The 57671-nt window shown below is 36.6% G+C and carries 52 protein-coding genes and 4 pseudogenes (1 of these 56 running past the window's edge); 22 read left to right on the top strand and 34 right to left on the bottom strand.

The window, feature by feature from the left end:
- From AN161_RS14795 to AN161_RS14780, 4 genes are all read right to left on the bottom strand, one after another.
- Nucleotides 1-651, bottom strand: partial view of a metallophosphoesterase gene (locus AN161_RS14795; protein WP_053595109.1) — the 5' portion only. 105 nt of this gene lie to the left of the window's left edge; only the first 651 of its 756 coding nucleotides appear in the window; it begins with the start codon at nucleotides 649-651; the stop codon falls past the left edge of the window.
- 159 nt (nucleotides 652-810) lie between these two features.
- A complete protein-coding gene (locus AN161_RS14790; RefSeq protein WP_053595108.1) occupies nucleotides 811-1611 on the bottom strand; it encodes a LysM peptidoglycan-binding domain-containing protein in 801 nt (266 codons plus the stop codon).
- Between the two features lie 207 nt (nucleotides 1612-1818).
- Nucleotides 1819-3261 carry a RecQ family ATP-dependent DNA helicase gene (locus AN161_RS14785; RefSeq protein ID WP_053595107.1) on the bottom strand — a complete coding sequence of 481 codons (1443 nt, stop codon included), beginning with the start codon at nucleotides 3259-3261 and terminating at the stop codon, nucleotides 1819-1821.
- On the bottom strand, nucleotides 3262-4290 hold the full coding sequence (locus AN161_RS14780; protein WP_053595106.1) for a helix-turn-helix domain-containing protein: 1029 nt from the start codon (nucleotides 4288-4290) through the stop codon (nucleotides 3262-3264). It lies immediately after the preceding gene.
- 109 nt (nucleotides 4291-4399) lie between these two features.
- On the opposite strand from AN161_RS14780, the gene AN161_RS14775 reads away from it, so the two are divergent.
- The 4 genes and pseudogenes from AN161_RS14775 to AN161_RS14760 form a co-directional block, all read left to right on the top strand.
- Complete coding sequence (locus tag AN161_RS14775; RefSeq protein ID WP_004232564.1) at nucleotides 4400-4648, top strand: ferredoxin; 249 nt, start codon at nucleotides 4400-4402, stop codon at nucleotides 4646-4648.
- Between the two features lie 362 nt (nucleotides 4649-5010).
- Nucleotides 5011-5601: a hypothetical protein gene (locus AN161_RS14770; RefSeq protein WP_053595105.1), complete on the top strand. Its 591-nt coding sequence runs from the start codon at nucleotides 5011-5013 to the stop codon at nucleotides 5599-5601.
- 171 nt (nucleotides 5602-5772) lie between these two features.
- On the top strand, nucleotides 5773-6555 hold the full coding sequence (locus AN161_RS14765) for an SDR family oxidoreductase (RefSeq protein ID WP_082340108.1): 783 nt from the start codon (nucleotides 5773-5775) through the stop codon (nucleotides 6553-6555).
- Between the two features lie 62 nt (nucleotides 6556-6617).
- Nucleotides 6618-6935, top strand: a pseudogene (locus AN161_RS14760) (tyrosine-type recombinase/integrase); the annotation flags it as partial.
- 181 nt (nucleotides 6936-7116) lie between these two features.
- On the opposite strand, the gene ltrA reads toward AN161_RS14760, so the two are convergent.
- Both ltrA and AN161_RS28240 read right to left on the bottom strand, forming a co-directional pair.
- Nucleotides 7117-8892: a group II intron reverse transcriptase/maturase gene (ltrA, locus tag AN161_RS14755; RefSeq protein ID WP_053595115.1), complete on the bottom strand. Its 1776-nt coding sequence runs from the start codon at nucleotides 8890-8892 to the stop codon at nucleotides 7117-7119.
- An 872-nt stretch (nucleotides 8893-9764) separates the two neighbouring features.
- Entirely contained in the window at nucleotides 9765-10205 is a 441-nt protein-coding gene (locus tag AN161_RS28240; RefSeq protein ID WP_053595103.1) for a hypothetical protein, read from the bottom strand.
- A 281-nt stretch (nucleotides 10206-10486) separates the two neighbouring features.
- Between AN161_RS28240 and AN161_RS30615 the strand changes: the two are divergent.
- Nucleotides 10487-10678: pseudogene (locus AN161_RS30615) on the top strand (hypothetical protein); the annotation flags it as partial.
- A gap of 121 nt (nucleotides 10679-10799) precedes the next feature.
- Here AN161_RS30615 and AN161_RS14745 read toward each other — a convergent pair.
- The 6 genes from AN161_RS14745 to AN161_RS14720 form a co-directional block, all read right to left on the bottom strand.
- On the bottom strand, nucleotides 10800-11006 hold the full coding sequence (locus tag AN161_RS14745; protein ID WP_053595102.1) for a hypothetical protein: 207 nt from the start codon (nucleotides 11004-11006) through the stop codon (nucleotides 10800-10802).
- 244 nt (nucleotides 11007-11250) lie between these two features.
- The gene (locus AN161_RS14740; RefSeq protein ID WP_053595101.1) at nucleotides 11251-12129 is read right to left on the bottom strand and encodes an AraC family transcriptional regulator; all 879 of its coding nucleotides are present in this window, start codon (nucleotides 12127-12129) and stop codon (nucleotides 11251-11253) included.
- Between the two features lie 168 nt (nucleotides 12130-12297).
- Complete coding sequence (locus tag AN161_RS14735; RefSeq protein ID WP_241774570.1) at nucleotides 12298-14019, bottom strand: ABC transporter ATP-binding protein; 1722 nt, start codon at nucleotides 14017-14019, stop codon at nucleotides 12298-12300.
- Nucleotides 14009-14749: a MerR family transcriptional regulator gene (locus AN161_RS14730; RefSeq protein ID WP_053595099.1), complete on the bottom strand. Its 741-nt coding sequence runs from the start codon at nucleotides 14747-14749 to the stop codon at nucleotides 14009-14011. Before AN161_RS14730 ends, AN161_RS14735 begins: the two co-directional genes overlap by 11 nt.
- 803 nt (nucleotides 14750-15552) lie before the next feature.
- Complete coding sequence (locus AN161_RS14725; protein WP_053595098.1) at nucleotides 15553-16224, bottom strand: peptidylprolyl isomerase; 672 nt, start codon at nucleotides 16222-16224, stop codon at nucleotides 15553-15555.
- A gap of 359 nt (nucleotides 16225-16583) precedes the next feature.
- Entirely contained in the window at nucleotides 16584-17777 is a 1194-nt protein-coding gene (locus tag AN161_RS14720) for an MFS transporter (protein ID WP_053595097.1), read from the bottom strand.
- Between the two features lie 319 nt (nucleotides 17778-18096).
- Between AN161_RS14720 and AN161_RS14715 the strand changes: the two genes are divergently transcribed.
- On the top strand, nucleotides 18097-18921 hold the full coding sequence (locus AN161_RS14715; protein ID WP_053595096.1) for a methyl-accepting chemotaxis protein: 825 nt from the start codon (nucleotides 18097-18099) through the stop codon (nucleotides 18919-18921).
- 17 nt (nucleotides 18922-18938) lie between these two features.
- Nucleotides 18939-19490 carry a GNAT family protein gene (locus AN161_RS14710; protein WP_053595095.1) on the top strand — a complete coding sequence of 184 codons (552 nt, stop codon included), beginning with the start codon at nucleotides 18939-18941 and terminating at the stop codon, nucleotides 19488-19490.
- Between the two features lie 53 nt (nucleotides 19491-19543).
- On the opposite strand, the gene AN161_RS14705 is transcribed toward AN161_RS14710, so the two are convergent.
- Nucleotides 19544-21109 (bottom strand): flotillin family protein, encoded by a 1566-nt coding sequence (locus AN161_RS14705; protein WP_053595094.1) that lies wholly within the window; start codon nucleotides 21107-21109, stop codon nucleotides 19544-19546.
- 15 nt (nucleotides 21110-21124) lie between these two features.
- Nucleotides 21125-21655 (bottom strand): hypothetical protein, encoded by a 531-nt coding sequence (locus AN161_RS14700; RefSeq protein WP_053595093.1) that lies wholly within the window; start codon nucleotides 21653-21655, stop codon nucleotides 21125-21127.
- A 176-nt stretch (nucleotides 21656-21831) separates the two neighbouring features.
- On the opposite strand from AN161_RS14700, the gene AN161_RS14695 reads away from it, so the two are divergent.
- The 3 genes and pseudogenes from AN161_RS14695 to AN161_RS14685 form a co-directional block, all read left to right on the top strand.
- A complete protein-coding gene (locus AN161_RS14695) occupies nucleotides 21832-22212 on the top strand; it encodes a hypothetical protein (protein ID WP_053595092.1) in 381 nt (126 codons plus the stop codon).
- 399 nt (nucleotides 22213-22611) lie between these two features.
- Nucleotides 22612-23778 carry an IS256 family transposase gene (locus AN161_RS14690; RefSeq protein WP_053595091.1) on the top strand — a complete coding sequence of 389 codons (1167 nt, stop codon included), beginning with the start codon at nucleotides 22612-22614 and terminating at the stop codon, nucleotides 23776-23778.
- Between the two features lie 532 nt (nucleotides 23779-24310).
- Nucleotides 24311-25243, top strand: a pseudogene (locus AN161_RS14685) (beta-propeller fold lactonase family protein); the annotation flags it as partial.
- Between the two features lie 314 nt (nucleotides 25244-25557).
- On the opposite strand, the gene AN161_RS14680 reads toward AN161_RS14685, so the two are convergent.
- The 7 genes and pseudogenes from AN161_RS14680 to AN161_RS14660 form a co-directional block, all read right to left on the bottom strand.
- Nucleotides 25558-26292: a hypothetical protein gene (locus AN161_RS14680; RefSeq protein WP_053595090.1), complete on the bottom strand. Its 735-nt coding sequence runs from the start codon at nucleotides 26290-26292 to the stop codon at nucleotides 25558-25560.
- Nucleotides 26293-26447: 155 nt separating this feature from the next.
- Nucleotides 26448-26579 (bottom strand): annotated as a pseudogene (locus AN161_RS28885) (phosphonate ABC transporter substrate-binding protein); the annotation flags it as partial.
- 228 nt (nucleotides 26580-26807) lie between these two features.
- Nucleotides 26808-27599 carry a GNAT family N-acetyltransferase gene (locus AN161_RS14675; RefSeq protein WP_053595089.1) on the bottom strand — a complete coding sequence of 264 codons (792 nt, stop codon included), beginning with the start codon at nucleotides 27597-27599 and terminating at the stop codon, nucleotides 26808-26810.
- Nucleotides 27592-29391 (bottom strand): ribosomal protection-like ABC-F family protein, encoded by a 1800-nt coding sequence (gene abc-f, locus AN161_RS14670; protein WP_053595088.1) that lies wholly within the window; start codon nucleotides 29389-29391, stop codon nucleotides 27592-27594. Before abc-f ends, AN161_RS14675 begins: the two co-directional genes overlap by 8 nt.
- 103 nt (nucleotides 29392-29494) lie before the next feature.
- Nucleotides 29495-29635 (bottom strand): RAxF-45 family protein, encoded by a 141-nt coding sequence (locus tag AN161_RS30165; protein ID WP_166672191.1) that lies wholly within the window; start codon nucleotides 29633-29635, stop codon nucleotides 29495-29497.
- Nucleotides 29636-30637: 1002 nt separating this feature from the next.
- On the bottom strand, nucleotides 30638-31285 hold the full coding sequence (locus AN161_RS14665; RefSeq protein WP_241774569.1) for a YjdJ family protein: 648 nt from the start codon (nucleotides 31283-31285) through the stop codon (nucleotides 30638-30640).
- Between the two features lie 8 nt (nucleotides 31286-31293).
- The gene (locus tag AN161_RS14660) at nucleotides 31294-32322 is read right to left on the bottom strand and encodes an AbrB family transcriptional regulator (protein ID WP_053595086.1); all 1029 of its coding nucleotides are present in this window, start codon (nucleotides 32320-32322) and stop codon (nucleotides 31294-31296) included.
- 224 nt (nucleotides 32323-32546) lie between these two features.
- On the opposite strand from AN161_RS14660, the gene AN161_RS14655 reads away from it, so the two are divergent.
- From AN161_RS14655 to AN161_RS14630, 6 genes are all read left to right on the top strand, one after another.
- Entirely contained in the window at nucleotides 32547-32996 is a 450-nt protein-coding gene (locus AN161_RS14655; protein ID WP_053595085.1) for a LytTR family DNA-binding domain-containing protein, read from the top strand.
- A 1-nt stretch (nucleotide 32997) separates the two neighbouring features.
- Nucleotides 32998-33402, top strand: coding sequence for a DUF3021 family protein (locus AN161_RS14650; RefSeq protein WP_053595084.1), 405 nt, complete (start codon nucleotides 32998-33000; stop codon nucleotides 33400-33402).
- 5 nt (nucleotides 33403-33407) lie between these two features.
- A complete protein-coding gene (locus AN161_RS14645; protein ID WP_053595083.1) occupies nucleotides 33408-34328 on the top strand; it encodes an ABC transporter ATP-binding protein in 921 nt (306 codons plus the stop codon).
- Nucleotides 34328-35203, top strand: coding sequence for an ABC transporter permease (locus tag AN161_RS14640; protein ID WP_053595082.1), 876 nt, complete (start codon nucleotides 34328-34330; stop codon nucleotides 35201-35203). Before AN161_RS14645 ends, AN161_RS14640 begins: the two co-directional genes overlap by 1 nt.
- A gap of 126 nt (nucleotides 35204-35329) precedes the next feature.
- Complete coding sequence (locus AN161_RS14635) at nucleotides 35330-36085, top strand: DUF2087 domain-containing protein (RefSeq protein ID WP_053595081.1); 756 nt, start codon at nucleotides 35330-35332, stop codon at nucleotides 36083-36085.
- 16 nt (nucleotides 36086-36101) lie between these two features.
- Nucleotides 36102-36443, top strand: a complete 342-nt coding sequence (locus tag AN161_RS14630; RefSeq protein WP_053595080.1) for a GIY-YIG nuclease family protein — start codon at nucleotides 36102-36104, stop codon at nucleotides 36441-36443.
- A 360-nt stretch (nucleotides 36444-36803) separates the two neighbouring features.
- On the opposite strand, the gene AN161_RS14625 is transcribed toward AN161_RS14630, so the two are convergent.
- The 8 genes from AN161_RS14625 to AN161_RS14590 all read right to left on the bottom strand — a co-directional run bounded on the left by AN161_RS14625 (nucleotide 36804) and on the right by AN161_RS14590 (nucleotide 45437).
- A complete protein-coding gene (locus AN161_RS14625; RefSeq protein ID WP_053595079.1) occupies nucleotides 36804-37178 on the bottom strand; it encodes an MmcQ/YjbR family DNA-binding protein in 375 nt (124 codons plus the stop codon).
- Between the two features lie 203 nt (nucleotides 37179-37381).
- Nucleotides 37382-38197, bottom strand: a complete 816-nt coding sequence (locus tag AN161_RS14620; protein WP_053595078.1) for a YitT family protein — start codon at nucleotides 38195-38197, stop codon at nucleotides 37382-37384.
- Between the two features lie 91 nt (nucleotides 38198-38288).
- Nucleotides 38289-39614 (bottom strand): M48 family metallopeptidase, encoded by a 1326-nt coding sequence (locus AN161_RS14615; RefSeq protein ID WP_053595113.1) that lies wholly within the window; start codon nucleotides 39612-39614, stop codon nucleotides 38289-38291.
- Between the two features lie 227 nt (nucleotides 39615-39841).
- The gene (locus AN161_RS14610; RefSeq protein WP_053595077.1) at nucleotides 39842-40639 is read right to left on the bottom strand and encodes a hypothetical protein; all 798 of its coding nucleotides are present in this window, start codon (nucleotides 40637-40639) and stop codon (nucleotides 39842-39844) included.
- Nucleotides 40636-41730 (bottom strand): MBL fold metallo-hydrolase, encoded by a 1095-nt coding sequence (locus AN161_RS14605; protein WP_053595076.1) that lies wholly within the window; start codon nucleotides 41728-41730, stop codon nucleotides 40636-40638. Before AN161_RS14605 ends, AN161_RS14610 begins: the two co-directional genes overlap by 4 nt.
- Complete coding sequence (locus AN161_RS14600) at nucleotides 41723-43384, bottom strand: iron ABC transporter permease (protein WP_053595075.1); 1662 nt, start codon at nucleotides 43382-43384, stop codon at nucleotides 41723-41725. The genes AN161_RS14605 and AN161_RS14600 overlap by 8 nt, the downstream gene beginning before the upstream one ends.
- Nucleotides 43385-43446: 62 nt before the next feature.
- Nucleotides 43447-44472, bottom strand: coding sequence for an ABC transporter substrate-binding protein (locus tag AN161_RS14595; protein WP_082340101.1), 1026 nt, complete (start codon nucleotides 44470-44472; stop codon nucleotides 43447-43449).
- The gene (locus tag AN161_RS14590) at nucleotides 44469-45437 is read right to left on the bottom strand and encodes an ABC transporter ATP-binding protein (RefSeq protein WP_241774568.1); all 969 of its coding nucleotides are present in this window, start codon (nucleotides 45435-45437) and stop codon (nucleotides 44469-44471) included. The genes AN161_RS14595 and AN161_RS14590 overlap by 4 nt, the downstream gene beginning before the upstream one ends.
- Before the next feature lie 134 nt (nucleotides 45438-45571).
- Between AN161_RS14590 and AN161_RS14585 the strand changes: the two genes are divergently transcribed.
- From AN161_RS14585 to AN161_RS14575, 3 genes are all read left to right on the top strand, one after another.
- On the top strand, nucleotides 45572-46483 hold the full coding sequence (locus AN161_RS14585; protein ID WP_053595073.1) for a LysR family transcriptional regulator: 912 nt from the start codon (nucleotides 45572-45574) through the stop codon (nucleotides 46481-46483).
- Nucleotides 46484-46986: 503 nt separating this feature from the next.
- On the top strand, nucleotides 46987-47973 hold the full coding sequence (locus tag AN161_RS14580; protein WP_053595072.1) for a BMP family ABC transporter substrate-binding protein: 987 nt from the start codon (nucleotides 46987-46989) through the stop codon (nucleotides 47971-47973).
- On the top strand, nucleotides 47970-49631 hold the full coding sequence (locus AN161_RS14575) for a HAMP domain-containing methyl-accepting chemotaxis protein (RefSeq protein WP_053595071.1): 1662 nt from the start codon (nucleotides 47970-47972) through the stop codon (nucleotides 49629-49631). Before AN161_RS14580 ends, AN161_RS14575 begins: the two co-directional genes overlap by 4 nt.
- Before the next feature lie 232 nt (nucleotides 49632-49863).
- Here the strand turns inward: AN161_RS14575 and AN161_RS14570 are convergent, their stop codons facing one another.
- Nucleotides 49864-50436 (bottom strand): XRE family transcriptional regulator, encoded by a 573-nt coding sequence (locus tag AN161_RS14570; protein WP_053595070.1) that lies wholly within the window; start codon nucleotides 50434-50436, stop codon nucleotides 49864-49866.
- An 84-nt stretch (nucleotides 50437-50520) separates the two neighbouring features.
- Between AN161_RS14570 and AN161_RS14565 the strand changes: the two genes are divergently transcribed.
- The 3 genes from AN161_RS14565 (at nucleotide 50521) to AN161_RS14555 (ending at nucleotide 53673) form a co-directional block, all read left to right on the top strand.
- Nucleotides 50521-51486: a multidrug resistance efflux transporter family protein gene (locus tag AN161_RS14565; protein ID WP_053595069.1), complete on the top strand. Its 966-nt coding sequence runs from the start codon at nucleotides 50521-50523 to the stop codon at nucleotides 51484-51486.
- Between the two features lie 251 nt (nucleotides 51487-51737).
- The gene (locus tag AN161_RS14560) at nucleotides 51738-52736 is read left to right on the top strand and encodes a permease (RefSeq protein WP_053595068.1); all 999 of its coding nucleotides are present in this window, start codon (nucleotides 51738-51740) and stop codon (nucleotides 52734-52736) included.
- 10 nt (nucleotides 52737-52746) lie between these two features.
- Entirely contained in the window at nucleotides 52747-53673 is a 927-nt protein-coding gene (locus AN161_RS14555) for a TIGR03943 family protein (RefSeq protein WP_053595067.1), read from the top strand.
- Nucleotides 53674-53777: 104 nt separating this feature from the next.
- On the opposite strand, the gene AN161_RS14550 is transcribed toward AN161_RS14555, so the two are convergent.
- The 4 genes from AN161_RS14550 to eutC all read right to left on the bottom strand — a co-directional run bounded on the left by AN161_RS14550 (nucleotide 53778) and on the right by eutC (nucleotide 57588).
- Nucleotides 53778-55148, bottom strand: a complete 1371-nt coding sequence (locus AN161_RS14550; protein ID WP_053595111.1) for a Na+/H+ antiporter NhaC family protein — start codon at nucleotides 55146-55148, stop codon at nucleotides 53778-53780.
- A 755-nt stretch (nucleotides 55149-55903) separates the two neighbouring features.
- On the bottom strand, nucleotides 55904-55972 hold the full coding sequence (locus AN161_RS30610; protein WP_241774572.1) for a hypothetical protein: 69 nt from the start codon (nucleotides 55970-55972) through the stop codon (nucleotides 55904-55906).
- A 210-nt stretch (nucleotides 55973-56182) separates the two neighbouring features.
- The gene (locus AN161_RS14545) at nucleotides 56183-56644 is read right to left on the bottom strand and encodes a response regulator (RefSeq protein WP_198926886.1); all 462 of its coding nucleotides are present in this window, start codon (nucleotides 56642-56644) and stop codon (nucleotides 56183-56185) included.
- Nucleotides 56645-56730: 86 nt separating this feature from the next.
- Nucleotides 56731-57588 (bottom strand): ethanolamine ammonia-lyase subunit EutC, encoded by an 858-nt coding sequence (gene eutC, locus AN161_RS14540; RefSeq protein WP_053595066.1) that lies wholly within the window; start codon nucleotides 57586-57588, stop codon nucleotides 56731-56733.
- Between the last annotated feature and the right edge of the window lie 83 nt (nucleotides 57589-57671).

Here is a 57671-nt window from a genome sequence, read left to right as displayed (position 1 = left end):
ACCCTCACGCTCCCGATAAGAGCCGTTTGGATGCACTCCGTATGGACCAATTCTAATTTGACCACCGTGTAAATGCCCACCAATCATTAAATCTGCCCTGAATTTAGCACGGACTCTTGCAAAAACACCAGGGTTATGTGCGATGAAAACAACTAAGTCTTTCTCTCCTACCTTTGCAAATGCTTCATCAAAGCTATTTTTCCTTGTAGTTGTGTCTTCAATTGCATTTAGCCAAAAGCGGTTTTTTTTAGGTAGTAATATAGCATCATTGGCAATAATCTGAACACCATGTTCCTGTAAAATATTTCGGAAACGCTCTTCACCTACTTCTCTGTCATTATTACCCCATACAAAATAAGTTGGTCCTAAAGGAGTTAATAATTTTAGGTTGTCATGAATACGCGGAATAGGTGTGCGTCCATCCGCAAAATCTCCACCAATAATAACAGCATCAAATTGACCATCTAATTTCTCAATCATCTGACGGTTAATTTTGCGTAAATGTGTATCCGAAATAAAAAATAGTCGAATCTTTTCTTGTTCACCCTTTAATAACAATTGATGATGTAAAACATTATTTTCATGTGCCACCTTCAACATATAAAGCAGGAACGCGATGACTACTAAAACAAATAGTCCAATATAAATCATTCCCTAACATCTCCTTACGAAAGCAAAAAGACGATTCTTCATTATAACGAATCGTCTTTTCACTAAATCAGACGCACGTCTCACCTTATTTGGTGTTAACGTTTGTCCATTATTTTATACTAGAAAAACATCATTGCCAAAGAATGATACCCGCTTTTCTTATGGTAGCTTAATAACTTGCCCAACTGTTAAAGTATTAGAAGACATACCGTTTGCGGCACGGATTTTTGCTAGTGTTGCTTCACTTCCATCACCGTAGTGATTCAATGCAATACGATATAGATTTTCATTTTGCTTTACAGTATGGGTACTTGCTTTTGCAGCTTGTTTCGCTTCCTCAGCTTTACGTGCTTCTTCGGCTTTGCGCGCTTGGTCAGCTTTTTTCGCCTCTTCCGCTTTTCTTGCCGCCTCAGCTTGTTGTTGCTGTGCTATTCTAGCTTGCTCAGCTTTTTTAGCTTCCTCTGCCTTTCTTGCTTCTTCCACTTTTCTAGCTTCTTCTGCCTTCTTGGCTGTTTCGGCCTTCTTGGCTGCTTCGGCCTTTTTCGTTTCCTCAGCCGCCTTCTGTTCAGCTGTTAACTTTTCAGCGTCTTTCTTGGATTGATCCTTTGCTTTGTCTGCTTTATCGTCTTCTTTATTTTTGTTAGTTGAAGATGCTTCAGCTTTACTTCCTGTTTTGTCAATTTCTACAAAATCTTCAGAGTTTTTTTCTGCCTCTTCAATCGTTTGACCAGGTTCGTAGAATTTCGCAAAATAGATTAATAATGATAATGGAATTAAAATAAAGATTACAAAAAGAATCGTCATTAGTGGCGTTTTTCGTTTTGTATTTTTTGGCTTATTATTGTTGCTTCCATTTTTATTCATTCTTGAAACTCTAGATAAAGCTTGCTGTTCTTCTTGTTCTTCCTCAAAAGATTGACGATGTTCTTCGATTTTATCGCGGTAATCTTCTTTACTCATTCGTCTTTCCTCCAACCTTACTACGCATTCTATCATTCTATTATGACGAATTTTGCGAAAAAAGTAAATGACCGTCAGTTATAGTCTAAAAAGGTTCTTCGTTGCGACTGGGTGCTTTCCTGAGGGCGTTCAGTCTTCACTCCAATCAACTTGTTCACATGACATACGTTTTAACAAAATGTCACCCCAACTTACGATGATGAGCCTCTAAAAACCCATCAAAAGTTGCTTTAACCGACTTTTCCACGGGATCATTTCTATTTTTTTCTCTTCCTTCAAGCGTACTTTATTGATTTCATCATAATGGATTCCACAATTTTCACAACAGTTTTCCGGTTTTTTCAGCAATTTTTGCCCAAAATACCCGACTAGCTGCGTGCGAATACAGTCTTTTGTCTGAGTAATTTTTTGCATTTCGTCGACAGCACGGTATTTTTCCAGTGCCAAATGATTTAGACGTACTTTAACTTGTTCCATGGTTTCTTGTTGTAGCCAGTAATCAAGAACACGAAAAGCAGTCTCACTCAACTCTCCGTTTTTCAGCATTTGTGAAGGCTGTACTTGTTGATTTAGTAGTTCCTGATAACGATCGACATGACCAGATGTTGGCAAATCGCCTGTTACAACAAATTTCGCAAGCTCCTCGTCACCATCACAATAAAGTAAAATTGCGAGCGCCGGTTGACCATCACGCCCCGCACGGCCAATTTCCTGCATATAATTTTCTACATTAGCAGGCATCGTTTCATGGACAATTTGACGAATATCTGACTTATTGATACCCATCCCAAAAGCATTTGTTGCCACAATCCAGTCTAGTTCTCCGTCAATAAATTGCTGCTGAGTAAACTGGCGATCCTCAGCCCCATAGCCTGCATGATACGCTGCTGCGCGTATACCTGCCTGGATTAGTGCTTCACTGTACTGTTCTGCACGCTTCCGAGAGGACATATATAGAATACCTGGTCCTGCAGTCTCTTTTATATGTTGAATAATCCAGTGTACTTTATCTGCCCTGTCCTCAAAAATGACACGTCCAAGATGAATGTTTGGTCGATCCACATTGTACAAAAACTCAAATGGTGTATGTAGCGACAATGTATCTCGTATTTCATTGACTACTTTGTTCGTCGCAGTCGCTGATAATGCTAAAACTGGTGGACGATTTACTTGTGAGAACCATTGTCCAATTCGTAAATAATCTGGTCGAAAATCAAAGCCCCACTGAGAAATACAATGTGCCTCATCTACTACGATAAGACCTAGCTGCATTTGTGAGAGCTTGTCCTGAACTTGTTGCTGTAAAAGCATTTCTGGTGATGTGAAAATAAAACGAAACTGCTCTAAAAAATGTAATACATATCGTTTTTCACTTACGGTTAAAAATGAATTTAAGGCGACTACTCTCTTTTCACCAATGCGTTTTAGCTCCTCTACTTGATCCTGCATGAGCGAAAGTAGCGGAGAAACAATTAATACTGGCTTCTGCAAGATATACCCTGGTAACTGGTAACAAAGTGACTTACCCATCCCTGTTGGTAATAAAGCAAGAACATCTTTTCCTTCTAGAATTGCCCCAATGACCTCTTTTTGACCTGGACGAAATGCTGTGTAGCCAAAATGCTTTGCCAATGTTTGTTCAAGTTCCATCTATACTTCTCCTTTCGCGAGGACAAGCTTTAACTGAAAATAACTCATACCTTCAACCACTTCATGCAATGTTTTCAATTTTTTTGTTTGATATTGTTTCGATGCCCGCCAAACTTTTTCCGCTTCTTCATATGAGACGAACGGACCAATCGAAAAGTTCGGTTCATACATGGCTAATTCTACTAAATGATCCTCAATTGTACTTTGTTTTAGCTTTCTTATTTGCACAATCTGTTCAATCGAGTATCCTTGCTCATATAAATGTGCCGTTTGCTGAGCTGAATCGGTTAGTAATGCTTTTACTCTTAGCTCCTCTGCTATTTTACGAAGTAACGGATAATCATTTGTCTGATGGACTTCATTTAATAATGTATGTAGCAACTCTATTAACGCTAATTGACAATCTAAAACTGCTTCCTTACGTTCACTAGCAAGCTGCTGCCAAGTCCATCCTGGTAAACTGTGGCCACTCAATCGATAGAGGACAAGCTGTTTGTTAGCTTCAGATAAAGATAATCCAGAAAGCACGCGTTCACATTCCTCCAATAATTGCTGCTGTAAACGCCCATCTTGGTAGTTATGCTCGAGTAAAAAAGTGCGAACCCAAGACTGAATATTCGTATCCCTACTTATTGGAGAAAAAGAACGAATCCCAGCACTTTGATAGGATAAACTTTGTACAATTAACGAGAGCCTTGCAAAAAATACATGCTCATTTCCCCGATAGTGCCATCCATCAAATAAAAAATCAGGTGTCTGCTCCGCTCGCTGTAGACCTAGCTTTTCCATGGAATAGTGACCGGATTCTTGTATTTTTAACCAACTATACTGCAAAAATAAAGATACAGCCTCATCGAATGTCGCCCTAGGCAACTTAGGTAATAGCCCGAAATAATTATGTAGCTGAAATAGGCCGATGTCTTGAATAGTCTGGCCTGAGCGCTTTCCTCTCAAGACATGATAGGCAGCAGAAATCGTTCGTTCGTTATTGAGTTTTTGAAAGATTTGCAATAAAATTTGATGAAACATAGACGCAAATTCCTCCAATTTAATAGTATTTATGTTGAAATGTAAGATAAACATCTTTAAAATGAGTATGAAGCTTTGTAGGAACATCGTAAAAGGAGAGAAAAAAAAAATGGCTAAATACACAATTGTTGATAAAGATACATGCATCGCTTGTGGCGCTTGCGGAGCCGCAGCACCAGATATTTATGATTATGATGATGAAGGTATTGCCTTCGTTATTTTAGATGATAACATGGGAACTGCTGAAGTTCCAGAAGATCTATTAGAAGACATGCAAGATGCTTTCGAAGGTTGCCCAACTGACTCAATCAAAGTAGCAGACGAAACTTTTGATGGCGACTCATTAAAATTCGAATAGTTTTTATCTTCATTCAGCACTCATCCCACCTCTGAAGGTAGTGAGATGAATGCTGATGTGTTCCCTTTTAAGTGGGTGTCCAAACACCTACTGAATGAAGATAAAGCCTCCGGCGGATGTCACGGATTTTGAAAGGAATGAATTGTGCAAGCACAATTCAAAATCCGGACGCAATTACGCCAAGGCGAAATTGATATTTCATTAATATCCCTAAAGGCATCCTTAACTGGGTGCCTTCTTAATTAATTTTTCATCCTCACGTTGCAAACACCAAGGCCAAGGAACATAACACTGAGATTTAGTTGATTGTATAGTTGATTTTCCTACTCAGGATATACATAAAATCTATTGGGGGAATGATAATGTTTAATCAATTAGAAACAGATCATAGTTTATACCATATTGATGAAGACCATATTAATCAATTTAAAAACCTTGCAGCAAAATGGCAAACTATTTTTCCTGATTTTCAGTCTAAGTGTATGAATGCATTAGATTCTTGGGCTATTATTTTAAATAGCTGGTTCTTTTTAAAATCTCATCAGGAAAATAATCTTTTTTTAAATTCTTCAAAGGCAATGCACTATTCAATTAACATTTTTTTAATGGAAGAGCTCAAAAAAATTCAAATTATTCGTAAAATTATCGAGAGAAATGATGATAATTTATTCTATTTTGTCGCTTTCCAGCTTGGCAAAGCTATTGACCTCTGGGCCTATAACATAGTTGTTCAAAGTGATACGGCGGACCTTTTAGAGCAAATGTTTCAGCAACCCTATTTTCTAGCTCATTTGAATGATGATCTTCTATCTAGCGACACAGCGTTTCACAAAGATCAAACAAGAGCCATCAAAATAATTGCACAGGCTATTCGTACACAAAACTGTTTTAGGATTGCAGTACACAGCGCAGTTTACAGTGCATTAGATATGTATGAGTCACCTAAAATTTAAATACCATCTATTGGATTCGTCTCTAACTAAATGGAGATGAATTTTTTTGTGCCTTTCCTAGTAAAGTTGTACACTCTTTTCATCTTGTTATTGCAACCATTTTTTATGTATGATAAGATTTTAGTAGTTGGTACTAATAACAGATATTATTTCATAAAGGGGTTCTTATAGATGATGGATAATTTATTACAATTAAAAGATAAGAATATTGTCGTAATGGGCGTGGCAAACGATCGAAGTATTGCTTGGGGTATCGCAAAACGTTTATTTGACGTAGGTGCAAATGTTATTTTCACATATCGCCAAGAACGTTCATTAAAAAAGTTACAAATGCAATTAGAGAAAATCGGGCAATCTGATTCACTGATCGTACAATGTGACGTCAACAGCGACGAAAGCACAAAAGCAGCTTTCGATGAAATCGGTACAAAAGTAGGCATTATCCATGGTATCGTGCACTCAGTAGCCTTTGCTAATGCAGAAGATTTACACAATCGCTTCTTAAATACAACTCGTGATGGCTATGCATTTGCACAAGATACTAGTGCCTATTCCCTTATTTCAGCAGCAAAAGCCGCACATCCTTATATGACTGAAGGCGGTTCTATCGTAACAATGAGTTACTTAGGAGCAGAGCGTGTCCTTGATGGCTACAACGTCATGGGTGTAGCGAAAGCTGCATTAGAGGCATCTATGCGCTATCTTGCTGCAGATATTGGTAAAGATAATATTCGCGTCAATGCTATTTCAGCTGGAGCGATTCGCACACTTGCTGCAAAAGGAGTTCCTTCCTTCAATACAATTTTACACAAGATCGAAGAAACAGCTCCATTAAAACGTAATGTTCAACAAGACGAAGTGGCAGATATGACAATCGTGATGCTTTCTCACTTATCACGCGGTGTGACAGGCGAAACGATTTACATCGACGCAGGCTACAATATTATGGGTTAAATACAAAGAAGCATGAAAGATCATCATTTTAAATAGACTATAATAATTAGAGGATATTATGTTGTGATATTTGGTTTAAAAGATACATTGAAAGTCGTCAAGATAGAGATCCAGCAATTTTTGTTACTGAAAGAAATCCACATCGTATGAGTATTGCACAAGTGAGGTATATCATTAAACGAATATCCAGTCGTGCTGGAATAAATAAAGATATACACCCCCATCAGTTAAGACATAGTTACGCTACACATCTATTAAACAATGGCGCACCCATTGAAGTAATTCAAAGTTTAATGAGGCATGAAAAAAATGAAACTACTCGTATTAATGCACAACTAAGTGGAAAGCTTAGGAAGGAATTTTATCAGAAGTACTTTTAGTTTATTTAAAACAGAGAAACACCATAATAAATGTTTCTCTGTTATAGTGATAGGTAAGCCTTTGACGTTATCTCCGGCTTTTCCCCCACTTCACACCGTACGTGCGAGTTTCCCAGCATACGGCGTTCCCATTAATCCAATTTATTCAATTTTTATGTGTAGGCTAAGTTGTCATGTAGAATCAGATTGTGGCGTTCAGACATTTCTTACGCAATTCATTTACTTTCAGTAGTTGCTTTTCATCTAATTTCAATGCTTTGAGGAGCATTTGTATTTTCTCGAGGTCTTTTAAGTGGATTAGTCGGTGGATTGATTCATGGATAATCATTAAATTGCCATAGGAATCATCCTGTGTTAAATAATACGGTGTTTTATGGTGACAGTGCCAACCATTGAAACCTAGTGAAACACCAGTTACAGCACATTTTCCATATTGAGCAATAAACCGACTAATGCGATTATCATTATATTCAATGGAGCGTTGTGGAATAAATTGTTTCATCACATAAGCGAGGATTTCTTTAGGAATCGCTCGTTGATTGCGATGGATTTTGTGTCTACCTTCGGTAGTATAATTACAAATGTCCTGTGAGAAATTGAGATTAACTCGGCAACGTTGGGCATGAATAGGAACGAGCGTCATTTCTTTAATCTTGTACAACATACATTCGTATCCTTCATACCGTTTCTGTAACGATTTCGTGAGGTCTGTGAACGCTGCTTCTTTTCTCATTTCTTTCAGTCGATTATGCATAGTTCGATGTGTGCGGTGGTTCAGCTTATTTAAATCTTTTGTGACGTGTGACGCTGCGGCGTAATAATTTTGAATCCCCATTACAACCGTATTAAACCGCCATACATTTTCTACTGATTGATGTTTCTGAATCGCTTTTACAGCTTGTTTAATCGTTAGTTGAGCGTTTTTCAGTGCTTTTTCCGTCATGTGAGAGTGTGCAACATATAGCGTACGTTTCGCTGTTTTCTTTCGATGAGCTTTTATGCGGAACCCCAAAAATTCTGAGGAGTTTTTCTTTAAATTTACTACTTTTGATTTCTCTTCGCTAACCTCTAAATAGAGGCGATTTCTCAGAAAATCAGTTACCGCATAATACATTCTTATCGCCTGTGAACGAGTTCGACATAAAATTTTAAAATCATCCGCATAACGGACAATATAACAAGGTTTTAGGTTGGTCTTTTTTAAAGCTTGCATCTTGTTTGGTGGTGTTTTATAGACTTTTTTCGTCTGGAAGTTTTCCCACTGATGACTAACCCACCAATCAAGTTCGTTTAATACGATGTTTGATAATAATGGAGAGAGAATCCCACCTTGTGGTGTACCTTTTATCGGTAAACCCTCACCAACAATTTCTGCTTTTAATAAACGAGAAATAATAGATAATAAAGCTTTATCCCGAATCCCTATTGCCCACAATTGTTTAAGCAGTTTCGCATGGTTCACGTTATCGAAAAAGCCTTTTATATCAACATCTACACAATGATAAAAGCATCCTCGATTAATTAATGTTTCAAAGCGTGCTTTGGCATGATGTGTGCTACGATTCGGTCTGAATCCGTAACTATGCTTATAAAATCTCGCTTCACATATTGGTTCTAACACTTGCAAGATGCATTGTTGGAACAACCTATCCCAAATCGTTGGAATACCTAACGGACGCGTTTTTCCATTTGCCTTCGGAATCAAAACACGTCGAACAGCTTGCGGTTGGTAGTATGAGAACATTTTTTGTACATTCTCGATGACTTCTGAAATGGAAAGACTTTTTACATCATTGATGGCAAGTCCATCAATCCCAGCCGTTTGACTACCTGTATTTTTCTTAATGTTACGGTAGGCAAGTCGGATATTTTCATCCGATTGCATCAGTTCTACTAAATCATAAAAATTTTGACCATTAGCACTTTGAGCATATAACGTATCGAAATGATACTGCATGTCATAATACTCGCTATGCCTCAATTTCTTTCGTTTTAACAAGTCGGTGGCTCCTTTTGGAGCTGAACCTCTATTAGTCTCGCAGGAACCTTATTAATCGTTGAAAAACTGCCTTGCATGGTGAATAAATCTTGCATTAATCTAGTGGCAATCCCTCCACGTTCATTACACGCTTCAACGGTACTATACCACCACTTTCACTGATATAAAGAGAAGTTATACACTCGCTAATCTCACGATTATTTTCCTTCTCAACGCTTCATCAAGAGTAAGCTCTCCACGTTATCAGCTTACCACGTTGAATATTATCTATTATGGAACAAACTTAGGTGCTTCCTATGAGCCTGTTAGCGTTGCAAGTGCCTGTAACACAAGATGGACTTTCATATAGTTGATTCTTACTCATCCATAGCTAACCCTACATGATAGTAGTTAGTACATTTCTATATTATGTGCGTCTAGACCCGTACATTCGGAAGTTCGCCAGTAGTACACTAACCTTATGTGTCTATCATACATTCTCACCATATCTATTCAACCCAAGCATTATGATTTACACCACCCCATCGGGTAGGGTTTCGTCAGCCGAACTGTTACGGTAAATTCTTACGCCTATTAACCGAGCTTATAACACGCTTTTCCTTACTAAACAGTGTGCTATTCGACGCAGGGGGAGCCTTTCTGAGCGTTACCTCATCATTCGACTTCTTGATAATATCCTTCAATTAAAAACATAAATTGCCTGACCTTTACCGAGATTGTGTTAACCACAATTCATTTGAGCCAGGAACGTGTCGCACCAATTAATGCACCCGTTACTTTAAGTGTAAAATATCACAATGTTATCGATTTACAAAGTTTAAGTGATTATGTTAAGTGATTAAGACTAATGCACTTAAAATGAAAGTTATCAATGATATTATTTGTAAAACATTATGTTGAAGGTCTGGAATAATATGATCTTTTATTGGAGGTAATAATTTAAGTGTATTTTTAAAATGAGTTTCATATAGAGTTTTTGGAAATTGCTTTAAATACTTCCCAGTAAGATAAGGCATCCACCAATTTAGAAGTTGCATAAATAAAAATACAAACCAAAAGACCACCGAAATAATCATTAACCATTTTATCTGTGTAATAAACAATCCTATACAAAGAATGATAATAATTCCGTTTACAGTTGCCTCAATGATTTTTTCCTTTGTTGAGTATTTTGATAAATCATTCCACGGATAAAGATTAACAAGGGTTGTTACTTCAAAATAAAGAAACAACAGCATTTGGAACGCTATCGCAAAATTAAATAAATCCATTAACTCTCCTCCTTTTAATCCCATATTATTATTATATTCACAAGTATACACAGTGAACATTGGCTTTTCTAATTACTCTTTTCGAAAACAGAAGCAAAAATTGCTATTTCAACTAACCCGCACCTTTAGCACAACAAAAAAGATGCTGCTCCTGCAACACCTTGTTTAACTATTGCACCCCGTAAGTTAAATATATCTCATATTAAACGTATTACTGCATTCATACCTTTAACGACTTTCCAGAATTTAATATGAGAAATCATCAATAATTTCTACCACTTCAATTTTTCCGTTTATCAAAAGTTCATTTGGATAGTTACCTTTATTGGTATCGTTGGCTTGAGATACATAAAAACTTAGCATTTGAAAATCGGGTAGAACAAATGCTTATCTCAGCTTGTCAAAAATCTCACTATTTCACAGTTGAAGTTTTAAGAAAAAACAAAAAGCACCTTTATTCAGATGCTCTTTAATCAGATTTCAGTGGTTTCGTCGCTATGTTGAATGAATATCTGATAGAAAATATGCAGTAAAAGGAACGTTGGACAGGGATAAAACCAGACTGTCCATAGACAGCCTATTTAATAAATTTATCTAGTTTTTTACATTTTTTTGATTAGATTCTTTAGCAAATGGTGCTAATATAATCCCTGCAAAAAACAAAATGAAACCTGCCCATTTTATCCATCTATAATATTGGTGGTCTTGTAAAAAGTAAAATGAAGTAAGGATAATAGTAATACCGATACCAATAATACCGATAGCAATCATCCACTTTAAAGTAATCGGAATTTTTGACACTCTTATGTCCCCTTTTTATGTATATTTTTCGGAAATAATACAACACATTCAAATGTACCTTATAAAGTGTTTACTATAAAAAGTATGTGCTTTTAAATGTTTTTTAATATACCTCATTATAGGTAGTTAATATTTAACATAAGTCCTCGCACGCTACAGCATTTTATAGCAACAATCTTTAGGAAAACAGCTTTTAAGTAAAAAAATTAAATATGTCATTTTAATTAAGTAAACATAATTATAATCACCCTTCATCAAACCCTAAATTAATCGGCTCTAATGGCAAATTTTCTTCTTGACCAAGCATATTAGTTGATGTAACAGATAAATCTACTTCTTCAAACTTAAATCCATCAGCCCACACTTTACCTGTTCCTGTTAATAGAACACCGAAATGAATAGAAGCACTTTCCTTTGGTACATCTAATACAATCGAATAGAAGTTCCAGTCCGTTGTACCCTGAATAGGTCTATTATCCATGTTATCAAACTGAATCGCATCACCTGTACTATTATCTACTCGACACCAAACTCCACATTTTACAACTTCGTCTGTTTTTAAGAAACAAGACAGTTTTATACGTTTTCCTAGCCAATATTCTGCTGAAAAGCTTTGCATCATTGTCCCGAATTGACCTTCACCTACATCTGTTTTCGAAGACAGTAAACCTGATTTCATGCCTGTATGAAATACTTGTCCATCGGCTTTCATTTCATAAAAAGTTGGGTGTGAACCACTTAAAATCCATCCTTTAATTGTCGTTAAATCACTCATATCTTTTTCCTCCGTCCCTTGAAGTGTTCGCATAATTTTGCGATATTTGCCAGGTGGCATTTTATATAGCTCTTTAAAAGAACGTGTGAATGCTTCTTGTGATTGATAGCGTAACTCAAACGCAATTTGAAGTATCGATTCATCTGAATATAATAAATACATTGCTGCTGTTGCCAGTCTTCGTTTTCGAATATATTCACTTATCGTCAATCCAGTTTCTTGTTTGAAAATACGTGATAAATGAAATTTTGAATAGCCAATATGCGATGCATAATCATCTAACTGCCAATCATCTAGTAAACACTCTTCTAAAGAACAAATTACATCTTGAGTTACTTCGCTATACATATTGCTCACCTTACTTCCTAATTTCAGAGGATTTATAATATTGTTTTTTGATATTAATTGCTATTTTACTACTCATTCTATATTTGAGTAAATATTACAGTAAGTGCGATTCAATTTGCTTCACTATGTAACAACTTTACTACTTTATTCAAACTCGATAATCAATCATTATATAGCTTCTGTCGTCATTAATTTAATTAGCTGTTTATAGTAAGTATGGTTTTCTTGAAGTTCCTCATGTTTTCCAGAACCAGTAATCAGACCATCCTCAAACACTAGAATTTGATCCGCATGTGTAATTGTCGATAAGCGATGTGCAATAATAACCGTTGTACGTTCTTTCATTACATGCTCGAATGCCTTTTGTACTTCTCTCTCTGAGTCATTATCAAGGTTAGATGTTGCTTCATCTAATAATAATATCGCTGGATTTCGGAATAATGCACGTGCTATCGCTATCCGCTGCCTTTGCCCACCTGATAATTTAATTCCTCCCTCCCCTACTTCTGTATCTAACCCTTTTTCAAATTGTTGGACAAAATCCCATGCATAAGCGTTTTTTAATGCACTTATAGTATCTGCTTCTAAAACGTCACTTTTGCCATAAGTTACATTATCTCGAATTGTTCCATTCATGAGTGGTGCTTCTTGCGATACATACCCAAATAAACTACGCCACTGCTTTAAATCGATGCTTTCAATAGGCTGTTTTCCAAATCGAATAGTACCATCTGTTACATCATAAAATTGTTCTATTAATGAAAACATTGTGGTCTTTCCTCCCCCACTGGCACTAACCAATGCGGTTGTTTTTCCTGCTGGAATCGTAAAGGAAATACCTTTTAAAATAGGGTTATCATTGTATTGAAACGCAACATTTTCAAAAGCAATCGACTCATTGGGAGAAGAAATAGCATTCATCCCATGCCCTTCGATTGGTTCGTTCAAAATTTCTTGTAATCGTTCCGTTGCCCCCATCGCTTTTTGAAGTGCAGTGAAAAATGTTGCCATTTGCGTAAATGGCATAATAATTTGCACAAGGTAAATCATAATCGCTACAAGTTCACCTGCTGAAATCGCACCAGTTGCTACTTTTGCGCCACCATATCCAAATAATAATATGAGCACGACCATCATAATTAACGTCATAATCGGTGATAAAACCGCTAAAATTTTTGCTTCCTTTAACCCAAATCGATACAAATGATGAATTTTTTCTTCCCCATTTTGCTGCTCAAAATTTTCTGTTTGCGAAACTTTCACGAGTCGAATATTCGTTAATACACGTCCCAACTGTCCAGTAAAACTAGCAAGTTCGTCTTGATTTGCTTTCGCGATTTTATGAATACGTTGTCCAAGAGGCAATGTCAATAAAATTGCTACTGGAACCGCAATTAGCATCAGTAGTGTCATTTTCCAATCAATGATAATTAATATTATTACTGCACCAACAATAGCAAATAAACCCGAAATAAAACTAATCAAATGATCTGTAATAAGCTCCTTAATAACATTAGAATCTTGTGTAATTCTGCTCATTGTTTCACCAGATTCATGTGCATCAAAGTAAGGAATACGTAACCGTAAAACATGTGCCCATACCGTATTGCGCAAATTAGCCACAATTCTTTCCCCAAGTTTACGCATCATATAAAACGTTACTCCACTCAGTACGGCTTGGGAAATTAGAAATGCACCTACTAATAATATCGCCTGCAATGAAAAGCCAATCGTTGAAAAGTCATTGATCATTCTCATCGTAACTAAGGGAACAGCCAATCCGATAAGTGTTTCAACGATACTTAGTAAAAGAGTGCCTATCGTGAGTTGCTTCGACAATCGATTACTATTAACAAGCTGCCAAATTCCTCTTACAGAATTATTCATCATCCAAACCTCCATACACCCCAAGTCTGTCAGCCTGCGAAATCAACCACTCTTCCTCTTCCTTTGTAAAGGGTGTAGGAAATAACCATTCATTTAGTTGAATATCCTCATATTCCTTTAATACTTCTACTAACTCTTCTACTATATCTTGTGGAATTAGTGAGAATAACTGCTCGATTAACGATTTCAAATATTCGTCTTGAGTCGGTTGAATGTATGCCTGCTTCAACTGATTTGCTAAATCTATGTATTTTTGATTTAATTCAATAATATTCATTCCTGAAAAATCAAATAGGCGCTCTACCAACTCATCAGGTAATATACTTCGCCAATAGTCCCTTTGTTCATCTTCTTTTAGTAAGTTAAAAATCACCGTTAAAAAAATTGATGTATCAATTACTTCACTTTGTTTTCCTATTTCAATCGCCTGATCCAAGCTCGCAATAACACGATCAATTTGGTTTCGCTTCTTCTCTAGTTGTAGTTTTTGAAACTTAAATGAATCTATTAGCTGCTGTTCTCCATTCCGTAAAAGATCTTCAATCTCCTCCAATGAGTAATCTAAATATTTTAATGTTACTATTTTTTGAATTGTTTCAATGCTATCGTCATCGTAATAACGATGTCCCGAATCTGAAATAAAACATGGTTCTAGCAAACCCTTTTCACTATAAAATCGTAACGCTCGTACCGTTAGCCCCGTCTTTTTCGCAAATTGACCAATTGAATACATATTTTCATCTCCCTTTTCTTCAGTATAAATTCTACCGTTACGTCAGATGCAACTTCTTTTATTCACTTAACAAAAAAGAACACAACCTATCGCGTTCTTTAATAATTGAAAATCTTATATAATTAATACGACAATTTTTATTTCTGTGAAATTATGAACCACACTTACTTATGATACGGTTCACCGAAACTAATATTATATTCGTTATAAAAATGGAATTCCTTATTGATCTAACCTGCACCGTTATCCATCCATGAAGCGCAAAAATCAGCACTTCACCACAGAAAATGAAAGATTATTACGTTCTTTCATGGGAGTTTAATAAAGAAAAAAGAGCTGCATATGCAACTCAATGTTCTTCAAGTAAAGCACCTCATTAGTTAAACAAATTTAATATTTTTCTTCACAGAATTTTCTACCAAAGCATAGAGTAAACCTGCAATCCCAAAAATAATAATCGAACTAACAATACTTAAATTATATTCTACTATAGAACGGGAACCATATATTATTTCAAAAGAAAAAGCCCCTATTATCCCACCCAATAAAGTAAAGGTAACTACTTTCAACATCCAATATTTAACAAGTTTGCTTATGATAAATGTTAGTGGCAAACATGAAATAGGGTATAGAATAAAAGCATAAGAACCTATCTAAAAGGACCAAACATATTAGTCATATAAAATATGTTTGGTCATTTAATTTATTTAACTTTTTTCAATTTTGGTCTTGATAAAACATAAGATCTCTCATGCTTCTTTGTTAGGCTCCATTAAGATTGCCTATTTCAGATTATCACACTGTTATTTTAGTACCTTTGGGGCTGGATAATCAAAGCCCTTTGTATCTACTTCTACCTTTTTCATTTGCTGATCTTTTAATGGCTTTTCATCATCTCGTTCAGCAGCAGCGATAGCATCTACTGTCTCCATCCCCTCAATCACTTTTCCAAAGGCAGCATATTGGCCATCAAGCTGCGATGTATCCTTTACCATAATGAAAAATTGAGATCCCGCAGAATTCAGATCCTGCGAACGAGCCATTGAAATGACACCACGTTCATGCTTTAAATCATTTTTAAAACCATTTGATGAAAACTCACCTTCTATCGAATAGTCTGGACCACCCGTACCATTACCTGAAGGATCTCCACCTTGAATCATAAAATCAGGGACAACTCGATGGAAAATAAGACCATCATAAAAACCTTTTTTAACTAAGGAAATAAAATTAGCTACCGTATTCGGCGCTGTAGAAGGCTCTAATTCGATTACGATTTTTTCATCATTGTTCATCGTAATCGTTACAATTGGATTTTCCTTTACTTTTGATGAATAATCCACATTTTCTTCCGTTTTCTTTGCCGTATTTCCTTCCGATTGCCCACTGTCTTTAGCGGCTCCACAACCTGTCAAAACAAATGCTACTGCCAGAAAAGCAAAGACAATAGAAAATCCTTTATAACGCGCGAACATATTCTTTCAACTCCTCTTATCACCAGTCTACTCATTATATTATCAGATAGTTTATGACAAATCATTTTTATAATAATTAATGAAGATGGCTATATATATGGATGCGGACAAGAAAAGTAAATAAACTAAACAAAAAATTACTATTCCTAGTGCCCTAATGCAATGCGCTGTTGTTTAGCAATAATCCGCTTTAATCAATTATGCCTTGGCATAATTGCGTCCGGAATCGGCTTTGTGCTTAGGCCTGCATGATGCAGGTCAGTTAGCCGTTATCGCATGGATGCGATGATTTTAGGCTAACATCCTTTAAGAACTCCTTTTCCGATTTCCGTGACATCCGCCGGAGGCTTTAACTTATTTCAGCGGGTGTTTGGACACCTGCTGAAGTAAGTTAAAAATGATAGTAAGCTTGCCACGACTAAAAATACAGCAATCATACCAATAACCCCTCCCCAGCCGTAATGCATCCAGAAGATCCCTCCTACTGTTCCTCCAACACTTGAACCAAAATAATAGAAAAATAAATAGAGAGAAGAAGCCTGTGCTTTATCATGAGTGGCTCGTTTACTTACCCAGCCACTGGCAATCGAGTGCGCCGCAAAGAAGCCAAATGTAAAGATTGTAATTCCTAAAATCTTCAAACTAAGCAGCCCGTTTAATGTAAGAATCGCCCCTGTAAACATAATCGCAATAGACAATAACAACATCTTTTGACGGCCATATCGATCAGCTAGACTACCGAACCAAGCAGAGCTAAATGTCCCTACTAAGTAAATGACAAAAATCCAGCCAACAATCGTAGCACTTAAATTATAAGGTGGCGCCATCAATTTAAAGCCAATGTAATTATAAAGAGTCACAAAGCTTCCCATTAATACAAAGCTAATACCAAAAAGACAAAGCATGGATGGGTCCTTTAAATGCTGCAAAAGAGATGCCGTTAATGATTTAATCTGCAATGGACGTGCTGTAAAATGCTTGGAGTTAGGAAGCATCCAGATAAATAACACGCTAATCATAAGACTGATGACACCAAGTACAATCATCCCCACCTGCCAATTGTAAAGGTCCGTTAATGTCCCTATGATCACTCGTCCACTAAGCCCTCCTACCGAGTTACCACTTATGTATAAGCCCATAGCAATACCTAAACTAGATGGATCCATTTCCTCTCCTAAATAAGCCATCGCAATTGCTGGCAAGCCTGCAAAGACAACGCCCTGTATAACACGCAATACTAAAATCGTTTCAAAATTAGGCGAAAAGGCTAGTGCAAGCGTCAGGATAGATGCTGCAAAAATAGAAATCGTCATCAAAGATTTCCTTCCCCATGCCTCTGATAATGAGCCAACAACAATCATACTGATGGAAAGCGCAAAGGTTGTCACAGAAAGCGATAAACTCGCAACTGCTGGTGATACATGAAATTCCTCCGCAAATGTTGGTAGTAATGGCTGTGAAACATATAAGTTGGCGAAGGTAATAAAGCCGGCTAAAAATAAAGCCCAATTAGCTTTATTAAAGGCCTTAGTCCCTCTTTGAATATAATCCATTTCTTTCTCTCCTTAACGTACTTCCAATACTACTATTATTCTAATACAATATTCTTTAAAACACACGATAGTTTGTCAAAAAATAGACAAATTTACCTCTGTTTTTATTTCTGCACACACTATTTTAATTGACAATTACTTCTTGAGTGATTATAGATTTGCGGACTAATTTTCTTCACAGACTTTTAAATAAATTTATTTTTTTCTATTTTGAGTTGACAAATATTGTGCTACAGTGAAGTTAATCATCTAGAAATCATTGTCAATATGAGCTCCGATGACTAAACTATTTTCGTTGCACAGACTTGGAGGAATTTTTATGCAAATTATTGAAGCTTTAGCCCTTTCAGTACCTTATATCCACCTTGCATTAAAAGAAGAGGCAATTGTAGCTGTCATTGAGAAGGAAAGTGAAACAGTTGTAAAATATTTAGCTGGTAAACGTGTAGATTCAGGCTATCGAGATGGACAAAAAGTAAATGCTAATGACCAAAATGTTTTCATTGCCTTTAAAGGACAAAATGCTGATGTCGTTATACCAAAGGATGTATACGGAGTTGCCATCAATGCTTTTTCATTTCCAATTCGTGAAGATGGTAAAGTCGTAGGCGCCCTGGCATTTGGATTGCCAATCGACAATGAGCTTAAACTTGAGGATTATATGAGTACAATGGATAACATTGTAAACAACCTACAGGACAAAGTACATACTATTGCCTCACATTCAGAGGAATTAGCAGCAACAAGTGAGGAAATTAACAAACAAGCACAGCACGCCCTTGAAGATTCAGAGAAAACAAATGAAGTTACAGATTTAATAAAAAGCATCTCTCGCCAAACAAATTTACTTGGCTTAAATGCATCTATTGAGGCGGCTCGTGCAGGTCAGCATGGTGCTGGCTTTAACATTGTGGCACAGGAAGTTAGAAAGCTCTCCTTCGAAACTTCAAGCGCCACTGAAAACATTGAAGCATCCCTACGAAATATAAATAGAAATCTTGATAATCTAAAGCAAAATATGGGTCAAATCAATGACGCAACGAATGAACAGGCTCAGCTCGTTCAAGACTTCAGTGAAATTATTGAGGAGTTAACAGTTCTTAGCCGTGAAATGAAAGGCTTTATGCATGATGCCTTAAAATAATAAAGAGGTGAATACTATTGCAAATTACAATTAATCCGGAATTATCTTTACGTACTATAGCATTAGAAGATGCTAATGCTGTCTTTGCCTTAACAGATGCATCACGAGTATATTTACGTAAATGGTTGCCATGGTTAGATTTCACAAAAGAAGTAGCCGATTCAACAGCATATATAGAAGGTTGTATTAAAGGACATGAAGCTAAAAGCAGCCTCTCTCTTGTTATCATTTTTCGAAATGAAATTGTTGGCGTTGCTGGCTTTAATGCGATAAATCATAGCAATAAAATCGCTGCTATTGGCTATTGGCTCGGTGAGGGAGCTCAAGGACATGGTATTATGACGAAGACAGTGCAAGCATTATTACAATATGCTTTTGAGGAATTGCAGCTCAATAAAGTGGAAATTCGTGCTGCTGTGGGTAACTCAAAAAGCCGTGCCATCCCTGAGCGACTAGGCTTTGCAAAAGAAGGATCCATTCGTGCGGCAGAATGGCTTTACGATCATTATGTTGACCATGCTGCTTACGGTATGCTCGCTAGTGAGTGGAAACAAATTAAGGAAAAATAAAAGCTTCTCAAAAATAGCCGCCCGATATCACAAATATCAGGCGGCTTCTATTTTTATTTTTGTTCAACTGTTTCTTTTATCTCGTCCTGCGTTTCATGAGCTGTAGCTGGTGCTTGCTTTCCTAAGCCTACTGCTATTTGCTCAAGCTCAGGACGTAATGTATGCTTGCCTGCATAGCTTTCAATGAGTTCCTTTACGTCAATCCCTGAAGTTTCCTTCAACGATTCTTGTAATGTTGACATTAAATTGGTTGCATAAGCAGTCACTTTATTGGCACCACCGCTTCCTTCTCCACCACCAGTATCCACAACAGTAATCTTATCGATATTGCCAAGTGGACTCGCAAGCTCTTTCGCATATTCTGGCATCATACGTACAATCATATCAAGGACAGCTGCTTGACCATAGTATTCGAAGGCTTCCGCAATTTTACGTTTTGCCTCGGCTTCCGCAAGACCACGTAGACGAATAATATCTGCTTCTGTCTCCCCTTGCGCTCTTTCTGCATCTGCTTTTGCAAGACCATCCAAGCGAATTTTCTCAGCTTCCGCTTTTGCTAGTGATTCAATACGGTATTTCTCCGCATCTGCCTGTGCAAGCTCACGCATTTTTTCTGCAGCTGCATTTTGCTCAACAGCGTATCGATCAGCATCAGCCTTTTTCTTCACTTCTGAATCGTATTGCTTCTCACGACGTAAAATCTCTTTTTCTTCTAGTTCAATTTGCTTTTGACGTTCAATAATGCGAATTTGCATTTCCTGTTCTGTTACTTCCTGCTTTGCACGAGCAGTTTCTAGCTCATACGCTTGGTCTGCACGAGCTTTTGCGATATCCTGCTCACGGCGGAATTCAGCCACTTTTAACTGATTATCTTTTTCTGCTTCCGCAATTTCTGTTGCACGTTCAAGCTCAGCCTTTTGCGCTTCTTTCGATGCTTCAGCTCGCTTAATACGTGTTTCTTTATCAGCATCTGCAGTAGCGATATCTGCATCACGTTTAACCTGTGCAATACGTGGTTTACCAAGCGATTCTAAGTAACCATTTTTATCGCGCACATCTTTAATCGTAAAGGAAACGATTGTCAGACCCATCTTCGCCAGATCCTGAGATGCAACACGCTGTACTTCCTGAGAGAATTTATCACGGTTTTTATAAATTTCCTCAACCGTCATTGAACCTAGGATAGAGCGTAAGTGACCTTCTAACACTTCACGTGCCTCATTTTCACGCTCCTCCTTTTGCTTCCCTAAAAACTGCTCTGCTGCCGTCGCAATTTCAGAAATGGAACCACCAATTTTAATGATAGCAGTTCCATCAGCCATAACCGGTACACCTTGCTCTGTATACACTTCAGGTGTTGTCACATCAAGCTTACTAGACAATAAGCTTAATGGCTGTGCTTGCTGGAAAATTGGGAAGACAAATGTACCGCCACCACGAATAATTTTAATACGATTTCCTGACTCATCTTTATGTACATTTTTTGAGCCAAGATAGCTACCTGTCACAATCAGTGCTTCATCAGGACCCGCTGTACGGTACTTTGTCACATACAGTGCAACTAGTGCGATTAAAATAAAAGCTACAATCCCTATAACAATTAAAATCTCCATTGACATATAAGTATCTCTCCTTTATAAAAATTTTTTATCATAGGATCTCACAAAAAGTGTTCCTTCTTTTACTTCTACAACAAGTACCGTCGTATCATAGTCGATAGCCTCATTGTCAAAACCTGTTGCTCGCTTCGAAATCATACCGCTTGTCGTTTCAATAACAACCTCTCCAAAACCGTCTTTCGGGATTGGGACAATGACCTTTCCTAGCTGACCACCAAGCGATTCTTCCGTATAAGCTAAAGAAACATCGGCCGATCTTAGCGGAACAAGAACGAATAAATAAAATAGTGCACTTAAAATAGCTCCGATGATACAAGCAGCAACGATGTTCCAAACGCTAGGGAAGAAGGCTAATTTTTCTAAAATAAATCCTGCTGCTGACATCAACGTAATGAAAGATAGAATGACACTTGGATTAAAAATCGGTAGCCCCTCTCCAATACCTTCGATAGCATCGCCAAAAAACATAATTAAAAGCGTTGCAAGGCCCCCGAAAATTAATACCACTAAAAAGATCTGCTCGAGTGAATAGCCAAATAGCGTCAAGTTGTTCACCCCTTTTTTTATATTACCTACTATACGGATGCACTCAATGAAAAGTTTCGTAATTTTTCGCATTTTTCAAATTTTCGAATGAGTGATTTTAAGTTTAGTTTTTTTAATTCTCCTCAAACAGAACCATGTTACAATTAAATGAATAATGGCAACTAAGGAGATATTGTATGAGGCTTTCAACGATTTTAAACTTTTGTATTTTTGTATTTTTCACCTTACTATTCGTCAATGATTTTTTTCCACACACTACAATAGCTGAGATACTGTCTAAAAAAATCATCCTTCTTATATTAGTAGCGCTAGTGATCGTTCAAATCGCGACGGACAAGGGTAGATATAAAAAGCTTTCTAAAAAAGTATATGTTGGCTTAACAATATATACAGTGGGGCTTTGGATTGTACTAACGTTACTTGGCGGCGAATCTCAAATAGGTCTATCGTTTAACAGTCCTATTTTTTACATTATCGTGCTGTTGCTTGCGCTTGATTTACTGCGTGTTTATCGTCAATCAAAACGGGAACAGTCTGAGGAAAAAGCAAAGCAGTAACAGATACGTAAAAATGACTGTTGCTTACGCAATATATAAGGCGAAAAGCACAATGTGACGATCCATCCATCATTTCGATGGTTGGATTCGTCACTTTGGCTTTTCTATCCACCACTTTGACGGTTCTATACGTCACTTCGCTTGTTCTATCCGTCACTTCGACCCTTCTATCCGTCGCTCTGGCGATTCTATCCGTCGCTTTGATTCTATTCGTCACTTTGCTTGTTCTATCCGTCGCTTCGACCCTTCTATCCGTCACTTTGCCGGTTCTATCTGTCGCTCTGGCGATTCTATCCGTCGCTTTGATTAAGTCCATATAATTGTGTAAAAGAAAAAGAGTCAATTTTATTCTTCCTGGGTAAATGTTAAGTACGACCAAAACATCGAGGAGGAATAAAAATGACTCAATTTAATATTACTCTAAACATGGACTTTTTAAAAGAATCGGTTATGGACTCGGATATGGAAGCCATTGTGAAGTCGACAGTGGTGTTAATTCTTAATGAATTTATGGAAAAAGAGAGAGATGATTATGTACAGGCGAAGGCGTATGAACGAATTGATGCGCGCAAAGGACAGCGAAATGGCTATTATGAGCGTGATTTAACCTTAACGATTGGGCGGGTCACATTACGTGTACCACGCACACGCGATGGTGAATTTAGTACAACCCTGTTCGAAAAATATAGCCGAATGGATCAGGCACTGGTGTTGTCATTAATGGAGATGGTGGTGCAGGGCGTTTCTACGCGGAAAGTCACACATATTGTGGAACAGCTGTGCGGACAGAAAGTTTCAAAATCATTTGTCTCTTCACTAATGGAGAAACTAGATCCCGTCATAGAAAAATGGTCAAACCGTTCACTAGCAGACATTCAATGTCCTTATCTATTTGTGGATGCCATGTATATTAAGGTGCGTGAAAATGGACGTGTCCTCTCAAAAGCCGTCTATATCGCAACGACCCTTTCAATGCGACAACGACGTGAAATCATCGGTTATCAGGTGTCAGATGTTGAAAGCTATGAAGCCTGGAAACAATTTTTTCAATCTCTGAAAGAACGAGGACTAGGTCGACCAAAATTAGTCATTTCAGATGCGCATGAAGGATTAAAGAAAGCCATACAAACTGAATTTCAAGGAACAGCATGGCAGCGTTGTACCGTTCACTTTAAACGAAATCTCATTCAGTCTTTACCGAAAAAAGATACAGAGGAATTTCGAGCAGGAATCAAACGGATTTTTCAGTCTTTAACGGAAGCAGAAGCACGTGAAAGATACGAGGAATTAGAAGAGAAATTCGAAGGCCAAGGAAAGTATGAGAAGGCACTAGCCATTCTTGAAAATGGTTTTGAAGATGCGATTCAATATCTACAGTATCCCCCAAAAATGCATGTATTGATTCATAGTACAAATGCATTAGAACGCTTAAATCAAGAGGTACGACGCCGTGAACGAGTGATTCGAATTTTCCCGAATAATCGCTCCGCCACACGTTTAATCGGCGCGATCTTAATGGATAAAGACGAGGAGTATGCGCTCCAACGCGGAATAACAGTTGAATAGAAGCTAGCTTCTATTCAACTGTTATTCAAGTAAAGTACTTTACATAGCTCTGGGAATTTACTTTTACACAAGATTAAGGACTTGACTGTCGCTTTGATTCTATCCGTCACTTCGCCCCTTCTATCCGTCGCTCTGACGTTTCTATCCGTCACTTTGCCGTCTCTATCCGTCATTCACTATAAAATTTTTTTGGGACAGGGGAATCCATCTTTGAAATTCGTCATTTTTAATAAAAATCCATCCTAAGAATCACCAACAAACACTATAATTGGTTAATCCAATAATGATTGGAAATTAATATAAACAACCACTCGACACTGTTCAAAATTTTTGATTTAGGTAAAACGTACAAGAAACATAATTCCGTTTGCATATAGTATCAATGTATCAATATATGATAGAAAGGGTGTGCATTGTGGAGAAAGAAAATAAATTTATAAAGTTCAAGTTTAAATCAAATCCAAGTTGTCGTTGTAATTGTTGTGGTTTTTGTTGTCCTTGTCGTTGTAAGCCACCATTTATACCTGTGCCACCAACTCCACCTTGTCATTTTTTAGTGTACGTTACAGATGCTGGTCAGTTAGCTACTCCTGATAATAGAGTATCCGTGATTGATACAGCTACAAATACTATAGTTGCTACCATTCCAGTAGGAACTGGTCCTCTAGAAGTAGCGATTAGTCCAAATGGAGCACTTGGTTATGCTACAAACTTCTTATCGAATAATGTAACAGTTTTTGATACTGCAACAAACACTCCAATCGCTACTATTCCGGTAGGGGTTAATCCTCTTGGTGTAGCGGTTTCACCAAATGGAACACTTGCATATGTAGCAAATCACGGATCTAATACTGTATCTGTCATAAATACAGCTACAAATACCGTAACCGCTACTATTCCAGTAGGGCTCCAACCTCAAGGCATAGCTTTTACTCCTAATGGTGCGTTTGCTTACGTTGCAAATGAAAACTCAAATTCAGTATCAGTTATAAATACAGCAACAAATACCGTGGTTGCTAATATCCCTGTGGGAATTCGCCCAAGATCAATCGTTTTCACACCGAGCGGACAATTTGCTTACGTTACAAATGAAAATAGTAACACAGTATCTGTAATTGATGCAGCTACAAATACGGTAGTTGCTACAATCCCTGTAGGAACAGGACCTGTTGGAACAGCAATTACACCTGATGGAACACTTGTTTACATTGTAAATAAAGGTAATAATACTGTATCTGTCATAAATACAGCAACAAATACGGTGATTGCTACAATTCCTGTAGGGTTATCTCCTGACCAAGTAACCATCTTGCCGGATGGAACACTTGCTTATGTCACAAATCAACTTGACAATACTGTGTCTGTCATAGATATAGCAACAAATACAGTAATCGATACAATCCCAGGATTTAACGGTCCTACTGGTATAAAAACCGGGACAATCTGTATGGTTTCGGGGCTCTAGAGTTACTCTGAAAACAGGCACCTCCCCTTGTTCTCTGCAAAAAAACAGACATACTTTCTATCGCAATTTAGAGAATTGAAGTATGTCTGTTCGATTTTGTTGTGAAGTTTGTCTACCTTGAAATGTTTGACGTAGAACTTGTGACCACACGATTTGTTACACCTAGCGATTATTGGTTCCATGTTATTCAGTGCCTTCTAAATGTGTTGGTAGTTCTTCTGATTCAACCGACACGTTTGATCGTGCTATTGAAAATGGGGCTAGCTCACAGCTAACCCCACTCAAACCGCATTATATAGGCATTAACATAGCCTTTATGATTCTAGTACATTTAAAATAACATCAAGATCATTGACAGCAATATCTAGGCGTTCCTTTGCCTCGATATTTTGCTGTTTTAATTGACTAAATTCTAGCAATTTTTTCTCATGCTTTAATTTGATAGAAGACAAGCGTTCAATTCGTGCTTCTACCTTTTCAATCGCTTGCTCACAAACTGTTGTCCATAGCTTTTCTGAATGCTGCATTTCAGTCGTTGATGGGTTGTGGTGACGCATAATTCGTGCATATACTGCTTCAATTTGTTCAATTAATTCTGAATAAAAATGTCTCTCTACACGAGTTGTTTGGAATGTTGGGTGCTCTACCTCTTTTGCATATGGGGTAATTTGGCGTAGTAGCTTTCCAGCATTTTCTCCGAAACCATGCGATAAATTCAGTACATTCATTAACTGTAATAGTAAACGAATTTCTTCTAGATTAATAAGCTGTGAATCGATGCTTTCCTTTAACTTTAAGGATTCCATATAGCGTCGATCAAAGTGCTCAATTTCACCATTGCGTTGCTCTACTAAATGTTCACTTGCATTGTCTTTTAAGCTTTTAATATAGCGAATGGCATGGCTTTTTAGCTCTTCCATCGGCATCGTGTTGTCATTGTCTTGTTGTGGTTTTCCTCGTTGAACATACGCAAATGCATCCATTTTTTTGGGCCATTGTGCTGTTGGGGTTTCATCTAAGACATTATAGCGTATATAAATTCCGTGCATTTCATATCCTCCAAGTCCATTAAACAAGTATCTCTAAAGACAATAAATCGAATACGCCATTTTTTCAAGTAAAAACTTTTAAAGATTGAAAATCATTCTTTTGAACAATACTTCAAAAATCCCGAATAGTCGATACTATTCAGGATTGCTACATTTAAATCTGTTTCCTCCCAAATAGAAGCGGAGCGATCAAATTCACCTTGCCAGCTTTCCTCATAATCTCTACGTGCATCTGCATACGTAACCAATACATCGGTTTGGCCTGCAGCTAATCTTGCAAAGGAAGAGGTGGATATAGTTATTTCTGGCCATCAGCATCATGAAGGAAATACAAACTGATATGACGGAGCTGATTGCAGATTATATTTTAAAACACCCATCCATTCATGCAGCATGCAATGACAATTGGCAGGTAACGTTCTAAATAAAAAAATTCCCCTCTACTCCTATGGGAGAATCCATATTGGATCACGGTCCCACAGGAGTATGGCGAAATTTTTTATCTTTCAACCTAATTAGGAATCTTGTCGTATTTGATGAATGCTTTTTCCTTCAGTAAAGGCATGAATTGATTTCATTGTGCCTACTGATTTGAAATTTGCCTTATCATAAACCTTTGCAACCTGTTCATTTATTGGCAAAATCCAGAGATACTCTAATCCCTGCTTTACCGACTCTTGCTGAATATGCTGCAAAATATATCCAATCAATCCTCGTCCTCGATAGCTTTCGATTGTCGCTACACTCTCGACTCTCCCTTGATTTCCTGAGATGAAAATATTAGCAGTACAGCAAGCTTTTCCATCTAATCTTAATAAATAATACGTAAAATGCGGAGAATGATATGTTTGCTTAAAGGCTTTTTTAATTAATTCAGGCTCCCCAAATGTAGCAATACTCATTTCTACGGCTAATGCTTCCTCCATATTGGCATCTGTTACACGTTCAATTTGTATGGCTGGATTATGTGATAGTTGTGCGTATTCGCCATTCCAAAGCTGTACATCATCAGTAAAACTTTCATATTGAAAGCCTTGGATTTCTAATGCTTCTATACATAACTGATTTTCCTCCACATTGTATAAATACAATCTTGGAATAAGAGATTTTGATTGATAGAAATTCTTGATTTCCTTTAAAAACATATCTGGCTCGGCAATCTTCTTCCAAATGTGTGCATGATTGGCGTCGTAATATGTTGGCATTTCCTTATTGTAAAATAATACTCCTTCATTACAAGTTTCCATCTCACTAAAACTTTTAATATAATCAATATCTAGCTGCATGATGTGCTCTATTTTATGCATGCTCTGTTCCTCCTGCAATCCATTCGTCAAATAAATCCTCTAACTGCTGTTCAAGCTTTTGACGTTGCTCCTTAGCAAGTGTCGGCTCCTTTAATTTCATTTCGAGCCTTTCAATTTGTTCTTCAATTGGTAACTCTTTTTTAGCAGCAAAAGACTTTTCAGGTATTTCTTTTATTACTGGTTCTTTAGCTACTTCTAAGCGTTTTTGTCTTGCCCATTCATAATCACCTTCAAATACTTGAATCGTTTCATATTCAATCCAGGCAACCTTTGTAAAAATCTTTTGTAAGAAGTAACGGTCATGCGAGACACCAATAATCGTCCCTTCAAAGGATTCCAGTGTATCCTCCAATACTTCTCTCGCTTCAATGTCTAAATGGTTGGTCGGCTCATCCAGCATCAATAAATTAATATCCTCATGCATTAACTGTGCTAACCGTAAGCGCATTTTTTCACCGCCACTTAAATCCTTCACTTTTTTAAAGACGTCATAGCCATAAAATAAAAATTGAGCAAGAATATGACGTGCCTCAGCCTCTGACACAGAGACGCTCTCACGGAAGGCATCTATTAAACGAATGGCAGGATTTTTATGCTCAAATTGCTGCGATAGGTAGCCAATTTTAACACTGCTACCGACATGACAAACTCCTTCAGTTGGTTCAACTTCACCTAACATCATTTTTAATAATGTTGATTTTCCACTGCCATTGCCACCAACGATCGCCAGTCGTTCTCCAAAGTAAACCGCTAAATCACTTTCCTTAAATAATGGTTTCTCAAATGCATGGCTAATGCCCTTCATTTGTACAACCTCTTTACCACTACGCTCAGCCATCGTTAACGCTAAATTCATTTTCTTTTTCGTTGAAGGCTTCTTTACACGCTCTATACGGGCTAATGCTTTCTCCATACTTTTAGCACGACGATGCAAGCCAGCATTAGGCGGATTCGCTTCATTTGCCCATTGCTTTAAGCGCTTTATTGTTTCCTGCATTTTTTTAATTTTCTTTTGCTGTTCTTCGTAATGAGCAAATTGCTGTTCAAGCTTTGCTTCCTTTTGTTCAACAAATGCATCGTAATTGCCAATATACGTAAATGCCTCTCCATCTTCAATTTCAATTATTTTTTGAGCCATTTGATTCATAAAATGACGATCATGTGATACTACAATAACAATTCCTGCAAAGTTTCGTACATAATTTTCTAGCCATTCAATGGCCTGCATATCTAAATGATTCGTCGGTTCATCTAATAGCAAAATCGAGGGATTACTTAAAAGGATTTGCCCAAGCATAACCTTTGTTTTCTCTCCACCACTTAAGCTTCTAAAAGGCTGCTCAAGCAATGGCGTAATACCTAGACCATTGGCAATCATCGCTAATTGCGCATCAATTTCATAGCCACCCAGCAACATAAATTGTTCCTGCACATGACCATATTGCTGAAGTACCTTATCTGTAACTTCTACCTGCATTTCCTGTTCAAGCTTTGTCATCTTTGACTTTAATGCATAGATCTCCGCAAATGCTTCCTCCAGCACTTCCTTTACTGACAACATAGGATAGTGCGGAATTTGATGAAGATAGCCAATTGTCGCTTCCTTACTTTTTATAATACGTCCCTTATCTGGTGTATCTAAACCAGCTAATAACTGTAATAAAGTCGTTTTCCCGCTACCATTCACGCCAACAATGGCAACATGCTCCCCCGTATTTACTTCTAATTGAAGTCCTTCAAATAAAACATTTCCACCAATATTTTTTTGTATTTGTTCAGCTTTAATTTGCATCGTTTTTTCCTCCAATGAAACGTGCGAAAAACATCTATAGACACAAAAAAGACTGCTCGATTAACAAGCAGTCTTTTCCTCATTAGTTTGTGAAAAAGAATGGTTAATTCGCTACGTTTGATATTTGATTTTGCTTAAAAATGGACAGACCTATCCCGTTGTTCGCAAAATCGAAAGTAATTACACGTGCAAAATACATAGCTGTATCCACTTTTACACATGTTTTCGTAGCGTTTTTATTCATTCCTTTTCACCTCCGTTCATAATAGTTAACTTTATAATACCATAATTCCGATATATTGGAAAAGAAAAAATTTTCAGAGGTTAAGACAATTGTTTCAAATGTGCTCTTTATAAAAAAACGCATAAAGAATCATCATTTAATAAGGACGAAATTATTATCATTTTTATAACAATGAAAACAAAAAACGATAGTAACTTTTTTTACATAATAATAGTTAAATGATATATAATGAAAAATACTTTGAATTTTTAATTCAGATATACATAATTTAATATGAAAAGAGGTGTATAGTTATAATTTTTTTTATTCTCGCATCAGTATTTGCATCTTTTTTCATTGTAATGGCATGTGTCAAAGTTAGAAAAAAGGGTTGGTCATTTCTCCTCATCGGTATCGGTTTAGCAATTAATGCTTTTGTTGCTCCCTTTTCATTCGGTTTGAGTTTTATGGCAACAGATGGAGGAGGAGGATTCCTTGATCAAATTCTACTCTTTTTACTTTGCCAATCCATTCCATTACTAATACTTTTCATATGTGTTTTAGTATATTTTATAATAAAAGGTGTCAATCAAACAATTTCTAAATGAGTTTGGATTGATAGCGATTTTTACAGCTAATATGCAAGAATTAGCGAGTAGCGCAAGCACACAAAAACATTGTGATGAGGATAGTATTCATGCTAGCTGATCAAACAATTTACTGGCTCATTGATCAATCAAGGCAGCACTTGCTAGAGTGCATGGTAAGGGCTTTGCGGTTCGAAGGATTGTTCATTAGGGTAATATCTAATGGGCAATCTTTTTTTATTCGTCATACCCCTTATGACGGTATATCTTTTAAGGCTATCGGTACTGCTATCCCCCATTACCTACACAAAATGCTTTTAACACGATCACATCCTCATTTGGTTCAATATTAAAATAAGTAGCTATAAGATTGAAAAAGTGCGAGCTCTTGTACAAAGACTTATGTACTAGAGTTCGCACGCTTATGTTGCGATAATCAATTATTATGGCTGTAAGTTAAACGATGTATTTTTTTGTACCATAAACTTATTGAAATACATATAAAAATTAATGCACCGACAGCTGTAATCCAAAAGAATACATTCCCTCCATCGGTTGTAGAGTTAAGAAATATGCCACTACTAACAATACCTACACAACTTATTATTCCTGACAAAATAATGGCTAATTGACGATTTAGTTGGTAAATGATAAAAATAAGTACTGCAAAAATATAAATAACACTTACGGTCATAATAGTCGGGAAAAATGGTTGAAATTTAGCCGCATAGACAAAGTAATCAAGCTGACTAATATCCTGGCCATTGTTTATCTCAATATTAAAGAACTGAGAAAATGGTGTTGAATACTTCCATTCCAGTGAATTATCTATAATATCACTTCCCTCATACCAAGAAATAGCTGTTGACATGAATAAAGTCAAGCAACCAAGAATTAGTTGTATCACATATTTAAACAATGTTCTTCTCCCTTCATCCTTTGAAGTTAAAGACGTTACAATAAATTTTAAAGTTTCAAAAAAATCATAAACCTGGGATATTTCAACAAGTCCCGAGCTACGAAATCCGGACAATCTACAGTATTTAATATTTTTATTTTTCACTAAAAAATCGGTGAAGTCCACCTACAACTCTACGTTTTCACTTTTTTCACAAACATTTTAACAAACGGAACGAGGAAAACGGATACGACCAGTACGCGGAATAGCTGAAATGCGGTGACGATTGTGACCTTTGCATGCACGGAGGCAGCGATAATCCCCATTTGATCAAGCCCGCCTGGTACGATGCTTAAAAAGCCTGTTTTAAAATCAAGGCTGTATAAACTCTTCATAATAAATGTTAAGCCATATGCTGCGCCAATAAAGATACCCGCCGATACAAATGCGTAAAACACATGCTTCTTCGATAAATGTAGATCGTCTTTTTTCAATAAAAGTCCGATGTAAATGCCAAGCATTAGTTGCGCAATATGAAGTAGTGATAATGGCAATTTCGGTACGTCAATCCCTGCTATATTGATGCCCATCAATAAAAAAACTGGGCCAAGCATATAGCCTGTTGGAATTTTTGCCTTTTGCGCTAGCCAACCCGCTACTCCACAAACAGCAAGTAAACCTATTAAGCTCCATGAATACGCTCCGTTGGCAACTACACCAGTTCCCCCAGAGCCTGACACCATTAATGGCACAAAGCCGACGATTAAAAGAACCCTTAATATTTGAAAGAACGTAATCAAGACCATATCCATATCCCCTTGCTCCTCGGCAAAGGCAACAACCTGCGACATGCCACCAGGTACACAACATGTCAACGCGGTCGCAAAATCTAAATCCGCACGTTTGGCAACTAAATAACTAACACCAAAAAACAATACAATAAATAATACATTTAAAACAATCATACTTCCTATAAATTGCTTAATATCCTGCACCGCTTCCGGTGTAAACGCAAAACCAATGGAATACCCCGCAACGATTAAACCAAAATTACGAAAATATTTATGCCATTTCAATTGTACTTTTGTCGATAACTGAACAATTAGCACCGCTGCTATAGCTCCAAGTAACCACGGCATTGGAATATGTAATAAATTAAATAAAATTGCACCTGCTAAACCAATACATAATGTAATAAACATATGCTTGTCAAAAATAAACATAGAAGCAACCCCTCGTGACTGTATCATTCTATTATGCCGTGAACCTGCCTATTTTACTACTTCATCACTTTTTTGCAATGTTATATATCGTACAAATTGAACCTGTTATTTATAAAATTTAACCTCTTATCCAAGATTTTCTCCAAGCCGAAATTTTCTATGCTACATTATTATTACCTGATTCAGTGTTTCTCCATAGCGGAGATATGTAAAGGAGGCCTCCAATGAAAATTCAATTAACGATCAATAGCTCGCTCGAAGAAACTGAGGTTCATATACATGCGAAGGAATACAACGAACAAATTGAACGACTGATGAAACAGCTCCAAACTTCACAAACAACAATGCTTGATGGCTACTTTCAGCAGGAAATTCATATGCTAAAAATTTCAGATATTTACTCCATTTATGCAGAGGGTGCAAAAGTATTTTTGCAGACCGAAGAGCAGGAATTCGAAACGAAACGCAAATTATATGAACTGGAAGCTCAATTAGCGAATGACTTTGCTAGAGTCAGTAAATCAACACTCGTTAACATCAATAAAATTGCTTCTATTCACATGGGTAAAATTGGCACAACAGAACTAATACTAGAAAACGATGTATCTGTCCATGTTAGCCGGAAATATTTAAAAGAACTAAAACGCCAATTAGGTATTGGGAGGGATTCATAATATGAAAATGTTACGCTTGATGATTATTGGTTTACTCATGTCACTTAGCTCTTCCTATGTCTTAGTGACCATAAGTCTCATATCTAATAACGCGGTGGGGTCGGGGGCGGAATTACTTGAGCAAATAATTATCGCCATCATACTCGGGATTGTCATAGGTCCACTGTCCTTCATCTATGATATAGAGCGTTTACAATTTATAACCCAGCTTATTCTACACTTTATTGCAGTTACACTATGTGTTATGGTGGCAGGCTATTTCGGTCGGTGGTTTGAACATTCTGGCATTACGTATGTACTTATATCCGAAGTCATTATTTACTTCATCGTTTGGTGCATTATTTACGTACTTCAATTGATTGATATTGCAGAAATTAATCATGCAATTCAAAAAAGAAAGGATTAAACAATATGAACTCTGCTATACAAGTTGAAAACCTATGTAAGCAATATGGTGAACATCAGGCAGTAAAGGGGATTTCGTTTTCAGTTGAGCAAGGCTCCCTCTTCGCCTTTTTAGGTGCGAATGGTGCGGGGAAATCAACGACCATTGAAATACTCTGTACATTATTAAAAAAATCAAGCGGTACAGTTAAAATTAATGGCTATACACTTGATGAAAGCAACGACAATGCTGAAATCCGAAAATCCATTGGCGTAGTTTTTCAGCAAAGTCTTCTGGATGAACGATTAACGGTACGTGAAAACATACTTCATCGTGGCAAAACATATGGCTTATCGAAAACACAATTGGCCGAAAATTATCAATTTGTTTCAACATATTTGCATTTAGACGATATAGAAAAGCGAAAATATAGAACTTTATCAGGCGGACAAAAAAGGCGTGCAGATATCGCTCGAGCCCTTATTCATCGACCAAAAATTTTGTTTTTAGATGAACCGACAACTGGTCTTGATCCACAAACTCGTCAATTCGTTTGGCAAGCCATTAAGCAGCTCCAGCTAGAAACAAACATGACTGTTTTTTTGACAACACATTATATGGAGGAAGTGACAGTCGCTCATCAAGTCATCGTCTTAAAGGAAGGAGAAATTGTTGCTGAAGGGACACCAGATGCTCTTAAAACAAATTACGCCTACGATTCAATGGCACTTGTTTTTCATCATAATTCTGAAGGGATAAAGTGGCTTGAGGAAAATAATATCTCCTATACAGAAAAGCAAGGTATTTTCTCTGTCCGGGTCGAATCGACTCTTCATGCTTTAACACTATTAAAAAAAGCGGAGCCGCTTATTGCCTCTTTTGAAGTAATCAAAGGTACTATGGATGATGTCTTTCTTCATATTATGGCCGAGGGAGGTGCAGCTTAATGGGAGCTTTATATAGCTTAGTTCAGCGAAATAACAAGGTTTTCAGACGTGATAAAACACAAGTCTTCTTCTCCCTGCTTTCTGTCTTTATCGTCATTATTTTGTACGCTGTTTTCCTTCAAAAAATGCAAGTAGATGCCATTGAGCAAATGACAGAAGCTACGCCAGAATTAGTAACGATGGTCAATGAATGGCTTGTAGCTGGATTACTATCTATGATCGCTGTTTCTACTACACTTGCTGCGTATGGCATTGCTGTAAAAGATTTAGAATCAAAAGCACAGGCTGATTTTTTAACTGCTCCCATTTCACGAGCAACCATTCAATTTAGCTATGTATTCAATGCATTTATCGTAGGTTGTATCTTCTCCCTTATCGCCCTTATTGGCTGTGAAATCTTTATCGTTGCAACAGGCGGTGAACTTCTAAGCTTTAGGGATTTCGTTACCGTCGTCGGTATATTATTTTTATCTGTATTACTTGCCAGTGTTTTTAATCTGTTTCTTGTGTTATTTGTCAATACACAAAATTCCTTTTCGACGCTAGGAACAATCATCGGTACTGCAATTGGTTTCTTATGTGGCGTTTATGTACCTGTCGGCGCCCTTCCAAGCTTTGCTCAAAACCTTATTATGTATTTCCCTATCAGCCATACAACTTTACTATTACGTAATGCCTTTATGGAAAGCTCAATTTCCAAGGTTTTCGAAGGTGTGCCTGCTTCACAGGTGGAAGATTATAAAATAATGTATGGTATTGTCTATGACCTTCATGGAAATATACTAAGTACCTCAACAAGTATTATCATTATTTTCGTCACAATTATTGTGCTAGCTATCTTATCTATCATTATTTTTAAAAAGAAAAATAAATAGATTCAACATTTTCACACATCGTTTATAAAGCGATGTGTTTTTTATTGATTTTAATCAAACAATTTGTTATTTTATATATAAATAAGCAAACAAAATAATTAATCGTTTGTTTTAGGAGGATATCCAATGGATGTAAATGAATTATTTTGGCAAGCTTCAATCAAAGACATAAAAAAAGGTTATCTTGATGAGGCAACACACTTCACTTGTTTGCTTTGCGGGGAAAAAATTGAACAGGGTATTATTTATCCACATGAAGGCGTTCTTTACGAGGCAGAAAAATTTATGCAGCATCATATTACTGCTGTACATCAATCTGTTTTTCATTATTTAAATGGCCTTAATAAAAAAATGACAGGACTAACGGATCATCAAAGTCATATTTTGCGCTTATTTTATGAAGGTAAAACAGATCAAGAAATTAAAGAAGAACTGGAAATTGGTAGTGCAACAACAATACGTCATCATCGTTTTACCCTTAAAGAAAAGGAACGTCAAGCGAAAACTTTTCTTGCGATGATGGAGCTACTAAAAGAACAAGATCAAAAAGAAGATAGCTTTGTACCGATTCACAAAACGGCTACGATGGTCGACGATCGCTATAATATTACGATTTCTGAAGAACAGCAGTTACTTGAAAAGTACTTTCCAAACGATATTGGTAAAGAGCTTGTCCGCTTCCCAAAACGTGAAAAGCATAAAATTGTGATACTCCGTGCACTGACAAAGCTTTTCGATGAAGCGAAACAATATTCCGAAAAAGAATTAAATGCAATGATCCAACCGATGTATGAGGACTATGTGCAAATACGTCGCTCTTTAATCGAATATGGCTTCATTGATCGAAAAGAAGATGGCAGTGCCTACTGGGTAAAAAAATAAGAAAGCAGGGTTTCCAATGGACCATAAAAAAGAACTAAAGGAAATGTATAAAGAAATGAAAATCGAAGCTGGCGTTTTTACAATGACCAATAAACAAAATGGTAAAGTGTTTGTTGGCAGCTTCAATAATTTAAAACGCTTAAATGGCTTTCAATTTTCGTTAAAAACAAATACACATACCAATCAAAAGCTACAAGCCGATTACAACACATTCGGCAAGGATGCTTTTGATATCGAAGTTGTGGAATATTTGAAGAAAAAAGAAGAAGGCTATTTCGATGCCAAAAAAGAGCTAGAAAAACTAGAACAAAAATGGCTCGACAAGCTTCAGCCATTTGGTGAACGTGGGTATAACTAGGCATAGAGCTAAAAAAAGAATCTGTTTTCTTCGCGATTAAGCTGGAGAAACTGGCAGATTCTTTTTTAATTTCTTATATTGTGTTGCTGGTAGAGCAAATATCAGTTGGACCTGAGCAGTTCTTCGGCTAACCGAGAAGTTTTCTCTTGCACCTGATCCGTTCCTTGGCTGACCCGAGCAGTTTCCCCTTGCGCCTGATCAGTTCCTTGGCTGACCCGCAGTTTTCCCTTGCGCCTGATCAGTTCCTTGGCTGACCCGAGCAGTTTTCCCTTGCGCCTGAGTATTTCTTCGCCGGATTTGCTCCCGCTTCTTTGCGCGGGGTTTTACTTTGACACACTAGTGTTCATCCTACTATTTCTCTCACTTCATTTCTTCCATTAAACTAATTTCCTGCTGAGCTTTTTTTGTTAGCTTTCCGAAAACTAGCTCATACGAATGTTTGATTAAATTTTCAACTAAATCCATAGGCACGTCATCTGCATCCATATAAATTGAATTCCAATGTGTTTTATTCATATAGTAGCCTGGAATAATACCTTCATATGCTTCTCTCAACTCTTCAGCTCGATTAGGTTCGCATTTTAAAGTAAGTACTGGCCTTCCAGTAGCATCTCCGCCCATCATTCCAAACATTTTACCCCCAATATGATAGCGATCCGCTCCCCACTCTTCTTTGTGATCATACGTTGTACCACGAAGCTTTAGACAATATGCATGAATTGTTTCTTTGTTCATTATTTAACCCCTTTTCCTCCAAAAATTTAAAAACACACGTTCGATTATATTTATTATAATCAATAACGTGTGTAGAGGGAATAACTATTTATTTTTAGATTGATTGCTGTCTCCGATGTACATTCGCCGCTTGAGGCAAATCGATACTGGCCACAAAGCTTTATCACAGGACATGATGTTTTCGCTTCTGGTTATTAAATACCTTACTTTAAACTTCTATCAAACACGCCGATAACCTCAGTAGTTTGTAATATATTGACAAAAGCTTTTGCATCCGTTTCCTTTATCGTACCTTTAACTTCAGCAAGCTGATAGCGTGTAATGACAGTGATTAAAACTTTACGCCCCTCACCTGAGTAAGCACCCTTCGCGTCGATAATCGTCACACCTCGATGAAGCTTTTCCAGCAGCTGCTGCTTTACTTCATCGCCCTTACTTGTAATAATCATCAGCGTCAACTTAATATGACTCGTATGAATGGTGTCGACAACCTTCCCTGTAGCATAAATCGATACGAGCGTAAGTAATGCCGCATCCCAACTAAAAACGAATCCGGAGATAGCTACAACAATCCCATTCATCGCTGAGATTAATGTACCAAGGGGAAAATCCCGTTTGCGACTTAACAGCATCGCTAAAATATCAAAACCTCCAGAGGAACCCGATGCACGAAAAATTATACCCGTGCCTAAGCCCACAATAACTCCGCCAAATAAAGAGGCAAGGATCGGTTCTTGTGTAGCTTTATAAATAGGAATAATGTACAAGCTTACTGACAAGACAACGACTGAAAGTATAGTATATCCAATGAACCGCTTCCCTAGCTTCAAGACTCCTATAATAAGTAATGGCAAATTCAATAGTAAATTTAAAACCCCTGTATTCAAGGGCGTGATAATACCAAGCATGATGGCAATCCCACTTAATCCCCCACTTAAAATCTCATGTGGAATTAACAAAAAATTGTAGGCAAAGGCGACTAATATCGATGAAAGTGTAATAACGACAATATTAAGCATAACAATTCCCCTATCATTAAAACGAACGAGTTTTGATACTTTCTTTTAGAATACCCAACTTATTCGTTCACAAAACCTTACTGCACTACTGCTATTTCTTCTGCTGTTCTTTTTTCTGCTCTTCCTTTAATGGCACTTCTTTTAATGGCTCCTCTTTTTTCTCATCTACATTCTCCGCCACCTTATAAATACGTTCAAGCATTGGCGGATGTGTATAACGGAACCACTTTACAAGTAACTGTGGATTTACTTCACTTAGCCCAGATATCGTTAGCTTCTGGAATGCCGTAACGGCTGACTCTCGTTCACCTGTTAGTGAAATTGCATATTGATCGGCTCTCATTTCCTGATACCTCGAAATATAATTTGACAGAGGGTTTGAAGCAAATAATAAAACGGATGTTATAAGTAAAAACAACGGGTAAGAACCTATATCACTGATTTTTTTAATTTTTAATACGTGTCCGTGACGTCCAATCAACCATCTCATACACTTCGCTGATAGCCATAATCCTAGCAATGTCAACAAAAGATATCCTGCAATACCAAAATAAATATGCTTCTCTACGTAATGTCCCATTTCATGTGCCATGATAAATAATATTTCATTATCTGTTAAACGATTTAAGGTTGTATCCCATAGCACGATTCTCGAATTACTGCCAATACCCGTTACATAAGCATTTAAGGCATTCGTTTTTTCTGCCATATTGACCTCATATACATGCTCTGCTGGTATATTTGCCTGTTCAGCAAGAGACAAGATTTTCGCCTCTAGCTCCTTATTTTTCAACGGATAAAAATCATTGTATAACGGATCAATGACAACAGGCTGAATGAACATCACAAATATTGTGAATGGAATCGTTAGAAACCAAGTATACAGCCACCATCTTTTTGCACTTTTTTTGATGAGCCAATAAATGACAGACACAATGATAAAGCTCATGCCAAAGCTGACCCAAAAATCGATAATGCCATCTCGCATCCATGACGAAAACCCTTGTGTACTAATACCATAGCTTTTGCTTAAATTGTAACGATAATAATCGAGTGGGAATAGTACAACATATAGTAAAAGTGATAATAAGAATAAGTAACCTGCATTTTGCAACAGCTTCCATTTTGTTTGTGACGTCGCCACCTTTTCGAAATAACGTGATACGCCCATAATTAATATCATGAAATAGACTAACCATTCCAAAGGTGTAGCAACAAAGAATAGGAAGTTCCGTATTTTAGAATATTCACCACTTAAGTATAGTTCTTTTTCAGACATAAACATCACTGGATCCGCAGCTGTTCCTTGCAACGCTCGTGGTATTGTACCACCACCGCTATGGAATATATACCAATACATACACAGCACATAAACACCGAATAAAAGTAGCGCGACAATTCCCATTTTTTTCGCTATGTCATTTCCTCCCTTGTTCAACACTAAGTTCGTCCTATAGTAAGTGTAAGCTAAATTGAAAAAGTTAGAACAAATTTTTCTTTGTTTTTATTTACCTTCTATCCTACTTCACACCAAAAAAATTCGCTCTACTTCTCCAAACGAGTGACAAGCCACTGTAGATACTCTAGCACCTCGGCTTGTTCGCTATTCCCAGAAGTGTCGCGAATTTTAAAGAATATTTTTTATTACTTATCCATTACAAATGCCGTTTTACCGCGTTGATCTTCACTTAAATAACCTGCTGTTGCTAATCGATCATGCCATTCTCTTTCTATAACAGCGGCCTTTAATGCATCATCCTCTTTCGTTGATAACTCTACCATAATCTCCCCTTGATATTGCCAAACTTCAATATCCGCCGCATAGCCCGCAAAGCTTCCTTTATATGTTGTAGCTTTTGCAGGACCATATACGACAGCTTGAGATAATGTATTTTGATACCATGCTTCAGAATCCCAATTTAAAACTTTCTTCGGAACATTTTCTAAAATTAATTTTTTAGCGGCACTTGTATCCACTGCATCATAAGAAATTTTAGATGTAGTCTTTAATGATTCCTTACGACTTATTGTGAACGTACGATTGTCACCCTTAATATCCGTTTCAAATTTATAGTTAGATTCTGCTCCCGTGAAGCCATGACTTTCTGTGATAGCAATCGCTTCATCCAGAGGTGTATTTACAAATCTCTTTTTATACGTGATATCCATTTTATTGCTTCCTTTGTAGACACGTAAACGATGGATATAATCTTCATTTAGAAAAGCTCTATTCGGAGTATCAAAGAAATAAATCTTCACTTCATCTTTTTTTGTCGCTTGGAAAACATTTAAAATATCTGATTCAGTGAAAGGCTCAGATTTAATGTTGAATTTAATTTCATTTCCTGGCTCGATTGCTGCTTTTGCTTGTGTAGAACTAAATCCAATGATGCTAACAAGTACAATGACAACTAAATAAAAATTTACTGCCCATTTCTTCATAGTATTTCCTCCTCATTTTTTAGTAATTGCAAGAAAGTCGTATCTCTATTCGTTAATGAACTGTGAAAATAGATTGTCTTATGTGCCTGTATTTTACTAGAAAGTGCGATGATATCATGATAATCTGGATGCGTTTTGTAAAAAAATTCTTTATATTGATTTTTGGAAAATGGACTTTTATATTTGCCTTTATTCCAATATCCCGTAAAGATTACTATTGAAGTAGGCTTTTTATGAAGCAGCTCCACTAATTTTGCTTCATTACGCTCAGGCACAAAATAAATGGTGTTTTCACTTTCTGTTATTTTTGTTAAACATTCTAGTTTAAACTGTTGCAACATTGTTCTGTTAGACAATAAATTTCCAGGTGCCTCATAATAATTTTCAAATAAGGACAACAAATCATGATCTACACGTATCGCTCTTGTTGTATGCTGAAAAAGATAGGTAGCAATATCCGCTGTTTTTCCTGAGAAAGAAGATGGGAAAATGATCGGACAGTTTGGATTTGCATGGATATATTCCGTCATTCGCTGTAATACTTCTATATTTTTGATGTGCTTTTCAATGTGGCCGCTATCTATAATGGCTACATCATAAACAGTCCCATCCTCTATAGGTAGTGTTGCTTTCAACAGATAGGAATCTACCACATAATCGCCAGAGTAAAATATCACCTCCTCAAAAAAACGAATCTTATACCAAACGCTTCCTATTAGATGCCCACTGTAACCCCATTGAAAAGCAAGACAATTACTAACAACTGTCCATTCTCCGATTGATTCTGGTTGAAAGGTTCTTGTATGATGGCAAGATTGTTTTAATTGCTGCGCAGTCATTTTACTCATAATGATCGGTCCTATGTATCCCCATCGCTCAAGTAAAGGAAGAGCACCTACATGATCTGTATGTGAATGGGAAATAAACACTGCATCAAGCTTTGCAACATGAGCTTGTGTTAAATTAGGAAGAGTCTTCTGCCGATTGTTCATCACTCCGCAATCGAGTAAAATAGCATGTCCATTTTTTTCAATGAAAAAGCAGTTACGACCATACTCACCGACTCCACCTAAAATCTCTACATTAAGCATCCGCATGTCCTCCCCGTTTTTGTAGCCAATCTAATAAAAACATGAAAATAACGGTCATGGCGACTGTAATCACCGCTACAGCCATTCCTACACCAACATTTCCTTGTTCAAATTGACTGTAAATAAATGTTGCGCCAGTCTCTACTGAAGGAGGCAAAATAAGTAATCCAGCGACAAGTTCACGCATCGAAATAATAAACGTCATCATCATTCCAGCAAGAATTCCCTGCATTAATAATGGAATGATAATATGTCGATAAACAGCCCAACTACTTCGACCAAAAATAGCTGTTGATTGGAATATCGAAGAATCTAACTGCGATAAAGAAGATTTTATATATTGCACGGAATACGGTAAAAAAAGTACACAATACGTGACTACAACCATTGCCTTTGTGTTATAGATGGTCGCTGGTAGCCATGGTGCATTCCAAAACATAATTAACCCAACTACAAAGACAATTCCAGGAATAATATTAGGCATTAAACTAAAGAAATCTAATATTTGCTGCTTTTTCGTTTCTCCTTTTTTAATGTATAAGGCAATCAACAAACCAATAATTGCTGTAACGACAGCTGTGATTACGGAGAAAACAACACTATTTAAAAATGCTGACAATCCAGCACTTCCACTTGTAAACACTTCCTGGTAGGAGGCAAAGCTAAAATTCCCTGCTTGTAAACCATCCCCTCTTACTTTCTGCAAAGATGTCACGATAATTGAGAAGTAAGGAATGCCGATTGATAGCAAAATAACAATCCCCACAAAAAGCCATGAACCAAGCTTGACATACCACTGATCTTTAATCTCGCGAATAGCTGGTGTTTTTCCAGAAAGCACGCTATATGTATATTTGCGTCCAATAAGATTTTGAAAATACCAGATAACGAGACAAACCGACAGTAAAAATAACGAGAGCGATGTCGCCATACTAATATCTACAGGCCATCTAGATAAGTAAGAGTGAATTTCCGTCGTAAATACTTGAAAACCAATTCGACTACCAAACGTTGCAGGTGTTCCAAATTCAGCTAACGTTTTAATGAAAATTAACAAGCTTCCAAGAACATAGCTAGAAACTACTAGAGGCAAAACTATTTTCGTCCAATTTCTCCAAGAGCTTCGTCCAAAAATTAGTGCAGCATCAAGAAAGGAGCCATTGATTCTTAATAGTGTATTTTTCAGCATTAAATATAAGAAAGGAAAAAGATGTAGGCTCATTATCATGACCATTCCAAATAAGGAGAAGAACGATTCAGTCACCCAAGCAGCACTTGGAAATAGCTGTTGGAGAAAGCCATTATTTTGCATGAACAATATCCATCCCATGGAGCCAATATATGGTGGTGTCATAAACGGAATCGTTAAAATAATATCTAGCCAATCATATTTATATAAGCTTGTTTTCGTTCTTATTAACGCCATTGGAAATGCAACTATTGTCGTCCCAACTATAACTAATACCCCTAATAATACAGAGTTTCCAAGTGTATGCCACATTCTTTCATTGGCAAACATTCTGTTAATCTGCGAAACATCTAATTGCCCATCTTTCATAAACGTATAAAACGCAATGGCCATTAACGGTGCGATAGCAAACGTGACGACAAGTGTCAGTAAAAATCCAAAAGTTCGTCTGCCTTCCATAATCATTGATGATTCAATCCTTCCCTAGAAAAACTTAAAGGAGGCTAAAAAACCTCCCAAACAACTACTTAACGAAAAATATCATTGAATTTAGTTAATACTTCAAGCTGCTTTGCTTCTGCACCTTTCCAGTTCACGTTTAGCTGAGGAATTTCATCTAAGGCTGCACGATCCTTAACAGGTATATCTTTGTTGCCTGGTAGTAAGTAAGCATTGGCTACAAGCTTTTGCCCTTCATCTGACAGTAAAAAATCAACGTACGCTTTTGCACTCTCTACGTTTTTTGCATCCTTCAAAATACCAACAGCACGTGGACTGACAACTGTTCCATTTTTTGGATAAATAATTTCTACTGGCTCACCATCAGCTTTTGCTTTATAGGCCATGTAATCTACCCCTGAAATTGTGGCATTTTTGTCACCAGTAATAACAGCATCTAGCGCTTCCTTATTAGCACCATTCACCTGTAAACCATTTTCCTTCCACTTTTCCATCGTAGTCCAAGCTGTTTTTTCAGCTTCTGTATATCCGAATAGGAAGTCTACAGCAGAGCCTGATAAGCTAGGGTCTGGTATATTGATTTTATTTTGCCATTCAGCTTTTGCTAAATCTGCCCATTCTGCTGGAGCCTGCTGCGTATTTTTCGTATTATAAGCAATTCCTAATGCCGAGGCACTGTAACCATAGTAATAACCTTCTGCATTTGACCAATCGCTATTGATTTTCTTTGCACCTTCAGCATCTTTATAGCTTTGAAGCTGATCTGTTTCCTTTAAACCATCCATTGAAGCGACAGAGGCTAGTACAACAACGTCTGCTACAGGATTATTTTTTTCCGCTTCTAAACGCGATAATATTTTGCCTGTTGTCCCTTGGAACATCTCTACTTTTATCCCTGTCTTCTCTTCAAATGCTTGTTGAATATTCGCCGCCAAACCATCTGGACCAGCAGAGTATACCGTTAAAGTTTGCTCTTCTTTCGGCTTTGCACTTACTTTATCATTCTTCTCTACCTCTTTATTTCCACAGCCCGCTAATGCTAATGTTAAAAGAATTCCAGCTGTAGCGAATAGTTTCAAACCTCGTTGTTTCAATGGTAACCCTCCAATTGATATATTTGTTTTTTATCTATAAAAACTTCAAGCTGCTTACCGTGTTCAATAGGTTCTGCTTCGTAAAAGCTCCAGTGCTTTCCTTCTACCTGTGCCTGCACTAAATAACGATCACCAACAAAAGTACTTTTTACAATCATCGCTTGTTTTGCAATCGTACCTGGGCGTGATAGTCTGGAAACTCCTTCAGGTCGCACAATATAATTACCTTTATCAAACCAGTTCACTTTGCCGATAAAATCTGCTACATACGGTGTTGCTGGGGCGTGATATATTTCTTCTGGTGTTCCCACCTGTGCAATTCTTCCTGCTTCCATCACAATAATTTGATCTGACATCGTCATTGCCTCTGTTTGATCATGTGTGACAAAAATAGCCTGACAATCTAGCTCGTGAATAATATGCATGATTTCATCTTGCATTTTTTCTCTTAGTACTGCGTCAAGCGCCGATAATGGTTCATCAAACAAAATAAGCTGAGGATTTGTCGCAAGTGCCCTTGCTAGTGCTACCCGTTGCTGCTGTCCCCCTGATAACTCCCCAGGTTTTCGTTTTTCAAATCCTTCCATTTTCACCAATCGCATAACATGCTTCACTCGAGCCGGAATGTCTGACTTTGGAACAATTCCCTTCAGGCCAAAAGCAATGTTTTGAAAAACAGTCATATGTGGCCACAATGCAAAATCTTGAAAAACCATCGCAATATTTCGCTTATTTGGTTTTACATTCTTCCGGAGTTTAGATGAGTAAATAATGGTTTCATCAAAACCGATTTCTCCATTTGTCGGTTGTTCAAGACCTGCTAATATTTTTAATAATGTTGTTTTACCGCAACCTGATTGTCCTAAGATGGTGATGAATTTGCTGTTCAGCTCCACATTAATGGGCCAAAGCGCTTGAGCCTGTCCATATTTTTTCTCGATATTTGTTAATGAGATTTTCATCATATCCTCCTCGTTAATTACAACTATAAATTCCAGATATTTAGAAAATATTAATCTACTATTAATAACTCGTTAAAAAAAATCTAATAAACTAAAGTAAAACTAAGATTTTTTCTAATTTACTTTAGGAGGATAAAATGAATAATATGAAGTTACAGGCATTTTGCCTACTTGTAGAATTTAAAAAATTAGCTCCTGTTGCCAAAGAGCTTGGTCTTACAGCACCGACCGTATCCTTTCATATTCGTTCCATTGAAGAGGAATATGGCATCCGTTTATTTCGGACAAATGCAGGTGGATACCGTTTAACAGAAGCAGGAGAAGGGCTCTATCATTATGCTCGCCAAATTGTACAGCTTCAAAAAGACATGAACCGCTTTATCGAAAATCTTTTAGCTGGTAATATCGGCTCCATTCGTCTTGGCGCAAGCGGGCTACCCGCACATATTTTTATGCCAGATATTATTCATCAGGTTTCTACAGCTTACCCAGACATTCGAATATCGCTAGAAGTAAAAACAGCTCCCGAAATTGAACAAAAGGTAGCACTTCAAGAATTAGATTTCGGGCTCATCATGGAAACAAAGCAAGAAAATTCGTCTCTTATTTACGATACAATCGGCGAAGATTCCCTTGTTTTAGCATTAAGCCCTACCCATGAGCTTGCAGCAAAAAAGGACATCACAAAAGCAGATGTCCTAAAAAACAAAGTATTATTGCATACATCTTCAAGTTCAACGAATCATTTTATAGAAAAATGGATGGACCCATTTCACCCATCCATTTATACGATCGAGCTAGATTCTGTTAGCACTATTAAGAAAATGCTTACTTTCGGAAAAACAATTGCGTTTTTGTCAGTTGCCCTGATAGAAGATGAGTTAAAATCAGGACTTTTGATAAAGAAGGACCTACACGATGTGACACTTAATAGAAAGATTCAACTTATTTATCCTAAATCTCGTCTAGATAACAGAATGGATACATTTGTAAAAACTTCAATTTACGATTTAGCAAAGCAATTAAAAATATATCCTCATATGACATAATAATTCCGTAGTCAGCCAGCTGTTTTTCGGAATATTTACTTTTAGCCATAAAAATACTCTCCATTAAATAATCAGATTTTATTTTTTCATCTGCCTACTTAATGGGGAGCATATCAACAATTTTGTACAGTTTTTAATTTGACAAACATTATTCCAAAGCTACATTAAGCGTTCTATTGTTTCGGGCAGTGAGCCTGCAAACTCTTTGAGTGTTTGCTAGGCTTTTTTAATTGTCCATAGAAAAAAGGGGCAATTTTTATGAATTAGTACTTATGTATGAACATCATCCTACCTTTCCCACTATCATTATAGAGAAAACTCATTATATAACAAACTAAATACTTAGTATCCAAAAAATATTCAGGATGATTTGAACCCATTTTCCTGTAGTAAATTGTAAAAAATCTGATAATATTTAATGGTAAAATAAAAAATGTCGTCTGACATCTGACTTAGAACAACTTTTGATCGATAAATAATACATACAACTGGAGGTACTCATATTGAAAAAATTAATGATTGGCCTTTGTTTGATAGTTTTGTTAGTAGCAGGCTGTTCAACAGCTTCGCCAGAAAAAGCGCAAGATGACTATAAAATTGGTATCTTGCTCTCAGATGCAGGGCTTGGTGATGAATCGTTTAATGACTCAGCTTTTAAAGGGCTTGAAAAAGCACGAGATGAGCTAGGTATTTTGTTTGATTATAAAGAGGCGCCTGATGGCAATTACGAACAGAAGCTAGAAGAACTTGTCGAAGAAAAATATAACGTCATTATCGGTCTTGGTTTCTCTGTACAGGAGGCACTGGAAAAAACTGCGAAGAAATATCCTGATCAGCAATTTGTCCTTATTGACGGACAATCAGATGTTGCAAATATCACTTCAATAACATTTAAAGAGCAAGAAGGCAGTTTTTTACTTGGAATGGTTGCAGCAATGACGAGTATAACTGGAAAAATAGGGTTTATTGGTGGTGCAAATGTTCCGGTTATCCATCATTTTGAAAACGGCTTTATTGAGGGAGCTCAATATTTTAATCCAAATATCGAAATTGTTAGTGAGTATGCTGGCACATTTGATGATACCGACGCAGGTGCCGCAATCACAGAACGTTACATAAAGAACGGCGTAGATTTTATTTATCATGCAGCGGGATTCACAGGCTTTGGTGCCATAAAAAAAGCTGAAGAAATGGGTGTATATGCAGCGGGAGTTGATATTGATCAATTTTACATTGCAGAAAAAACTGTCGTAACATCCATGTTAAAAAATGTCGACCAAGCTGTTTATAAAATTGCTAAAACATTAGTCGAGGACGGGCAAATTTCTGAAAAATCGTTTTCGTTCGGTCTAGCTGATAATGGAGTCGGACTTGCGGATATACGTATTATTAAACTTACATCTGAGCAACAGGCTGCCATAGAAAAAGCACAAGATGATATTGTCTCGGGTAAAATAAAAGTTACCGCAGAAAAGGGGAGTATCCAGTGACGTTACGAAAAAAATTATTTATGAACATACTTATTCCAATTGTTCTCGCAATGGCTATGATTGGTTTTATTATCGTACAAACATTTGATATTCAAACAACTGCACAAGATGATACAGCACTTTTACTCGCAGTGAAAGAACTTGAACAAAGTTTAGTTGTAGCGAGCCAATCATTAAACAATTACACTTATTTAGATAGTGAGGCCAATAAAAATGAAGCTCTTTCAATTTTACAAGAAGCGAAAGTAAATTTAGAAAACCTCTCGACTATTGCAAAAATATCTGAGCATAAGACAATCATCAAAAAAATCGAGAGCAAATACGAGGAACTGGAAAAAGCTACCGAAACAGGATTTCTTGCTAACAACCGTCCTGCGATAAAAAAACAAGCAATAAGAATATCCGGCATATTAAACGATATGCATCTACTGAAAAAAGAAACAAATGAATGGTATCAAGAAATGAATGATTTGGCAAAGCAAAAAATTACTTTTATAATTACAACAACAATTATTGGAAGTATCCTCCTAATTATTGCTACCATCATTTTTTCGTATGTCGCAACGAAAAGAATTACAAATCCGATTAATCGGATCGTGGATTGTGCACAATTGGTGGCTTCAGGGAATTTGACAATAGATACCTCTACCCTATCCTATAAGCAAGGCAGTCGAAATGAAGTTGATCAACTGACAGAGAACTTTTCCAAAATGATTGTTAGCTTAAAAAGCACCGTAAAATCCATTGACGATGTAGGTGAAAATGTTACTCTATTTACAAACGATGTTACAAGCTATATTGAAACTGTTAATGAAGGCAATAAACAAATTGCTATATCCACGGACGAATTGGCAAAAGGAAGCCTAATTATTTCAGAAGATATCCAGTCAGCTGCTATCCTCATGAATACGATGGCAGATCAATTTACAATAGTTCAGCAGACTAGCGAACAATCAGCAGCAAACGGTAAACAGGCACTTGCTGCTATTCAAATTGGCCATAATTCACTAGAAAAGCAATCCTCTATCGCGAAGGATATTTCATCTACATCGCTTGATATTAAAGAGGCTGTTACGCAATTCTCTCAATTCACAACAGAAATTGAAGGCGCCGCTAATGCAGTCCATGCTATTGCTAATCAAACAAATCTATTGGCATTGAATGCAGCAATCGAAGCTGCACGGGCTGGAGAAGCTGGAAAAGGATTCGCAATAGTGGCAGAGGAAGTCAAAAAACTTTCAAATGAAACAGAAAATGCAACTAGTTTAATCTCTTCAATGGTCACACATATACAACACGGTATCACGACCATTCTTTCTACTGCTGAGCATGGACATCAGCTTTCAAAAGAGCAGTCACAATCAATGTTAGATACAGAAAAGTCTTTTGAGGCAATTGCTTCACATGTTTTAACCATAAATGACCAATTACAACACCTTGCTAAGGATATGGAGCAAACAAGCGAAATGAGCCAGCAAATGAATAGTGCCATTGAAAACATTTCCGCTATTACGGAAGAAACCGCAGCAGGAACAGAAGAAATTTCTGCTTCCACTCAAGAGCAGTTAGGATCCTTCCAAAAAATTAGTGAAAAGGTTTCAGAACTTCAAGAAATGACAAATACATTGTCTGTAGAGCTAAAAAAATTCACATTATAATGATCAATGCAGCTTTAGGATAAATTAATAACATATGGCAAGAAAAAACAATATCCCGAATAACGGACATTATTCGGGATTTTTCTTAATGATATATTAAAGTTAAACCAGCATCAATTAGAACTATTGATCCTGTCCACTGCTTGCTCTGTCAATACCGCTTCCAGCTCAAGCATAATAACAAGCCTTCGCATAGAATCCAAAGATGAAACTACTAGTGTGATTACTTATTTCAAGATAAATATTTCATTGTTAAATGGAGAACTGCAACTTCATTTCCGGTGTTTTCATAGCTATGCTTTCGATTTGCTTCAAATTGAATAGAATCAAATTCGTTTAATTCATACATTTCTTGTCCTACTTGAATCGAAATTTTCCCTTTCATTACTGTTACAAATTCAATAGCTCCTTCATGATGAGGTTCTGCCTCATATATGCTATACGGTTGCAAACAAGCACGATGCATTTCCAATCCTGTTTCTTTTTTGTAACGAAATATAGTCTCTAATCGCCACATTTGATTTTCTTCTATAATAAATCCTTCTCCGCAGCGTGCAACATTGACTATATCTTCTATAACCATAAGCCGTGACAACGGAATAGATAATCCTTTTGTAATCTTCCAAATGACGCCTAATGTAGGATTCGTTTCTCCTCTTTCAATTTTTCCTAGTGTTAATTTACTAACACCCGTTTTCTTTGCTAACTCTTCTAAACTTAATTTTTGTTCATTGCGTATTTGTCGTAACAGTTGACCAACTTGCAGAATTACTTCTTTTGTTTGCATATCCTCTTGTTCTTTCATAGGAACCCCTCTTTCGGTATATTATAGTTTACTTTTTATATAAATAATTATATTATAGTATATATTCAGAAAGGAGCGAACGAAATGCGCGCTATCTTATTAGGTATTTTATCATCTGCGTTTTTTTCAGCTACATTTATTATAAATCGAATTATGAACGTATCAGGAACAAGCTGGGCTTGGACTGCCTCCTTCCGATTTTTATTCGCTTTACCCATTTTATTCTTTATCGTCCTATTTCGCAAAAACCTTCGTCCACTATGGGTAGAAATGCGTAAAAATCCTTTGGCATGGATTGGTTATGGAACAATAGCTGGGGTTGGATTTTATTCCTTATTAAGCTATGCTGCTGTATTTAGTCCTGCATGGCTCGTAGCAGGTACATGGCAAATAACCATTTTAGCTGGTTTGTTATTATCTCCGTTATTTTTTATTACATTGGAGACGAAGTCAGAAGTTAAACGAGTTCGCGGTAAAATGCCTTTGCGAAGCTTACTTGTTGCCTTATTTATTTTAACAGGTGTCATTTGTATGCAATTAACAGAAGCTGGGGATATTACTGTTTCTCAATTTTTATCCGGCTTCCTCCCTGTAGTCATCGCCGCATTCTTATATCCTTTCGGTAATAGAAAAATGATGGAAGTCGTTGCTGGTCGCTTAGATACATTCCAACGCGTGTTAGGCATGGCAATTGGCAGTCTTCCTGTCAGTATTATATTAGCGATTTATGGTTGGACTACAACTGGCATACCAACATCTGGGCAAATGATGCAAGGTTTCTTATTAGCATTATGTTCGGGTGTTATCGCCACAATGACATTTTTCTTCGCTACTGACTTAGCGAAAAATAACCTTTCTTTATTAGGGGCAGTGGAGGCAACACAAGCTGGAACAATGGTGTTTACTGTTCTTGGTGAAATCGTTTTTTTAAACGGTTCTTGGCCTGTTGGATTATCTTTAATCGGTATGATTATTATCATGATTGGAATGATAGCTAACAGTATTTTAAATCGTTCTGTTCCTGTATCCAAACTAAAGAAAACAGCATAGTTTTCCTTTCTCCAAGTAGCATTTTACATTGTGTATAATGCTACTATTTTTATGTTGTCAAAGAATTATAGTTTGTTCCCCTCTTCCGTTTTTACGTTTATCTAAATTTTTGAATCCCTGACCGTATATTTAAACATGTAATGTATCCAAAAATCTAATGTATTGTGTAATACCTAATTGTCCATATACATAGTTTATATTAAAACGGAATCATTACAATTTAAAAAGATCGTAACTTCTGGGAGGTACATGTGGAACGTCTTCATATTCCTAAATATCTATTTAATTTTTGGCTCATTTTCATTTTATTTTTATTCTTTATTCAACCATTTTTAATAGTCTACTCGACATTTGAGACTATCGCTTCTTCCATTTTGAATCTTAATACTATATTTATAAGTATTTTAATAGAGGCTCTCCCCTTTGTGCTAATCGGAGTCCTTATTGCAGGATTTATTCAAATCTTTATAACGGAAGATCATATTCAAAAGTGGATTCCTAAAAATAAATTTATGGCAGTTTTAATGAGTTGCATTGTAGGAGCATTATTTCCTGCTTGCGAATGTGGAATAGTACCTATCGTTCGAAGGTTGATTTCAAAAGGAGTACCTATCCATGCCGCAATAGGATTTATGTTAACCGGGCCTCTTATTAATCCGATCGTTATTCTCTCTACCTATATGGCATTTGGCAATGACATAAAAATCGCAGGCCTACGAATGATTTTAGGCTTCTTCATTGCTATTATAGTATCTTTAATTATTAGCTTGTTTTTTAAGGGGACACAATTCAAACCAGGGATTCAAACAGATTCATCACGTATAGACGTAATTAAAACTTCATTCATAAAAAAGTTGTTTAATATGTTAAAACACTCTATAGATGAATTCTTTGACATGGGAAAATATTTAATAATAGGGGCATTTTTAGCTGCACTTGTACAAACGTATGTGTCGACAAAAACATTAGTCGAAATAGGGAATGATGTATCCTCTTCAATAGTAGTAATGATGGGCTTAGCATTTATTTTATCACTTTGCTCTGAAGCGGATGCATTTATAGGGGCTTCTTTTAGCGCTATTTTCTCCACGCCTTCTATTCTAGCATTTTTAATTTTAGGACCTATGATTGATCTAAAAAATACAATTATGTTGATAGGCGTATTTCGCTTTAAGTTTGTAATGTGTTTATTAATTTTAATAGCCGCTGTTGTCTATTTTAGTTTATTTATACTTTCAAGTTATATATAAGGGGGAAAACATGAAATTTCACTTCCAACAAGCAGTAAGAGCTATCATTTTATTAGCTTTTTTTGCCATGATTTTCAACCTACATTGGACTGAAGAAATAACAAAATTCATTAATCCAAAATACGAAAATTTAAGTAAAACAGTTGCTATTTTATTCCTACTTTTATTTTTTGTTCAAGTGACAAGAATTTTTTCTTTTTCAACTAAAAAACAACATTGTTACAGTACTGAACACGCTTGTTGTACTCAACACGATCACGGAGATTCACCAATTAATAAAAAAAAGGTATTTTCTTATCTAGTTATCATTACTCCATTACTTACGGGTTTCTTTATGCCTGCGAAGGTACTGGACGCTTCTATAGCTGACAAAAAAGGAGCCTCTTTGATTCTTACTAAACAATCCAAAACATCTAAAATAGAAGACTATATCACTTCAAATAAAACCGTTAACGAAAATATATATGACGAACATGCTCAAGATCCAATGTTGATGGAGGAAAGGCAGGAGATGCCTAAAAAAGAATACGAGCTTTTAAAGCAACAGCTCTCACAAAATCAAACTATTAAAATGACAGATAAGGATTACACTATTTATTATGAGGATATTAATAAAGATTTATCAAAATATCTAGGAAAAAAGATACAATTGAAAGGTTTTGTTTTAAATGAAGATAGCTTTCCTCAGAATCAATTGGTCATTTCAAGATTTCTCATTACGCACTGTATTGCTGACGCAAGTATAGTAGGCTTTCTAGCAGAATTACCAGAAAACCATACTCTAGTTAATGATACATGGATTGAAGTAATTGGAACAATCGATATTACAACATACAATGGAGAAAGCTTACCCGTTATTAAAGTGGATAATTGGGTGAAAATAGAAGAACCTGAAAAACCTTATCTATATCCAATTGATATTCTCATAAGCTTTTAACATAATATTGACAAAAGGCAATGAGGGATCACCTTCATTGCCTTTTACAGTATATTTTAGAATCGAAAATATTCAGACCAATTTAAATATACGAACTTTTTTGTTTATTGTACACCGATATAAAAAGCAATAATTAAACCAATTAAAGCAATAACCATCCAAATCAAAATTAATTTCCAAATGAATTTGACCCATTTGTCATATGGAATACCTGCAATACCAAGGTAGCCCATAAGCGCTGCTGAAGTAGGAATAATTGAGTTACTAATTGCATCACCATATTGGAAGGCAAGAACGGCTAATTGACGTGGCATACCGAGAATATCCGCCAATGGAACCATGATTGGCATCGTTGTCGCAGCTTGTCCACTTCCAGATGGAATAAAGAAGTTAGTAAATGTTTGTGCAATAAACATTCCAATGACACCAAATACAGGTGGCAATTGGCTAATAACATGTGATAACCCATAAACGACAGAATCAATGATTGCCCCGTTGTCCATTACAACTAAAATTGTACGAGCGAAACCTACAATTAATGCACCAAATGCAACAAGTTTCATCCCTTCAACAAAAGCAGCGAATGTATTATTAACACCTAATTTACCAACGATCCCTGCTAAGAATCCAATAATCATAAATGATGCGGCTAATTCATTTAAAAACCAATCTTGTTTTATTACTCCGTACATATTAACGCCAATTCCACCGAAAAGAATAACTAAAACAAGTTTACGATTCCAAGTGAATTCAGGAATTTTGTTATCATCTGTACGTACAGTACGATCGATTTTTTCTCCATATAGCACAGAAGCTTTTGGATCAGCTTTTACTTTTGCGGCATATCGCATTACGTAGAAAATTGCTGCTGCTAAAATAAAGACATAAACACAAGAACGGAATAAGAATCCTGAGAAGATTGGAATTTCTGCAATCCCTTGTGCAACTCCTACTGTAAATGGGTTTAACATACCTCCGATAAATCCACTTGCTGCCCCTAGCGTAATCATTGCTGTACCAACGATGGCATCATAGCCAAGTGCAATGGCGATACCAATTCCAATTGGGACGAAAATAATATTCTCTTCTGATGTCCCTGTCGTAAAACCAAGAATTGAGAAGATGATCATAATTAACGGAATGAGAAATTTATCTTTCGTTTTTAATTTTGAGACAACGGCATTAATCCCTGCATCAATTGCCCCTGTTGTTTTGATGATGCCAAATGCTCCACCAAGTAAAAAAATGTAGAAAATGATTTGTGATCCAGCTTGCATCCCTGCAGGAATCGAAGTAAATAATTCGAAAAATCCGACTGGATTCTGTTCTACTGAATGGTAACTACCATCCACAACATATTGCTTACCGCCAACCTCTTCTTTGTCATATTTACCAGCTGGAATAACATAAGTTCCGATTGCAGCAATAAGTATTACTATAAAAATAATTGCATATGTATGCGGTACTTTTATCATTTTTTTCACAATCAAATCTCCTCCCTTTTTATGCGAATAGTTATACTATACAACAATATGATATAGAATTGTATATAGTTTTTCTCGAAAAAACATTAAGTTTATCTTAATATCATCATTTTTCTCTCTTTTTCGGCTCCTAAAAGTTGAAAATATATTAATTTTTAAAAAGGAATTATTAATTTTAAAAAACAAAAAGTTATACAAAAAATACGATTTTATGAGCTATTCATTGCATTAGAAATAACTGATATGAATCGTTATTTATTATTATGGGAATTGAACATGAATGGAAACTAAGAAGTCAATTTGCGGAAATCAGAGCCTTCTCATTAATCGGGATGGATAAAAATAGTTAATCAACACACCTCTTAAAACTTTTAAAAAAATTCACTTGTATCACACCAAAACAGTATAGGAATGAGCACAATAACAAGCGATTCGGCAACCAAATTAAAGAGAAGCTGAAGAAATCAAACGAATATGAAACCCGTTTTACAGAGTAGAAAAATCAAGAAGCAAAGAATTGATGGATTAGGCTTGGTTGTAGCTATTGTAAAACAAATATTAGAACTTCATAACAGCCGCTTTGGCGTATGAAAATGGAGTCAAATTTTACTCTGACTTGAGAGTAATTAGTGCATATTATGGAAAATATTAGATGTAAGAAGAGAGTTAAAAACCAAGAAAAATCACTCATTATTTTTCAAATGAGTGACCTTCCCCTTATAATTTCAGGGTTAATGGTAGATGTGTCAAACGTCGACAGGTACATTCTTTATTGGAAGTTTATCAGACGCTACTTGAATTGTTGCACCGTTTATTTCTGTTGTCTGAGTACTAGCGCCAAGCAGGTAGCCCGACCTGTTTCGTTTGGTTCAATCCACTTCCATCTAGTAAATAATTCACTTTTTTTGCAGTGCAGTCGCCAATTTCCTTCCAATAGAAGTGGGAGACTTCTGTAGCTGATGCTTCGCTTTCGCTACAAAAGACATTTGCCGAAATGAGTTAATGAAAATATCTATTGCCCAGATTTACTTTATCGAGTTGCCTTTTTCTCGCTCAATCATCTTTCGTTTTTGAATTTGTTGTTCTGTGAGTTGTAAAGATTTTTTTAGCGTCTGCGTCCTCTTAGCTTGTTGAAGTGCAATAATAACTGCTGGAATTAAGCTAGCCTCAGAAACTGGTTTAACTAGATAACCCATAATATTATCTTGCCTAGACTTTTCTACAAATTCTTTTTGACTGTAGGCAGTAATTAACAGCACTGGTACATCCACCTGACGACCAATAACCTCACTTGCTTTTAAACCATTTAGTTTTGGCATTTCAATATCCATTAACACAAGATCTGGTTTTAAATTAAAAGCGAGTTCAATCGCTCGATCCCCATCTCCTGCTTCTCCGACTACCTCATAACCGTGATTCCGAAGCATCATTTTTAAGTCCAGTCTGATAATCGGTTCGTCTTCAGCAATCAAAATCCGTTTTTTCATAAACCATCACAACCTTTCTGGACAGAAAGAATACTATAATTTTTTTACTCGAATTAATGAGAACACACACAGATTACATGCAATACTTACATGTTGAAACTCCTTTGTTGAGCAAAAGAAACTCCTGTACACTTAGCAAGAAGCATTTGTTCGATTAAATCAGATAGGTAGGCACCAGCTTCAAGCGAAGTCAGTCCTTCTTTATGAATATTTGAAATTACCGTCCGATCGGCTTCAACTGTTTTTTCAGTAGGTCGATAAATCATGTATGCACTCAAGCTTTCATCTGTATTTAGACCTGGCCTTTCACCAATCAATGAAATAACAAGGTCACAATTAACAATTGCAGCTACTTCGTCTTGCACCCATACACGCCCTCGCTTAATAAAAAACGGCTTTGCGACGCTAATATTTTTTAATTTTAGCCCTTGTATTAAAGCAGGTAGTAAATCAACTACATTAGCTTCCACAGCCGAGGAACTCAAGCCATCACAAATAATAATTTGTACTTCTTTTCCTTTATCCCCGTTTTTCTCAAGAAACTTCACTGATTCATCTGATAACTTTCGTCCAGAATCTAAATCCATTAAGTAAGATTTCATATCGCTAGCTTTTGTCTCCAGTTTTTGCAAACCCATATTCTGAAGAAAATCATCACTTACATCTCTTGACACAGCATCCTGTGCAGCTGCATGATCAATCAAAAATTGTAAATAACTTGTCGTTAACATACGGGTTCCAGTTCGACCAATACCAATACGGGCAGGCGTAATACTTTGTGCTCGCTCAATAGATGCAGCGTTATGTGGTTCGTCTACCCCTTGTATCCGTTCTTCGGGGAAATATATGATTTCTTCTGTTTTTTGATCGGTATCGGCTTTTGGCAAATTCATATTTTTCTTCACTTCTTCTACTACTCTTTGAACAATTTCTTGAATATCCATTTTGCTCCTCCCTCTATAAATGTTGATATATCAACGGTTTGACCCGTTTTTAAGAGTGATAAAAAATTTTTTTATCACAACTT

This window comes from Lysinibacillus sp. FJAT-14222 (assembly GCF_001278875.1).
Classification (GTDB): Bacteria; Bacillota; Bacilli; order Bacillales_A; family Planococcaceae; genus Lysinibacillus; species Lysinibacillus agricola.
The sequence above is the reverse complement of the archived record's forward strand: the minus strand, read 5'-3'. Positions and strand labels throughout refer to the sequence as shown.

Bases quoted from the DNA above. Each gene is read 5' to 3' on its own strand.
- AN161_RS14790 (WP_053595108.1), bottom strand. From the start codon at position 1,611: ATGAGTAAAGAAGATTACCGCGATAAAATCGAAGAACATCGTCAATCT.
- AN161_RS14785 (WP_053595107.1), bottom strand. From the start codon at position 3,261: ATGGAACTTGAACAAACATTGGCAAAGCATTTTGGCTACACAGCATTT.
- AN161_RS14780 (WP_053595106.1), bottom strand. From the start codon at position 4,290: ATGTTTCATCAAATTTTATTGCAAATCTTTCAAAAACTCAATAACGAA.
- AN161_RS14775 (WP_004232564.1), top strand. From the start codon at position 4,400: ATGGCTAAATACACAATTGTTGATAAAGATACATGCATCGCTTGTGGC.
- AN161_RS14770 (WP_053595105.1), top strand. From the start codon at position 5,011: ATGTTTAATCAATTAGAAACAGATCATAGTTTATACCATATTGATGAA.
- AN161_RS14765 (WP_082340108.1), top strand. From the start codon at position 5,773: ATGATGGATAATTTATTACAATTAAAAGATAAGAATATTGTCGTAATG.
- ltrA (WP_053595115.1), bottom strand. From the start codon at position 8,892: ATGCAGTATCATTTCGATACGTTATATGCTCAAAGTGCTAATGGTCAA.
- AN161_RS28240 (WP_053595103.1), bottom strand. From the start codon at position 10,205: ATGGATTTATTTAATTTTGCGATAGCGTTCCAAATGCTGTTGTTTCTT.
- AN161_RS14740 (WP_053595101.1), bottom strand. From the start codon at position 12,129: ATGTATAGCGAAGTAACTCAAGATGTAATTTGTTCTTTAGAAGAGTGT.
- AN161_RS14735 (WP_241774570.1), bottom strand. From the start codon at position 14,019: ATGATGAATAATTCTGTAAGAGGAATTTGGCAGCTTGTTAATAGTAAT.
- AN161_RS14730 (WP_053595099.1), bottom strand. From the start codon at position 14,749: ATGTATTCAATTGGTCAATTTGCGAAAAAGACGGGGCTAACGGTACGA.
- AN161_RS14725 (WP_053595098.1), bottom strand. From the start codon at position 16,224: ATGTTCGCGCGTTATAAAGGATTTTCTATTGTCTTTGCTTTTCTGGCA.
- AN161_RS14720 (WP_053595097.1), bottom strand. From the start codon at position 17,777: ATGGATTATATTCAAAGAGGGACTAAGGCCTTTAATAAAGCTAATTGG.
- AN161_RS14715 (WP_053595096.1), top strand. From the start codon at position 18,097: ATGCAAATTATTGAAGCTTTAGCCCTTTCAGTACCTTATATCCACCTT.
- AN161_RS14705 (WP_053595094.1), bottom strand. From the start codon at position 21,109: ATGTCAATGGAGATTTTAATTGTTATAGGGATTGTAGCTTTTATTTTA.
- AN161_RS14695 (WP_053595092.1), top strand. From the start codon at position 21,832: ATGAGGCTTTCAACGATTTTAAACTTTTGTATTTTTGTATTTTTCACC.
- AN161_RS14690 (WP_053595091.1), top strand. From the start codon at position 22,612: ATGACTCAATTTAATATTACTCTAAACATGGACTTTTTAAAAGAATCG.
- AN161_RS14680 (WP_053595090.1), bottom strand. From the start codon at position 26,292: ATGCACGGAATTTATATACGCTATAATGTCTTAGATGAAACCCCAACA.
- AN161_RS14675 (WP_053595089.1), bottom strand. From the start codon at position 27,599: ATGCATAAAATAGAGCACATCATGCAGCTAGATATTGATTATATTAAA.
- abc-f (WP_053595088.1), bottom strand. From the start codon at position 29,391: ATGCAAATTAAAGCTGAACAAATACAAAAAAATATTGGTGGAAATGTT.
- AN161_RS30165 (WP_166672191.1), bottom strand. From the start codon at position 29,635: ATGAATAAAAACGCTACGAAAACATGTGTAAAAGTGGATACAGCTATG.
- AN161_RS14660 (WP_053595086.1), bottom strand. From the start codon at position 32,322: ATGTTTATTTTTGACAAGCATATGTTTATTACATTATGTATTGGTTTA.
- AN161_RS14655 (WP_053595085.1), top strand. From the start codon at position 32,547: ATGAAAATTCAATTAACGATCAATAGCTCGCTCGAAGAAACTGAGGTT.
- AN161_RS14650 (WP_053595084.1), top strand. From the start codon at position 32,998: ATGAAAATGTTACGCTTGATGATTATTGGTTTACTCATGTCACTTAGC.
- AN161_RS14645 (WP_053595083.1), top strand. From the start codon at position 33,408: ATGAACTCTGCTATACAAGTTGAAAACCTATGTAAGCAATATGGTGAA.
- AN161_RS14640 (WP_053595082.1), top strand. From the start codon at position 34,328: ATGGGAGCTTTATATAGCTTAGTTCAGCGAAATAACAAGGTTTTCAGA.
- AN161_RS14635 (WP_053595081.1), top strand. From the start codon at position 35,330: ATGGATGTAAATGAATTATTTTGGCAAGCTTCAATCAAAGACATAAAA.
- AN161_RS14630 (WP_053595080.1), top strand. From the start codon at position 36,102: ATGGACCATAAAAAAGAACTAAAGGAAATGTATAAAGAAATGAAAATC.
- AN161_RS14625 (WP_053595079.1), bottom strand. From the start codon at position 37,178: ATGAACAAAGAAACAATTCATGCATATTGTCTAAAGCTTCGTGGTACA.
- AN161_RS14620 (WP_053595078.1), bottom strand. From the start codon at position 38,197: ATGCTTAATATTGTCGTTATTACACTTTCATCGATATTAGTCGCCTTT.
- AN161_RS14610 (WP_053595077.1), bottom strand. From the start codon at position 40,639: ATGAAGAAATGGGCAGTAAATTTTTATTTAGTTGTCATTGTACTTGTT.
- AN161_RS14605 (WP_053595076.1), bottom strand. From the start codon at position 41,730: ATGCTTAATGTAGAGATTTTAGGTGGAGTCGGTGAGTATGGTCGTAAC.
- AN161_RS14600 (WP_053595075.1), bottom strand. From the start codon at position 43,384: ATGATTATGGAAGGCAGACGAACTTTTGGATTTTTACTGACACTTGTC.
- AN161_RS14590 (WP_241774568.1), bottom strand. From the start codon at position 45,437: ATGATGAAAATCTCATTAACAAATATCGAGAAAAAATATGGACAGGCT.
- AN161_RS14585 (WP_053595073.1), top strand. From the start codon at position 45,572: ATGAATAATATGAAGTTACAGGCATTTTGCCTACTTGTAGAATTTAAA.
- AN161_RS14570 (WP_053595070.1), bottom strand. From the start codon at position 50,436: ATGAAAGAACAAGAGGATATGCAAACAAAAGAAGTAATTCTGCAAGTT.
- AN161_RS14565 (WP_053595069.1), top strand. From the start codon at position 50,521: ATGCGCGCTATCTTATTAGGTATTTTATCATCTGCGTTTTTTTCAGCT.
- AN161_RS14555 (WP_053595067.1), top strand. From the start codon at position 52,747: ATGAAATTTCACTTCCAACAAGCAGTAAGAGCTATCATTTTATTAGCT.
- AN161_RS14550 (WP_053595111.1), bottom strand. From the start codon at position 55,148: ATGATAAAAGTACCGCATACATATGCAATTATTTTTATAGTAATACTT.
- AN161_RS14545 (WP_198926886.1), bottom strand. From the start codon at position 56,644: ATGAAAAAACGGATTTTGATTGCTGAAGACGAACCGATTATCAGACTG.
- eutC (WP_053595066.1), bottom strand. From the start codon at position 57,588: ATGGATATTCAAGAAATTGTTCAAAGAGTAGTAGAAGAAGTGAAGAAA.